Consider the following 54,981-nt stretch of genomic DNA (forward strand, 5'->3'; position numbering starts at 1 on the left):
CTGGCGGTCGAAAAAATCGACGCTGTGCGGGGTGGTCATGGGCCCGAGTCTGCCTCGGCGGGGCGCGGCCCGTGCCCCGCCCCCCTCAATCCTGGGTGATCTTCTCGTCCACCACCACCTGGCGCCAGCGCTTCGACTCGCTGGCCACGAAGGCGCCGAAGGCGGCACCTCCGGCGCCACCGGGCTCCGCGCCCGAGGTCTCGATGCGCGAGGCCACGTTCGGGTCGGCCAGCGCCACCACCCGGCCGGCGTGAGCGCGGTGCCCACGCGGCCGCGCACCACCAGCTTCACGCCCAGCCCCCGCTCCAGGTCGCCCAGGCGCTGGCTCAGCGCGGGCTGCACGATGTGCAGGCGCCGCGAGGCTTCGGTCAGGCTGCCGGCCTCGGCGATGCCGACGAAGTACTTGAGCTGGCGGATGTCCATCGGCGGTCCTTGGTCCGGCGCGGCGCGCCGCGCCTGAGCCTAGCGCAGCGCGAAGCAGGCGATGTCCACGCGGTCCGGGTGGCGCACGCCGCTGCCGACGAAGAGGCGCTCGTTGATCCAGCCCAGCGCGGCCGACGAGGTCTCGAACGCGGGCACGCAGCGGAAATACACCAGCGAGGGATCGACCGGCTCGCCACGCACCAGGCTCGCGGTCACCGCCGGTGGCGCCACGCGAATCGCCTGGTTGCTGACGTAGATGAGGTCGCCGCCGTCGGTCTCGAGCACGTAGCGCGCGTCCAGTCGCGCCAGCGAGGGCGTCACGATGGCCTGGAAATCGGCCCCGCCCGGCAGCACGCGCCCCGTCCAGCCGTCGCCGCGCACCGTTCCGCCCGTGATGGGAATGACGCGCCGGTTGCCGGCCGGCGTGGGACCGATCTCGTGCACCGGCCCCACCTGCACGCTGAGCTGCGCAAAAAAGTCGAGCCCCGGGGCGGCCGGCGCGGCGGTGTCCACGCGCTCAGTCATTCGCCTTGAACCCCGTGGCCTTGACCACCTGCGCCCAGCGCGCGGTTTCCGTGGCGATGGTCTTCTCGAACGCCGCGCCGCTCTCGGTCGGCACGTCGAAGCCCTGGGCTTCGAGCTTGCCCTTGTAGCCGGCGTCGGCCTGCGCCTTCACCGCCGCCGCCATGATCGCGTCGGTCACCGCCGGCGGCGTGCCGGCGGGCGCCATCAGGCCGAACCACACCGTGGTATTCAGGTCGCCATGGCCCAGCTCCGCGAGCGTGGGCACCTGCGGCAGGAAACGCGAGCGCTGGGCGGAGGTGACCGCCAGGGCCTTGAGCTTGCCGCTCTGCACGTGCGGCAGGGCGCTCTGCAGCTGCGTGAAGCCCAGCGGCACCTGGCCACCCAGCAGATCGGTGATCTGCGGCGCCGAGCCCTTGTAGGGGATGTGGACCATGGGCACCTTGAGGCGCTCGCTGAACTGGAAGCCCAGGAAGTGCGAGGGCGTGCCCGGGCTGAACGAGGCGTAGGCCGCCTTGTCCGCGTGGGCCTTGAGCCAGGGGCCCAGATCGGCCAGCCGGTCCACCGGCACCGAGGGGTGCACGACCAGCACCAGCGGGCTCTCCACGCCCTTGGCGATGGGCTTGAAGTCCGATTGCTTCCACGGCAGCGCCGGGTAGGCCGAGGGGTTGATGGTGAACATGGCCTGCGTGCTGATCCACAGCGTGTGCCCGTCGGGCGCGGCCTTGCGCACCTGCTCGGCGCTGAGGTTGCCGTTGGCGCCGGCGCGGTTCTCGACCACGAAGGTGCCGCCGGTCTGGCGCGCCAGCTGCTCGCCGAGCGTGCGGGCATAGACGTCCACCGCGCCGCCCGCCGGCGTGCCCACCACCAGCGTCACCGGGCGGGTGGGCCAGGTCTGCGCGGCCAGGGGCATGGCGCCGCCGAGGGCCAGCAGCGGCATCAGCCACTGGCCGAGTCGGCGCAGCGCGGTGGTTGGGCGGGGGGTCATGGCGGGTCTCCGGTGAATTGAGGGGAACCGCGCAATCTAGGCTTGTCAGAATGATTGACAAAGCGAATCGTTCCTGGGGAATCCCCTAGCTGCCATGACCACCACACCAGCCTTTCTGCACGGACTGCCGCCGTTCGACCAGCCCCTCAACGCCGCCGGCACCTTCACGCCCGTGGGCGTGTCGCGGGCCTCGCCCGCGGTGGCCGAGGCCACGGCCTGGGCCTTGCAGCGCTTTCTGGTCATCGACGAATGGCAGGACCTGGCCTCGCGCGAACTCGCCGCGTTCAGCGGCGCGGCGGCGGGCACGGTGGTGCACTGCGCGGCGGCGGGCATCACGCTGTGCGTGGCGGCGGCCATGGCGGGCACGGACCCGCGGCGCATCGCGCAGCTGCCCGACAGCGAAGGCCTGCGCCGCGCGGTGGTGGTGCCCGCGCCGCACCTGATCGACTACGGCCACCCGCTGGCCACCGACATCCGCCTGGCCGGCGGCACGGTGCGCGCCTGCGGCCAGCCCGAACGCTGCACCGCCGACGACTGGCTGCCCGCGCTGGCGGCGCCCGAGGTGGGCTGCCTGCTGCTGGTGTCCTCGCGCCTCACGCGCGACCCGGCGTTCGACTTCGCCGCCGCGACCGAGGCCGCGCGCGCGGCCGGCGTGCCCGTGGTCATCGACGGTGCCGCGCAGGACCTGCGCGTGCGCGAGCTGGTGGCGCTGCAGCCGGCCGCCGTGGTGCTGAGCGCGCAGAAGTACCTGGCCGCGCCAACGGCGGGCCTGGTGGTGGGCGAGGCCGGTTTCATCGAGGCGGTGCGCGCGCAGCAGAAGGGCATCGGCCGCGCCATGAAGCCGAGCAAGGAGGCCTTGGTGGGCGTGCTCGCGGCCTTGCACGAGCGGCGCGCGCTGGACCTGGGCGCCTGGTCGCGCCAGCAGGAAGCCAAGGTGCGCCAGGCCGTGGACGCCCTGGGCGGCCTGCCCGGCGTGCAGGCCATGCGAATGCCCGACCCGCTGGGCGCGCCCGTCCCGCGCGTGCGGCTGCGCTTCGCGGGCGGCGCCGAAGCGGCGCGCGCCGCCGCGCAGGCGCTGCGGCGGCAGGACCCGCCGGTCTGGGTGATGGAACACGGCGTGGCCGAGGGCGTGCTCACCCTGGAACTGATCGCCCTGCGCGCGGACGAGGTGGACGCCCTGACCGGGGCGCTGCGCCGCTGCCTGGCCTGAGGCCCCGGGCGCTCAGTCCTTCACCGGCTCCAGCGCCTGCAGCAGCGTCGGCAGCAACTCCGACACCGTCGGGTGGATCGGCATCGAGCGGATGAGGCCGTCCACCGGCTGCTTCAGGCTCATCAGGTCCAGCAGGCCGTGCACGGCCTCGTCGCAGCGGTAGCCCAGCAGGCTCGCGCCCAGCAGCTGGCGGGTCTGCGCGTCCACCACCGCCTTCATCAGGCCCTGCGTTTCGCCGGCCTCGCGCGCGCGGCCCACGCGGTGCATGGGCAGGGTGGCCCGCAGCAGCGGCCGCCCGCTCTCGCGCGCCTTCGCCTCGGCCAGGCCCACGCGGCCCAGCGGAGGGTCGGTGTAGAGCGCGTAGGCCTCGATGCGGTCCGACAGCCGGCGCGGGTCCTGATCGAACAGGTTGGCCACCACCACCTCGTGGTCGTTCCAGGCGGTGTGCGTGAAGGCGCCGCGGCCGTTGCATTCGCCCACCGCCCACACGCCCTCGGCGCTGGTGCGGCATTGTTCGTCCACGCGGATGTAACCGCGCGGGTCCACCTCGATGCCGGCCGCGCCGAGGTTCAGTCCCTCGGTGTTGGGCTGGCGCCCCACGGCCAGCAGCACATGGCTGCCCACCAGGCGCGGCGGCCGGCGCTCGCAGCGCGCGCCCACCGCGATGCCGCTCTGGCGCGGCGCCAGCGCGATGCACTCCGCGCCCAGCTCGAAGCGCACGCCCTCGCGCTCCAGGATCTCCCGGATCGCCTGGGCCACGTCCTCGTCCTCGCGCGGCAGCAGGCGCGCGGACTTCTCCACCACCGTCACCCGGGCACCGAAGCGGCGCATCACCTGCGCGAACTCCAGGCCGATGTAGCTGCCGCCGATGATCACCAGGTGCCGGGGCAGCGTGTCCAGCCGCAGCATCGATTGGTTGTCCAGCGTGGGCACGCGGTCGATGCCGTCCAGCGGCGGGCGCGCGGCGCGCGCGCCGACGTTGAGGAAGATGCGCGGCGCCCGCAGCTCGCGCTCGCCCACGCGCAGGCGGCCGGGCGCGACGAAGCGGGCCTCGCCCAGGATCACCTCCACCTTGTCCAGGCCCCGCATCCACTGCTCCACGCCCTCGCGCGACTGGGCCACCACCGCTTCCTTGCGCGCCATCACGCGCGCGAAGTCCACCCGCAACCGGCCGGTGGCGAAGCCGAACTCCTCGCCGCGCCGCGCCAGGTGGATGGCGCGCGCACTGGCCACCAGCGTCTTGGTGGGGATGCAGCCGTGGTTCACGCAAGTGCCGCCGAATTCGGCGCGCTCGACGACGGCGGTGCGCAGGCCTTCGCGGTGGCAGCGCGCGGCGATGGCCGGACCGGCCTGGCCGGCGCCGACGACGATGGCATCGAAGGTGTCGATGGGCATGGGCGTCTCCTGTGGCGGTGTTGAGGGCCTCCCCGGGTGGCGTGACGGCCGGCAAGGCGCGTGCCGGCCGCGCGCCAGCCACTAAGTAGCCGAGAAAGCCCCTGTCCGCAAGGCCGTCATTGCCGCCCCCCGGCCGGAAAACCCCTGTTCGCAGTGATTTAATGCCTGGTCAATAACTGCCTAGGCAGTTAAATTCCTGCCCAGCCATGAAACACCCACCCCCCTCCCCGGCCGGCGCCACGGCCTTCTACCACCCCGACACCCTGCGCCCGGACGACTCCGTGGGCCGGCTGATGCGCCAGATCCTCGTCGCCAGCGCGAACGAGGTGGAGCGCGAACTCGCCCCCCTGGGCCTGACCGAGGCCCAGTGGATGCCGCTGTTCAAGCTGCACATGGCCATGGCCAGCACCTCGTCCGAGCTGGCGCGCGAATGCCGCATCGACACCGGCGCCACCACGCGCATGATCGACCGGCTCGAAGAGAAGGGCTTCATCCAGCGCGAGCGCTCGGCCGCCGACCGCCGCGTGGTGAAGCTGGAGCTCACGCCCGAAGGACGCGCCACCGCCGGACACATTCCCAGCGCGCTGTGCAAGGTGCAGAACGAGCTGCTGGCCGGCTTCACGCGCGAGGAGTTCGACACGCTGAAGTCGCTGCTGCGGCGCATGCTGGCCAACGCGCAAACGCTGGCCACGAAGGAGCGCGCATGAACCGTTCCTTCAAGAGCCGCTGGCTGCTCGCGCCCCTGGCCGCCGCCGCGCTCGTGGGCTGCGCCAGCATGCAAGGCACCACGCCGTCCAGCGCGCAGCTGCGCGACGCCGCCTCGCTGGGCCTGAGCGAATCGCGCGCCGCCGCCGAGGTGGCGCCGGTGGAGCCCCAGTGGTGGCGCGCGCTCGGCGATCCGCAGCTCGACCGCCTGGTGGAGCAGGCCCTGCAGGGCAACCCGAACCTGCGCGTGGCGCAGGCGCGCGTGGCCCGGGCCATGGCCGCCGTCGACGGCGTCGACGCCACCAGCGGCCCGCAGCTCAACGGCCAGTTCGACGCCACGCACCAGCGCTTCACCGCCAAGGGCATGGTGCCCCCACCCCTGGCCGGCAGCGTCGAGGACACGGCCACGCTGCAGCTCAACGGCTCCTGGGAAATCGATTTCTTCGGCAAGCACCGCGCCGCGCTCGACGCCGCCCTGGGCACGGCCCAGGCCGCGCAGGCCGAAGCCGCCGCCGCGCGCACGCTGCTGGCCACCAACGTGGTGCGCGGCTACGTGCAGCTGGCGCGCCTGCAGGACCAGTACGAACTGGCGCAGCGCGCGCTCGCGCAGCGAGAGAGCATGCTGGCCCTGGTCAATCAGCGCGTCTCGGCCGGGCTGGACGGCGTGCTCGAACAGCGCCAGAGCGAGGGCGCCGTGCCCGAGGCGCGCCAGCAGATCGAGGCCATCGGCGAGCAGATGCAGCTCACGCGCCACGCGCTGGCGGCGCTGAGCGGCCAGCCCACGCAGGACCCGGCGCCCCAGGCGCCGCGTCTGGCCGGCCTGCGCCCGTTGCCCGAGCCCCAGGCCATCCCCACCGACCTGCTCGGCCGGCGCCCCGACGTGGCCGCCGCGCGCTGGCGCGTGCAGGCCTCGCGCGGCGAGGTGGACAACGCGCGCGCCCAGTTCTATCCCAACATCAACCTGGTGGCCTATATCGGCCTGTCCAGCATCGGGCTCGACCAGCTCTTCAGCGGTGGCGCCCGGCAGTGGGGCATCGGACCGGCCGTGCGCCTGCCGATCTTCGATGGCGGGCGCCTGCGCGCCAACCTGAGCGGCAAGAACGCCGAGCTCGACACCGCCATCGAGAGCTACAACGCCGCCGTCATCGAGGCCGTGCACGAGGTGGCCGACCAGCTCGCCTCCGCGCGCTCGGTGGCCCAGCAGCGCGCCCAGCAGCAGCAGGCCCTGCAATCGGCCGAATCGGCCTATTCCATCGCCGAGCAGCGCTACCGCGCGGGCCTGTCCAACCACCTGCAGCTGCTGTCCGCCGAAACCGCCGTGCTGGCCCAGCGCCGCCTCGACGTCGACCTGCGCACGCGCGCCCTGCAGGCCCAGGTGAACCTGGCCCAGGCCCTGGGCGGCGGCTGGCGCGCGTCCACCGAACAACCCTGAAGCCCAACACCCCCTCCTTCACCATGAGCACGAACACCGCAACGGCCCCGAACGCCCCCGCCGGCAACCCGCGCCGCAAGAAAGCCCTGCTCGCCATCGCCACCGTGGTGGTGCTGGGCGGCCTGGCCGCCGGCGCCTACGAATGGCTGATCGCCAGCCACTACGAAACCACCGACAACGCCTACGTGCAGGGCGACGTGGTGCAGATCACGCCGCAGATCGGCGGCACTGTGCAGGCCATCCTGGCCGACGAGACCGACTTCGTGAAAGCCGGCCAGCCCCTGGTGAAACTCGACCCGGCCGACGCCACGCTGGCGCTCGAACAGGCCGAGGCGCAGCTCGCGCAGACCGTGCGCCAGGTGCGCAAGCTCTACGCCGACAACGGCGCCTTCGACGCCCAGGTGGCGGCACGCCAGGCCGACGTGGCCAAGGCCCGCAACGAGGTGGCGCGCGCGGGCGATGACCTCAACCGCCGCCAGTCGCTGGCCGGCAACGGCGCCGTCTCCAAGGAAGAGCTGCAGCACGCCGAGGCCCAGCTCGCGGCCGCGCGCAGCGTGCAGTCGGCCGCCGAGGCCGCGCTGGCCGCCGCGCGCGAACAGCTCGCCAGCAACCGCGCCATGACCGAGGGCACCTCGGTCGAGCGGCACCCGCAGGTGCAGACCGCCGCCGCCAAGGTGCGCGAGGCCTGGCTCGCCACGCAGCGCCTGACGCTGCCCGCGCCGGTGGACGGCTACGTCGCCAAGCGCACCGTGCAGCTCGGCCAGCGCGTGGCCGCCGGCACGCCGCTGATGGCCGTGGTGCCCCTGCAGCAGGTGTGGGTGGACGCGAACTTCAAGGAGGTGCAGCTGCGCCACATCCGCCTGGGCCAGCCCGTCGAGCTCACCGCCGACGTCTACGGCAAGGACGTGCGCTACACCGGCCAGGTGGTCGGTCTGGGCGTGGGCACCGGCTCCACCTTCGCCCTGCTGCCGGCGCAGAACGCCACCGGCAACTGGATCAAGGTGGTGCAGCGCGTGCCGGTGCGCATCGCGCTCGACCCCGGCCAGCTCGACCAGCACCCGCTGCGCGTGGGCCTGTCGATGGAAGCGACGGTGAACGTGCGCCAGCAGGACGGCAAGACCCTGGCCAGCGCGCCCACCGCCGCGCACGCCGCCACCCAGGCCTTCGAGCACACCGGCGCCGACGCCGACGCGCTGGTGCGGCGCATCATCCAGGCCAACCTCGGCGCCTCCACCCTCGCCCAGCGCGCGCTCTGACCATGGCCGACACCGCCGCCGCGCCCGGCGCGGCCCCCGCGAAGCCGGGCATGCCGCCCGCGGGCGCGCACCCGCCGCTCGAAGGCAGCGCGCGCCTGTGGGGCACGCTCGCCATCTCGGCGGCCACGTTCATGAACGTGCTCGACACGTCCATCGCCAACGTCTCGCTGCCCGCCATCGCTGGCGACCTGGGCGTCAGCCCCAACCAGGGCACCTGGGTCATCACCAGCTTCGCGGTGGCCAACGCCATCGCCGTGCCGCTCACCGGCTGGCTCACGCAGCGCCTGGGGCAGGTGCGGCTGTTCGTGACCAGCGTGCTGCTGTTCGTGCTGGCCTCGCTGCTGTGCGGCCTGGCGCCCAACATGCCCACGCTGATCGCCTTTCGCGTGCTGCAGGGCTTCGTGGCCGGCCCCATGATCCCGCTGTCGCAGGCGCTGCTGCTGCAGAGCTACCCGCGCGAACAGGCCGGCCGCGCCATGGCCGCCTGGGCCATGACCACGCTGGTGGCGCCGGTGATGGGCCCGCTGCTGGGCGGCTGGATCACCGACAACATCGCCTGGCCCTGGATCTTCTACATCAACGTGCCGGTGGGCCTGCTGGCGGCCTTCTTCATCTGGCGCGTCTACCACCGCCGCGAAAGCGCGGTGCGCAAGCTGCCCATCGACCGCATCGGCCTGGCGCTGCTGGTGGTGTGGATCGCCGCCCTGCAGATGGTGCTGGACCTGGGCAAGGAGCACGACTGGTTCGCCTCGCCGCTGATCGTGGGCCTGGCGCTCACGGCGGTCGTCGGCTTCGCCTTCTTCATCGCCTGGGAGCTGACCGACGAGCACCCGGTGGTGGACCTGAAGCTGTTCAAGGGCCGCAACTTCTGGGCCGGCACCATGGCCGTCTCGGTGGCCTACGGGCTGTTCTTCGGCAACGTGGTGTTGCTGCCGCTGTGGCTGCAGCAGTTCATGGGCTACACCGCCACCGACGCCGGCATGGTGACCGCGCCGGTGGGACTGCTGGCCATCGTGCTCTCGCCCTTCGTGGGCCGCACCATCGCGAAGGTGGACGCGCGCCGCTACGTCACCTTCTCCTTCGGCGTGTTCGCCCTGGTGATGCTGATGCGCTCGCACTTCTCCACGCAGGCGGACTTCAACACCATCCTCATCCCCACCATCGTGCAGGGCGTGGCGGTGGCCTTCTTCTTCATTCCGCTGAACACGCTCACGCTCTCGGGCCTCACACCCGACCGCATCCCGGCGGCGGCGGGCCTGTCCAACTTCGTGCGCATCACCTTCGGCGCGGTGGGCACTTCGGTGGCCACCACGGTGTGGGAGAGCCGCGCCGCCCTGCACCACGCGCACCTGGCCGAGGCCATCAACCACGGCAGCCCGGCCGCGCAGGCGGCGCTGGCCGGCCTGGCCAACGGCGGCATGACGCAGCCGCAGGCCCTGGCCGCCATCGACCGGATGCTGCAGCAACAGGCCTTCACCATGGCCGCCAACGACATCTTCTGGCTGTCGTCCATGCTGTTCCTGGCGCTGATCCCGCTGGTGTGGCTGACGCGCGTGCCCCGGCGCGACGGCGCGCCCTCGGCGGCCGCGGCGGAAGCGGCGGCGGGCGCGCACTGAGCGCAGGCCAGGCCAGGCGCCGGCGAGCGGGCTTGGCTCGCCCGCCGCTGGCTGCCATCATCCGCACCGGCTCTCCCCGCACGTTCCCCAACCGGCCCCGCGCCGCCAGGAGTGGACCCATGAGCGCAGCACACATCCGCCAATCCGTGGAACAGCTCGCGAAGCACTTCGCGGAGCGGCCGCAGGACGCGTTGTCCCAGGACAAACCGGCCGTGGCCACCCTCGAATCGGGCCTGCGCTGCAAGGCCGTGGGCCCCAAGGGGGAAACGCTGATCACCGACATGCCGGCGCCCATCGGCGGCGGCGGCAGCGCGCCCACGCCGGGCTGGTACCTGCGCGCCGCGCTGGCCAATTGCGACGCCACCATGATCGCCCTGCGCGCGGCCCAGCTCGGCATCGAGCTGAGCCAGCTGGAAGTGACCGTGGGCAGCCGCTCGGACAACCGCGGCCTGCTCGGCGCCGAGGGCGTGGCGGCCGGGCCGCTGGACGTGGTGCTCAGCGTGCGCATCGCCGCCCCGGGCGTGCCCGAGCCCACGCTGCGCGAGCTGGTGCACTGGGCCGAGGCCCACTCGCCGGTGGGCGATGCGCTGCGGCGGGCCCTGAACGTGAAGGCCGATATCCAGGTGGGCTGAGCGGCGCGCCTCAGCCGCGCTCGGCCCGGCGCCGGACCGCGTCCTCGTGCAGCGCTTCGTTCAACTGGTCCACCACCAGGGCCCAGGGGGCGTCGGCCTTGATCTGTTCGCTCAGGAACTGGCGCTGGGCCTCGTTCCAGTACGGGGCGTCGCACAGGGCCACGTCCGCCGCCAGCTGGTGGGCCTGGATGAAGCCCGCGATCTCCCGCTCGCCGGCATCGAGCCCCAGCTGCAGGAACAGGTTGGTCATCCGGGGGGTGGTCTCGTCCATCGGCAATCTCCTGAGCGCTTGAATGGGGGGATTGTCCGACACCGCCGGGCCCCGGCCGTGTAGGCCAAGGCCGCGCCTTGTCGCCTCGCGTCAAGAGGCTGGCGCCCGAGGTCATCGCCGGCCGGGCCGCCGCGCCGCACACTGGGGCCCTCCAGACACACACCGAGATCGACATGCTTTCCCGCATCACCCTGGCCACGGCGATGGACGCCCCGGCGGCGAGCGCCGCCACCCCGCTGCCCACCCGCTTTCTCGACACCGAAGGCGGGCGCCTGGCCTACGACGACACAGGTGGCGCCGGCCCCGTGGTGGTCTGCGTGCCCGGCATGGGCGACCTGCGCGGCGAATACCGCGCGCTGCGCCCCGCCCTGGTGGCGGCCGGCTGGCGCGTGCTCACCCTGGACGTGCGCGGCTTCGGCGATTCCTCCGCCTCGTGGTCCGAGCTGTCGGCCCGCGCCGTCGGCCGCGACGTGGTGCGGCTCATCGAGCACCTGCGCAGCGGGCCCGCCATCGTGCTGGGCAACTCCTTCGCGGCCGGCGCCGCACTGTGGGCCGCGCGCCAGGCACCGCAAGGGGTGGACGGCGTGGTGCTGCTCGGCCCCATCGTGCGCGATGCGCCGCCGAATCCGCTGATGCGGGCCGTGCTGCGCCTCGGCTTCGCCGGCCCCTGGCGCCTGGCCTTCTGGATGGCCTACTGGAACAGCCTGTTTCCGCTGCGCCGCCCGCCGGACCATGCCGAGGCCAGGGAGGCCCTGCGCCGCAACCTGCGCGAACCCGGCCGCATGGACGCCCTGCGCGCCATGGTGGGCCTGTCCAAGGCCGACACCGAGGCCATGCTGCCCGACAGCCGCGTGCCGGCCCTGGTGGTGATGGGCACGCGAGACCCCGACTTCGCGGACGCCACGGCCGAGGCGCGCTGGCTGGCGCAGGGCATCGGCGCCGAGCTGATGCTCGTCGAGGGCGCGGGACACTACCCGCACCTGGAATGCCCCGGCCAGGTCGCCCCGCGCGTGCTGGACTTCTTGCGGGAACGCCTGGCCGCGCGCGCCCGTTGAGCCATGCGAACGCCCTCAGTGCCGCCGCGGGCCCTCCCGCCGGGCCGCCGCCGGCGTCCTACCGGTCCAGCGCTTGAACGCCCGGTGGAACGGGCTGGGCTCGGCATAGCCCAGCAGGTAGGCCACCTCGCCCAGCGCCAGGCGGCGGTCGGCCAGGTAGCGCAAGGCAAGTTCATGCCGGACCCGGTCCACCAGTTCGGAAAACCGCGTGCCCTGCGCCTCGAGTTGCCGCTGCAGGCCGCGCTCGCTGGTGTGCAGGGCGCGGGCGATCTCGCCCAGGCTGGGCGGCCCGTTGGCGATGCGTTCGCCGATCAGCTGGCCCACCTGCGCCACCACGCCGCCGTCGATACCGCCGGGCGCGCGCTCGGCCAGCAGGCGATCGGCGTGCGCCGTGACGATGCGCGAGAGGCCCGGGTCTGCGTTGGGCAGCGGCCGGCGCAGCAGGGCGGCGTCGAAGACCAGCTTCGACACCGGTGCGTCGAACCGGGGCGTCACGCCGAACGCCTGCACGTAGGGCCGCGCATCGATCGGCGCCGCGTGCGCCACCTCCACCGCCAGCGCGGTCACGCGCTGGCCGAGCATCTGCGAGGCCACGACCGGCAGCGAGGCCAGGGTGAAGTCACTGGCCTGCCAGCCCGGTGCCTGGCCCGGCGCGGCAAAGCCGTGCTCCACCGCCACGCGCGTGCCCTCGTCGATCACGCGAAAGCTCGCCAGGTCATGCACCAGGCGGTTGTAGCGCGCCAGGCGCTGCAGGGCGCTCAGCAGGTCCGGGGCGGTGCGCACGGCGTAGTCGAGCGCATCGAAGGCGCCAGGGCGGATGCGCGTGGCCGCCCACAGACCGAAGCCGGCATCGCCCGCCAGTTCGGCCGCCGTGTCCCAGAGCGCGTTTTCCTGTGCGAGCGCCATGCGCGCGTCCGCCTCGTCCAGCACCGCCGGATCAAAGCCCGTGCGCGCCAGCAGCACAGGCAGCTCCACCCCGCGCGCCTGCGCGGCGTCCAGAATGAACCCGCCGATGCGGGCCAGAACGGTGGGCGGGTGCGGTGGCGTGGGCATGGACCCCGCAGTGTCGGCCAATTTCCCCCATCCCCCCGGCGGGGCCGTCGGGCAAGTCGCCCCCTGTCTGTTCCCGGCCGACAAGCTCCGCCAGAATCCGCCCTGGCGCCTGAAGGAGTCAAGCCACCATGAAGATCGTCCGCGCAAAGGAGTACCGCGCCGAACGCGCCTGGGGCGCGCTCGACATTGCCTGCATGAACGGCATCACCACCCGCCTGCACTGGACGGACCAGCCCTACCGCTGGCACGTCAACGACGGGCAGGAGGTCTTCGCCGTGCTCGATGGCGTGGTGGAAATGCACTACCGCGCCGGCGGTGTCGAATCCATGGTGGTGCTGGAGACGGGCGACGTGTTCTTCGCCGACGTGGGCTGCGAGCACGTGGCGCATCCGCGCGGCGCCGCGCGCATCCTGGTGGTGGAGCACGCCGGCTCGGTGTGAGCCCCCACAGCCGGCACACCGATTGCCCCCTATCCCCATGAACCCCACCTCCCCGGACACCGGTTCCCGCCTGCCCAGCCTGGCCTTCTGGCTGCTGCTCACCCTGGCGGCGGGCGGCGTCGGCGCCATCGCCTCGGCCAGCGCGCCGGCCTTCTACCTCAGCCTGGACCGCCCCGCCTGGGCGCCACCGCCCTGGCTGTTCGGTCCGGTCTGGACACTGCTCTACGTCTTGATGGGCCTGTCGGCCTGGCTGGTGTGGCGCGCACGCCGCCTCGACGCGGGCGCCACGCCCTATGTGCTGTTTTTCGCCCAGCTCGCCGCCAACGCGGCGTGGACCTGGCTCTTCTTCGCCTGGCGGCAAGGCCAGTGGGCCTTCATCGAGATCCTGCTCCTCGTCGCGCTCATCGTCGCCACCATGGCGGTTTTCGCGCGCATCCGGCCGCTGGCGGCCGTGCTGCTGGCGCCCTACCTGGCCTGGGTCTGTTTCGCCACCGCGCTCAGCTTCTCGGTCTGGCAGCGCAACCCGGGCCTGCTGTAGCGCGCGCGGCGCCGCGCTCAGCGCAGCGGAATCGCCGTGCCGCGGTCCACCATGCGCACGATGCGCAGGCGCTTGAAGAAACGCGGCGGCCAATCGCTGTCGGCCTTGATCTGTTCGCACGGGAACTGGCCCTGGGCCTCGTTCCAGTAAGGGCGTCGGCAAGGGCAACGTCCGCGCCCCGCCGGCGCGACGAGATGAAGAGCGCGACGGCCAACTCGCTGGCGTCGAGGCCCAGCGGCAGGAATAGCTTGGTCATGTGTGGGGGTGTTGCCCATGGCGCTGTTCCTGTGACGTGGAATGCCCACGTTGCCCAGGACCGGCGGCCGGCCCCACCACCCAACCGGTGCACTGTGCCCGAGATCGGTCCACTCGCCAAGCGGTGTCAGCCCCAATGCCGTTGCGCCGCCGCTTCCCCACAATGGCACGGAGCTGCGTGCCGGGGCGAGCATCGGCATTCAGAACAACAACCGAAGACGACAGACATGAAGATCGCGCGCACGCCAGAACAAGAAGCCGAACGCGTTGCACGCCTGCACCAACTGGGCATCCTCGACACCCTGCCCGACGCGGCGTTCGACGCCATCACCGAACTTGCGGCCCATGTTTGCGAGGCCCCGGTGGCGCTGATCTCGCTCATCGACACCGACCGCCAGTGGTTCAAGTCGCGCCTGGGCCTACAGGCCACGGAAACCGCGCGGGACTTCGCGTTCTGCGCCCATGCCATCCTGGCGCCGGACACGGTCATGGAGGTCCCGGACGCGCATGAGGACGAGCGCTTCCGCGACAACCCCCTGGTCCTGGGCGAGCCCCGCATCCGCTACTACGCAGGCGCCCCCATCGTCACCGCAGACGGCTTCGCCCTGGGCACGGTCTGCGTCATCGATCACGAGGCGCGCCGGCTCAGCCCGCGTCAGCTCGACGCCTTGCAGCAGCTGGCCCTGGTGGTCAACCGCATGTTCGATCACACCCGCGCCGTGCACACCCACTTCTCGTGCCAGGCCCGGCGCTGGCAGCACCAGCAGGCCGTGCTGCAGGCCATGGGCGCCGCGGGCCTGGATCTCAAGGCCTTCATCGACTGCGACTACCGCTACCGCTACGTCAACGGCAGCTACCTCGCCTACTGGAACCTCACCGAAGAAGCCCTGCTCGCCCAGACCGTGCCCGAACTGCTCACCCCCGAGGTGTTCGCCTCCTCCCTCAAGCCCTCGCTGGACGCCGCGCTGGACGGCGAGGAACAACGCTTCCAGACCGTCATCAACTTCCCCACCCAAGGCCCCCGCCACGTGGAAGTGACCTACATCCCCGCGCTGCGCGATGAACAGGGCCGCCCGACCGGCGTGGTGGCGCGCATCCACGACATCCACGAACTCAAGACCCGCCAGCTGCAGCTCGAATCCACGGTGAAGCTGCTGGAGTTCAGAACCCTGCAGCAGCAGCAGTACATCCACGTGCTGTCGCACGACCTGAAGGAGCCGCTCAACACCATCGGCAACTTCATCGCGCTCATCGACGAAGACGAGCGGGCCGCCATGACGGCCCTGGGGCAGAAGTACCTGGACAACGTCATCAAGGGTTCGAACCGCATGAAGCGGGTCATCGAGGACCTGCGCCGCTTCTTCGAGGTGGAGAACCACACGCTGGACATGGAATCCGTGGAGCTGGACCTGGTGGCGCGCCAGACCGTGCAGGCGCTGCACGGTCTCATCGCCCGCCACCGCGCGGTGGTCCACGTCGAAGCACTGCCCCGCGTGCACGGCAACGCCTCGCTGCTGCGCATCTGCCTCGAAAACCTGGTGTCGAACGCCATCCAGTTCGCCCGGCCTGGCGAGCCGGCGCAGGTGCGCGTGCACGCGGACGAGGCCGGCCACACGCTGGCCGTGCACGTGGACGACCAGGGCACCGGCATCGACCCGGTCCACCACGAAGCGATCTTCAGCCCCTACGCGCGCTTGAACACGCGCCGGGTCAGCGAGGGCGCCGGGCTGGGCCTGCCGATCTGCCGCCGCATCGCGCACATGCACGGCGGCGACATCCGCGTGCGGTCGGCGCCCGGCGCGGGCAGCCGCTTCAGCCTGCTGCTGCCCCGACCCGCCGCCACGCAGGGGCTCGCACAATGAGCGTCACCGTGCCGGTCCCAAAGCGCTCAGCCCCGCAGTGCACAGCACGGAGGGTGGTCCAGTGAGCGCGATCGAACGGGTCATCCTGGTAGACGACAACGAACTCGACAACGACTTCCACAGCATCGTGCTGAGAAAGGCGGGCTACGGCGGCGAGCTGCTGCGCTTCGAGACCGGGCCGGACCTGCTGCGCTTCCTGCAAACCTCGCCGCCGGACCGCCGCACCTGCGTGTTCCTCGACATCAACATGCCCATCCTGTCGGGCTTCGACACCGCCGACCAGCTGCTGACCCTGGCGCACGCAGGCAGCGGTCTGCTGGAAGTGCACCTGCTCTCGTCCTCCGACTCGCTGGCCGACCGGCAGCGCGCCGCGGCGCGGCCGCTGATTCGCAGCTACCTCGTCAAGCCGCTGAGCGTGGCCGCGGCCCGGGCCGTGCTGGGCCTCGGCGCCTGAGCCGGCGCGCGCTCAGCGCAGCGGAATCGCCGTGCCGCGGTCCACCGCGACCACCGCCACCGAGTTCTGAGGCGAGCCCTCGATCAGGCGGTCCGAGTACGTGAGGTAGACCAGCGAGTGCCGCTTCGGGTCCACCATGCGCACGATGCGCAGGCGCTTGAAGACCAGGCTGGTGCGCTCGCTGAAGATCTCTTCCTGCGCCTTGATCGGCTTGGGAATGGCGATCGGCCCCACCTGCCGGCAGGCGATGGAGGCCTCGGATTTGTCCTCGGCCAGGCCCAGGGCGCCGCTGATGCCGCCCGTGCGGGCGCGCGAGATGTAGCAGGTCACACCCTGCACGCCCGGGTCGTCGTGGGCCTCGACCACGATCTTGTGGTCGGGACCGATGAACTTGAACACGGTGTCGACGGAGCCGATCTCGTCGGCCGCGGCGGCGGTGGCGAGAGGCGCGAGAAGGAGCAGCAGGACGAGGCGTCGCACGCGGGGCTTTCGGAGGGTGGCGGTGCGCCGCATTGTGCGCCGCGCCCATGGCCCGCGTCGATGTGCAACAGCTGAGCCATCGATACGGCCGCGCGCGGCGGCTCCGTACCATCGCGCCGCCGGCCGACGGGGCCCGGGATTCGAGGAGAACACGCATGAGCTGGTTGCGCATGGACGATGTCCGTGAGCGCGCGCGGCGCTACCTGCCGCGCTTCGTTGCCGACTACGTGGACGGCGGCGCCGAGGACGAGCGCTGCCTGGACCACAACGCCCGCGACCTGGCCGCGCTGCGCCTGGTTCCGAACTGCCTGCGCGACACCAGCGCCATCGACACCTCGGTGGAGGTCTTCGGGCGCACCTGGAAGCGCCCGCTGGGCGTGGCACCGGTGGGCTTCAACGGCCTGGTGCGGCCGAACGGCGACGTGCTGCTGGCGCGCGCCGCGGCCTCGCAGGGCCTGCCCTTCGTGCTGTCCACCGCCTCCAACGCGCGCCTGGAAGCGGTGCGCGCCGCCGCGCCCGAGGCCGCGCAGTGGATGCAGCTCTACGTGATGTCCGACCGCGCCATCGCCGAACAGATCGTGCGCCGCGCCGCCGCGGTGGGCTTCGAGGCCCTGGTGCTCACCGTCGACGTGCCCGTGAGCGGCCTGCGCGAGCGCGACGTGCGCAACGGCTTCAAGCTGCCCTTTCGCCCCGGGCCGCGCACGCTGTGGGACCTGGCCAGCCACCCGCGCTGGTCCCTGGGCATGGCGCGCCACGGCGCGCCGGGTTTCGTCAACCTGTCGGAACGCACCGGCGGCGCCGCGTCGGCCCAGGTGCAGGCGGCCCTGCTCGCGCGCGCCATGGACCGCACCCTGGTGTGGGACAGCCTGGCCTGGCTGCGCCGCCTCTGGCAGGGGCCGCTGCTCATCAAGGGCGTGCTGCACAAGGACGACGCGGCGCGCGCCGCGCGCGAGGGCGTCGACGGCCTCATCGTCTCCAACCACGGCGGGCGCCAGCTGGACGCGGCGCCCTCCACCATCTCGGTGCTGCCGGGCATCGTGCAGGCCGTCGACGGCCGCCTGCCGGTGTTCGTGGACAGCGGGTTCCGCCGCGGCAGCGACGTGGTGAAGGCCCTGTCGCTGGGCGCGCGCGGCGTGTTCGTGGGCCGCCCCGCCGTGTGGGGCCTGGCCGCCGACGGCGAGGCCGGCGCGGCGCGCTCGCTGGAGCTGATCGGCACCGAGTTCGAACGCACGCTCACCCTGATGGGCGCCGCCTCGCCGCGCGAGCTCGGCCAGGCCAACCTCAGCCTCCCCTGGGCCCCGCCCCCCTGGCAGGCCGGGGCCTGAACTCAGCCCAGCGGCACCCCGCGCGGCTCCCAGGCCGCGTGCGCGAGCGGGTCGCCGTCCAGCAGGCACTGCACGCGCGCGGCCAGGCCGGCGCGGTTGTCGGCCTGCAGCTTGCGAAAGGCGTTGCCCAGGTGGTAACGCACGGTGGGGAACTGCACCTTGAGCTGGCGCGCGATCTCCTTGTCGGGGCAGCCGCTGCTCACCAGCCAGGCCACCTCGGCCTCGCGCCGGCTCAGCTGCGCGGGCTGGCGCATCAGGCGCTCCACCTGATCGGCCACGCGCGGCGCGGGCGCCTCGGAGGCCTCGCCGCGCGTGCGCGCCAGCGCGGCCGTCACCGCCGGCTCCACCAGCCGCAGCGCCTCGATCTCGTGGCTGGTGAAATTGCCGCGGTCCTTGTGGCGCCAGATGCGGAAATCGCCCACGCAGGTGTCGCCCGCGTGGAAGTAGACGTTCACGCCCCAGTGCATGCGGTCGCGCTGCAGGAAGTCGTTGAAGAACTCGGTGCGCGAGAGCTCGGACTGCGGCATCACCTGCGTGGCCACCGTGGGGCGGCGCCGCTGCATCATGGGCTGGGTCAGCGGGTCGATGAAGCGGTAGTAGTCGTCCCAGGAACGCAGGTGCTCCAGCGACATGTTCAAGGCCTTGGCGCGCTCGAAGCGGCGCATGCCGGTGTTCCAGGCCATCGACACGTAGGTGTCGGCGTTCAGCAGCGACAGCATGGGCAGCGCCAGTTGCTCGCGCAGCAGATCGGCGTCCGTGGCTTCGGCCGTGAGGCACATCACCTGGGACAGGGCTTTGGTCTGGGACGAGGACAGGAACATGGCGCGCACTCATGCAAGAAGCATGCGCAAGCCTAGCGGCGCCCCGGGCCGGCGTCATCGTGGTTGACCCGAGGGTCGGCCCGCCCACCGACCCGGCGGCCTAGCAATCCTGTTAGGTGCGGCCCGCGGCGGTGCCACTTAGCCTCGGGCCATCGTTGGAGAGCTGGCATGGAACTCATCGGTCAATCCCTGGACGCGCTGCGGCGCGCGCTCGACGCCCGCGAGCTGTCGAGCCGCGAGCTGGCGCAGGCCTGCATCGCGCGCACCCAGGCCACGCGCGCCCTGAACATCTACGTGGACTTCGACGAGGCCGGGCTGCTGGCGCAGGCCGACGCGGCGGACCAGCGGCTGCGCGCGGGCGAGCGCCTGCCGCTGCTCGGCATCCCCGTGGCGCTGAAGGACAACATCGACGCCCTGGGCTTCGCCTGCGGCGCCGGCACGCGCGCGCTGCACGGCCTGCACCCGCGCCAGGACGCCGCGCTGGTGGCGCGCCTGCGCGGCGCCGGCGCGCTCATCGCCGGCAAGGTGGGTATGCACGAGCTGGCCTTCGGCATCACCAACAACAACGCCGTCACGCAGGCGGTGCACAACCCGCGCGACCCGTCCCGCATCCCGGGCGGCAGCAGCGGCGGCAGCGGCGCGGCGGTGGCGGCGGGCGTGGTGCCGGCGGCCATCGGCACCGACACCGGCGGCTCGGTGCGGGTGCCGGCCGCGCTGTGCGGCGTGGCCGGCCTGCGGCCCACGGTGGGCCGCGTGCCCGGCGAGGGCCTGGCGCCGATCTCCAGCACGCGCGACACCGCCGGGCCGCTGGCGCTGAACATCCGCGACTGCGCCACGCTGGACGCGGTGCTCACCGGCGCCGCCCCCGGGCTGGTGCCCACGCCGCTGCGCGGCCTGCGCCTGGGCGTGCCGCGCGAGCGCTTCTGGGACGACCTGCAGCCCGCCGTGCGGGCCTGCGCCGACCAGGCCCTGCTGGCCCTGGCCGAGGCCGGCGTGGAACTGGTCGACGTGGCCCTGCCCGGCCTCAGCGAAGCCAACGACGCGGCCGGCTTCCCCATCGCCCTGTACGAATTCGTGCGCGACATGCGCGCCTACCTGGAGACCACGCAGCGCGGCGTGGGCCTGGAGGCGCTGGTGGCCGCCATCGCCAGCCCCGACGTGGCGGCGGCCTGCCAGCCGCTGCTGGCCGGCGGCGCCATTCCGCCCGCGCTGTACGAGCAGGCGCTGGCCTCGCGCCGGCGCCTGCAGTCCCTCTACACCGAGGCCTTCCGCGCCGCGCGCGTGCAGGCCCTGGTGTTCCCCACCACGCCGCGCACCGCCGCCGCCATCGGCGAGGACGAGACCGTCGAACTCAACGGCCAGCGCCTGCCGACCTTCCCCACCTTCATCCGCAACACCGACCCGGGCAGCAACGCCAGCCTGCCCGGCGTGACGCTGCCGATCGGCTTCGACGGCCGCCTGCCCATCGGCCTGGCGCTGGACGCGCCCATCGGCGCGGACCGCGCGCTGCTGGCGATCGCGGCGTCCGTCGAGGACCTGTTCCCACCGGCGCGCCCCATCGCGTCCCCAGCGCCCTGAACGCCCGGGCGTTTCCCCTCCCCACCGTCCCTTCACTTTCTTCCGAGGAGTTCTCCATGGACCGTCGCGCCCTCCTGCAAGCCACCGCCGGCCTGGCCGCCACCCTGGGCCTGGGCCGCGCGGCCCAGGCCGCCAGCCCCCTGACGGTGGCCGTCATGATCCCGCAGAGCGGCCCCGCCGGCCTCTTCGGCCCCACCGCCAAGGCCTGCGCCGAGCTCGCCGCCGAGGTCATCAACGCCCAGGGCGGCGTGCTGGGCCGCCCGCTCAAGCTGGCCTTCGGCGACGCCGGCGCCGCGCCAGCCGAGGCCGCGCAGTCGGCGCTCAAGCTGTGGCGCGGCGCGGGCGCGGGCGCCGTCATCGGCATGCACGACAGCGCGGTGCGCGGCGCGCTGGTCAACCTCTTCAAGGGCCAGGTGCCCTACTTCTACACGCCGGTCTACGAAGGCGGCGAGTGCGCCAAGGGCACCTACATGAACGGCGAGACGCCCTCGCAGCAGCTGGAGCCGGTCATCCCCTGGATCGCCGCCGAGCGCAAGCCCAAGAAGTGGTACCTGATCGGCAACGACTACGTCTGGGGCCGCAACACCAACGCCGCCGCCAAGGGCTACATCCAGAAGACCGGCGCCGAGGTGGTGGGTGACGAGTACCTGCCGTTCACGGTCGACAACTTCGACTCCAGCCTGGCGCGCATCCGCGACAGCGGCGCCGACGCGGTGCTGGTCTCGCTGGTGGGCGGCGCCTCGGTCAGCTTCAACAAGGCCTTCGCCGGCCTGGGCATGAGCGATCGTGCCCTGCGCCTGGGCACGCTGATCGAAGAGAACACGCTGGCCGGCATCGGCGCCGCCAACGCGCGCAACCTCTACGCCAGCACCGGCTACTTCGCCGGCTCCACCTCGCCCGCGGCCAAGGCCTTCCTGGACCGCTTCAACCAGCGCTTCAGCGCCCAGGCCCCGGGGCTGAGCACGCTCACCGAATCGGTCTACGAAGGCTTCCTGATGCTGCAGGCCATCGCCACCAAGGCCAAGTCGCTGGACGTGGCCAAGATGGACGCCGCCAGCGAGGGCGCGAGCTACCAGGGCCCGCGCGGCACCGTCACCATGCGTGCGCGCCACGTGGAGCAGGACGTGTTCGTCGCCGACGTCACCGACAAGGGCTTCCGCGTCGTCAAGACCTTCCCGCGCATCGGCGCGGGACAAACCTGCAAGGTCTGACCGCGCATGGACCCGGGCCTGCTGCTGCACCTGCTCAACATCGCCTACGAACTGGCCACGCTGGCGCTGACCACGCTGGGCCTGGCCGTGGTGTTCGGCCTGCTCGGGGTGATGAACATGGCGCACGGCGAGTTCGTGATGCTCGGCGCCTACGCCGTGGTCGCCGTGCAGTCCTGGGGCTGGCCGCTGCTGGCGGCGGTGCCGCTGGCCATGGCGGTCTGCGGCGCGCTGGGCTATGGCGTGGAGCGCTGGCTGATCCGCCCGCTGTACCAGCGCCCCTTTGACACCCTGCTGGCCACCTGGGCGCTGGCCATGCTGATGCGCAAGAGCGTGGAAGCGGTGTTCGGCAAGGGCTACCGCAACGTCGAGAGCGAGCTGGCCATGCCCATGAACCTGGCCGGCCTGCAGTACCCCGCCTACCGGCTGGGGCTGATCGCCTTCAGCGTGGGGGTGATCCTGTTCCTGTTCGTCTGGTACCGGCGCAGCGCCGTGGGGCTGCGCGTGCGGGCCATGGTCGGCAACCCGCTGCTGGCCCAGGCCCTGGGCATCGACACGCGCCGCCTGGCCTCGCAGGCCTTCGTGGTCGGCGTGGTCATGGCCGGGCTCTCGGGTGTGCTGCTGGCGCCGCTGATCCGCATCGAGCCCGGCATCGGCGTGGACTACCTGCTCGACGCCTTCTTCGTGCTCGTGGTGGGTGGCCTGGGTTCGCTGGGCGGCCTGGTCGGCGGCGTGGGCGTCATCGGCGGCACGCAGTCGGTGGTGAGCAGCGTCTCGGGCCAGACCAGCGGCTACGCGGTGGTGCTGGTGCTGTCCATGCTCTTCCTGTGGCTGCGACCGAATGGACTCTTCTCGCGCCGCTGAGGCCGCCCCCAACGCCATGCCGTCGACGACACGCCCGGGCCCGCGCCCCCTGCTGCCCCTGGTCCTGCTCGCCCTGGGCCTGATCGCCGTGCCGGTGCTGGGCGACGGCTTCCTGGCCTACCAGGTCGCGCTGTTCCTGATCTACGGCATCGCCACCCAGGGCGTGGCCCTGTGCTGGGGGCGACTGGGCTTCCTGCCGCTGGGGCAGTCGCTGTTCTTCGGCCTGGGCGCCTACCTGGCGGGCGGCGCGCTCAAGGCCGCCGAGGCGCAGACCGGCTGGATCCTGGCGCTGCCGCTGGCGGTGCTGCTGCCCGCGCTGCTGGCCTACGCGCTGGCGCGGCTGGTGTTCGCGCGCAGCCAGCGCAGCGGGCCGTACTTCTCGCTCATCACCCTGGCCGCGGCCATGCTGGGCTTCCTGGTCGCGCAGCAATGGTCCTCGGTCACCGGCGGTTTCAACGGCCTGTCCGGCGTGCCCGACCTGCCCGGCACCGAGCGCTTCAGCACGCTCTACTGGGTGGTGGCCGCCGCGGCCCTGGCCAGCACGGCGCTGCTGGGCGCGCTGCTGCGCCGGCCCATTGGCGTGCTGTGGCACGCGATCGCGCAAGACGAGGAGCGCCTGCAGCTGTTCGGCTACGCCACCGACCGCATGAAGGCCGCCGCCTTCGCGCTCGCGGCCGCTCTGGCGGCGCTGGCCGGCGGGCTGTTCGCCGCGCACCAGGGCATCGTCACGCCGGTGGCCATGGGCTTCGTGCTGGCCACCGAGTTCGTCATCTGGGCCGCGGTGGGCGGCAAGCTCAGTCCCCTGGGCGCCCTGCTGGGCGCGGTGGTGGTGGGCTACGCCTCGTCCGAGCTGCGCGACCGCATCGCCTTCTGGGAGGTGCTGGTGGCGCTGGTCTTCATCCTGGTGGTGCGCTACCTGCCCGACGGCCTGGCCGGCCTGGTGGCCACGCTGCGCGCGCGCCGCGCCGCCGCCGCCCCGGCCGAAGGCCCGCGCACGCCGGCGCCCGCGCGGCGCGCGCCGGTGTCCAACCTGTCGCTGGCGATCGACGAACTCTCGGTGGCGCAGAACGGCGTGCGCATCCTCGACGGCCTGTCCCTGGACCTGCAAGGCCCCGGCATCCGCGCGGTGATCGGCCCCAACGGCGCGGGCAAGACCTCCAGCTTCAACGCGCTCACCGGGCGCCTGCCGGTGCGCGGCGGGCGCCTGCGGCTGGGCGGCGAAGACGTCACCGGCTGGCCCACCTGGCGCGTGGCCGCGCGGGGCGTGGGCCGCAAGATGCAGGTGCCGACGGTGTTCCGCGAGCTGAGCGTGCGCGACAACCTGCTGATCGCGGTCTGGGCCGGGCGGCTGTCGGCGCGCGACGCGCTCGGCCTGGCGGCCCACCGCTGGACCACCCCGCTGCAAGACGAGCTGCTGGCGCGCTTCCCCGCCCTGCGCGAGCAGTGGGGGGTGCCGGCCGGCGCGCTGTCGCAGGGCCACCGGCAGGCGCTGGAGTTCCTCATGACCGTGCTGCCCGAACCCGGCCTGGTGCTGCTGGACGAGCCCTGCGCGGGCCTGTCCAGCGCCGAGACCCGGCACATGGCCGAGGCCATCCAGGCGGCGGTGCGGCGCCTGGGCGCGGCCGCGCTGCTGATCGAACACGACATCGACGCCGTCGCGGCCCTGGCCGACGAGGTCTTCGTGCTGCACCAGGGCCGGCTGCTGGCGCGCGGCAGCCTGCGCGAGGTGCAAGCCGATCCGCGGGTGCGCGCGGTCTACGCGGGGGGGCACAAATGAGCGCGGCGGTGGCCGAGGGGCTGCGCTTCGAGGGGGTGGTCTGCGGTTATGGCGACACCATGGTGGTTCGCGGCCTGAGCGGCCGCGTGCGGCCGGGCCAGGTGCTGGGCGTGCTGGGCCGCAACGGCGTGGGCAAGACCACCCTGGTGCGCGCGCTGGCGGGCCAGCTGCCGCTGCGCGAAGGCCGGATCCACTGGCAGGGCCGCGACCTGGCGCGGGTGCCGGCGCACGCCCGCTGGGGCCTGGGCATCGCGCTGGCGCCGCAGGAGAACGTGGTGTTCGGCGACCTGAGCGTGGAGGAGAACCTCTGGCTGCACCGGCGCACGCGCGGCCTGGAGGCCTACGAGGCCTACCTCGACGCCTTTCCCCGCCTGCGGGAGCGGCGGGCCCAGCGCGCCGGCTCGCTCAGCGGCGGCGAGCGCAAGCTGCTGTCCTTCGTGCGCACCCTGGGCGCGGCGGCGGCGCTGAGCGTGCTGGACGAGCCCACCGAGGGCGTGCAGCCCGAGAACATCCACCGCATGGCGGCCTGCGTGGCCGAACGCCGCCGCCAGGGCGCGGGCTTCCTCATCGTGGAGCAGAACCTGTCCTTCCTGGAGGCGGTGGCCGACGAGGTGCTGGTGCTGGACCGCGGGGAATGCGTGCTCGAAGGGGCGATGGCGGAGCTGGGGCGCGAGCGGCTGGAGGCGCACTTGACTGTCTGAGGCTCTCTCGGGTTTTTTTGCTTCACATGCAGCGGATGGGCGAGCCGAGGGCCCGGGGTGCGCTGCGGCGGGCTTCAATGCACAGCCCCTCGCTGCGCGAGGGGTTCGCTGCGGTGCTCGGGTGAGCGGCCCCGCGGCGGAACTCGCTGCGTGGGCTTTGCCCACTCCGCTCAAACAGCCGCCGCCAGTCGGTTCACGAAGCGCGCTGCGCGCGCGGGCCACTCACCCTGCGCTCCTCGCCTGCGCATAGGCGCCCGCCGCAGCGCACCCCGGGCCCTCGGCCAGCGACGTGACTGGCAAACGAAAGGGGAAGAAGGAGGAAGGAAGAGGAAAGCGGACATGCGCTTCCCTTGCAGGCGAACCCAGGTACCACCCGTCAGGGGTGGGCCCAGGGCCTTGGCGGCGCCTATGCGGTGCCGAGAAGCGCAGGGACTGCGGCGGCGCGCGCAGCGCGCTTGGTGAACTGACTCGCGGCGGCTGTCCGAGCGAAGCGCCTGGAGGGCGCGCAGCGAGTTCCGCCGCGCGCCGCTGGCGCGAGCATCGCAGGGGACCCCTCGCGCAGCGAGGGGCGCCGCATCGAAGCCGCCGAGGCCCTGGGCCCACCCCTGACACGCCCACCCAGGCGACGAACCAGCGCAATCCAAGCCCTCTCAGAGCCCGCTCAGGTCCCGCATCACCTCCTCGCGCAGCCAGCGGTGCGCGGGCGCGGCGTCCTGGCGGGCGTGCCAGTGCAGCCGCACCTCGAAACCCGCGATGGGCACCGGCAGCTCCACGGTGCGCAGCCGGCGCTCGCGCGCGTAGAGCTGGGCCACGCGCGAGGGCAGCACCACCACCAGGTCGCTGTCTTCTAGCAGGCTGGGCAGCACCGAGAACTGCGGCACCAGCGCCACCACGTTGCGCTGCACGCCGCGCTCGGCCAGCGCGCCGTCGACCAGCGCATGGCCCGAGGCCGGCGAACTCACCATCACATGGCGCGCGCGGCTGAAGGTCTCCAGGTCGATGGACTCGCCCACGCCGGGGTAGTTGTCCGCCATCAGGCAGACGTAGCGCTCATGGAACAGCAGCTGATTGCGCGTGTGCGTGTGCAGGCTGGGCAGGTTGCCGATGGCCAGGTCCAGGGTGCCGCGCGCCAGGTCGTCCTGCAGACCGCCGGACAGCTGCACGAACTCCACCTGGATGCGCGGCGCGATGGTCTGGAAACGCCGCAGCAGCGGCGGCGTGAAGAACAGCGAACCGATGTCCGACAGCGCGATGCGAAAACGCCGCGTGGAGCTGAACGGATCGAAGGCCGCGGTCGCGTCCAGCGTGCCCTCGATGGCGTGCAGGGCCACGCTGAGCTGCTCGTACAGCCGCTCGGCCACCGCCGTGGGCACCAGGCCGGCGCTGCCGCGAGAGAACAGCCGGTCGCCATAGACCTCGCGCAGGCGCGCCAGCGAATGGCTGATGGTGGGCTGCGTGAGGCCCAGGCGTTCGGCGGCCTGGGTCACGCTGCGGGTCTCGTAGATGGCAACGAGGGCCCGGATCAGGTTCAGGTCGAAGCGCGTGGGGTGGTGGTCCATCTTGTCCGTCGATATGTAACAAGGATGCCATGGATAGGTCTTCCGCTGGCCGCTCCCTAGCATCCCGGGATTGTCCGGCGCCCGCGCGCCACCCCTGGAGGCATTAAAAAATGGAGCGATCGTTCGCTGCCGAAGTCCGGTCCCTGCGGCTGGGCGCCGGCGAGACCTTTCACGGCGAAGGCATTCTCGCCGTCACCAAGGCCCTGCTGCAGTCCGGCGTCAGCTACATCGGCGGCTACCAGGGCGCGCCCGTGTCGCACCTGATCGACGTGCTGGGCGACGCGCGCGGCCTGCTCGACGAGCTGGGCGTGTACTTCGAGGCCAGCGCCTCCGAGGCCGGCGCCGCCGCCATGCTGGGCGCGTCCATCCACTACCCGGTGCGCGGCGCCGTCACCTGGAAAAGCACGGTGGGCACCAACGTGGCCTCGGACGCGCTGTCCAACCTGGCCTCGGCCGGCGTGACCGGCGGCGCCCTGGTCATCCTGGGCGAGGACTACGGCGAGGGCTCCAGCATCATCCAGGAGCGCACCCACGCCTTCGCCATGAAGTCGCAGATGTGGCTGCTGGACCCGCGCCCCAACCTGGGCTCCATCGTGGACGCGGTGGAGCGCGGCTTCGAGCTGTCCGAGGCCAGCAGCACGCCGGTGCTGCTGCAGCTGCGCATCCGCGCCTGCCACGTGCATGGCAGCTTCGCCTGCAAGGACAACCGCTCGCCGGCGGTGTCCATGCGCCAGCCCATCGAACAGCCCGCCTACGACTACGGTCGCATCAACCTGCCGCCCTCCATCTACCAGCACGAGCGCCAGAAGGTGGAGCAGCGCTGGCCCGCGGCCCAGCGCTACATCCGCGAGGCCGGCCTGAACGAGCGCTTCGACGGCGACCTGTCCGACGTCGGCCTGATCGTGCCCGGCGGCCTGTACAACGGCGTGATCCGCGGCCTGCAGAGCCTGGGCCTGGCCGACGCCTTCGGCGCCTCGCGCCTGCCGATCTACGTGCTCAACGTGGTCTACCCGCTGGTGTCGGACGAGGTGCTGGACTTCTGCCGCGACAAGCGGTCCGTGCTGCTGGTCGAAGAAGGCCAGCCCAACTACATCGAGGACGCGCTGCACGCCGTGCTGCGCAAGGCCGGCATCGACACCCGCCTGCACGGCAAGGACATCTTCCCCATGGCCGGCGAGTACACCGGCGACGTGATGGTGGAGGCCCTGGCGCGCTTCGTGGAAGCCGCAGCGCCCGCCGGCCTGGCCGCCGCGCCCATCGCCGCCCAGGCCAAGGCGCTGCGCGAGCACAAGGCCCAGGCCAGCCAGGCCATCGGCGCGCCCGTGCCCACGCGCCCGCCGGGCTTTTGCATCGGCTGTCCCGAGCGGCCGGTGTTCTCGGCCATCAAGCAGATGCAGGAGAAGCTGGGCCAGGTGCACGTGAACGCGGACATCGGCTGCCACACCTTCGGCACCCTGCCGCCCTTCAACGTGGGCAGCACGGTGCTGGGCTACGGCCTGGGCCTGGCCAGCTCCTCGGGCGTGGGCCCGCTGCTGCCCAACCGCACCCTCAGCATCATGGGCGACGGCGGCTTCTGGCACAACGGCTTCACCAGCGGCGTGGTGAACGCGGTCTACAACGGCCAGGACTCGGTGCTGGTCATCCTGCAGAACGGCTACACCTCGGCCACGGGCACGCAGGCCATTCCCTCCTCGCCCTCGCAGCCGGCGGCGCGCCCGCTCACGCTGGACATCGAGAAGGCCCTGCACGGCGTGGGCGTGAAATGGATCCGCAAGGTCGGCAGCTACCAGGTGGAGGAAATGCGCGACACGCTGGAGGAGGCCATGTCCACGCCCGAGGGCGGGCTCAAGGTCATCATCGCCGACGGCGAATGCCAGCTGGAGCGCCAGCGCCGCAACAAGCCGCGCGTGGCCGAACAGCTCAAGCGCGGCGAGCGCGTGGTGCGCACGCGCTTCGGCATCGACGAAGACACCTGCACCGGCGACCACTCCTGCATACGCCTGTCGGGCTGCCCCTCGCTCACCATCAAGCCCAACCCCAGCCCGCTGCGCACCGACCCGGTGGCCAGCGTGAACAGCGCCTGCGTGGGCTGCGGCCTGTGCGGCGAGAACGCGCACGCCGCCGTGCTGTGCCCGTCCTTCTACAAAGCCGAGGTGGTGCAGAACCCCACGGCGTTCGAACGTTTCATGGCCCGCGTGCGCGGCGCCCTCATCGACAGGCTGGCGGCATGAGCGCCGCACGGCCGCCCGAAGGCGCTGGCAACGCAGCGCGCAACACGGAGAGCAGTCCAATGACACAGGCCCTGTGCATCCTCATCGGCGCCATGGGTGGCGAAGGCGGCGGCGTGCTGTCCGACTGGCTGGTCGACGCCGCCATGCAGGCCGGCTTCCCGGTGCAAAGCACCTCGGTGCCCGGCGTGGCCCAGCGCACCGGCGCCACCACCTACTACGTGGAGATCTTTCCCCAGCGCCGCGCCGAACTCGGCGGGCGCGAGCCCGTGCTCTCGCTCACGCCCACGGCGGGCCAGGTGGACCTGATGGTGGCGTCCGAACTGGTGGAGGCCGGCCGAGCCATCCAGAACGGCTACGTGCACCCGGCCAACACCCTGCTGATCGCCTCCACCCACCGCGAGTACGCGGTGTCCGAGAAGGCCGCCATGGGCGACGGCCGCTTCGACAGCGAGCGCGTGCTGCAGGCCGCGCAGGCCCAGGCCCGCGCCGCCGTGCTGCTGGACATGCGCGCGCTGGCGCAGCAGCACGGCACCGTCATCAACACCGTGCTGTTCGGCGCCATGGCCGGATCGGGCGTGCTGCCCTTCTCGCGCGAGGAGTGCGAGCAGGCCATCGAGCGCTCCGGCAAGTCGGTGCAGGCCAGCCTGCGCGGCTTCGCCGCCGGCTTCGAGGCGGCCTCGGGCCGCGTGATGGCCAGCACGCAACTCGCCGAGCGCCTGCAGGGCATCGATCGCCTGCCCGCGCGCGCGCGGGCCTGGCCGGCGGCGCTGCACGAGGTGCTGGCCTCGGGCATCGAACTCACCACCGAGTATCAGGATCCGCGCTACGCCGAGCAGTACCTCGACACCGTCGAACGCCTGCTGGACGCGCAGCGTCGCCTGGGCCAGAGCGACTGGTCCGTGACCCGCGAGGCCGCGCGCTACCTGGCCCTGTGGATGTGCTACGAGGACGTGGTGCGCGTGGCCCAGCTCAAGACCCGGCGCGAGCGCCTGGAGCGCGTGCGCCGCGAGGTGGGCGTCAAAACCGGCGACGCCCTGCGCACCACCGAGTACCTGAAACCCGGCATCGACGAGATCGCCTCGCTGCTGCCGCCCGCGCTGGCCCGTGCGCTGCTGAAAGCCACCGAAGGCCGCTCGTGGCACCGCGGCCTGCTGGTGCGCACCGACACGCTGCGCGGCTTCCTGGTGCTGTGCACGCTGCGCTCGTTCAAGGTCTTCCGGCGCCGGGGCTTTCGCTACGCGCAAGAGCAGGCCGCCATGCGCGGCTGGCTCGACGCCATCGAAAGCCACCTGCCCGACCCGGCGGCGGCGCTGGAGATCGCCCTGGCGGGCAACCTGGTGAAGGGCTATGGCGAGACCAACCGGCGCGGCCACCGCAACCTGGCCGCCCTGCTCGGCGAAGCGCAGCAAGGCGCCACGGCGCAGCGGCTGCGCGAGCTGAGGCTCGCCGCGCTGGCGGACCCCGAGGGGCGCCAGCTGTCGGGCGCGCTGGGGCGGCCGGTGGTGGCGCAGCCCATCCGCATCGTGCGGCGGCCGCAGGGCTGAGCGCCGCCGCCTCAGCCCTCGCGCCGCGCCAGCGCCAGCCAGGCGCCCAGGCCCAGCATGGTGAAGCCCGAGGCGCGGGTCATCAGCCGCGCGCGCACGGCGCGCGCGGGGCCCGAGCGAAGCAGGCGGGCGGCCGTGAACACCGCGATCACGTCGACCAAGGTATTGAGCGCGACGCAGACGCTGCCCAGCAGCACGAGTTGCGGCACCAGCGGATCGGCCGGTGCAACGAACTGCGGCAGGAAGGCGAGGAAGAACAGCGCCGTCTTGACGTTCAGCGCCTCCACCACGATGCCTTCGAGCAGCGCGCGGCGCGCCCCTTGCGAGCGCACGGCCTTCACCGCGAACGCCGCCTCCTTTCGCATCAGCAAACGGATGCCCAGGTAAACCAGGTAGGCCGCGCCCAGGTACTTGAGCACAGCGAAGGTCAGCGCCGACTGCGCGATCAGCAGCGACAGGCCCAGCGCGGCGGCCAGCACGTGCAGCAGGCCGCCGATGGCCGTGCCCAAGCAAGAGGCCAGCCCTTCGGAGCGCCCGCCCGCGACCGTGCGCGCGACGACGTAGGCGATGCCCGGACCGGGGGTGATGGCGAGCACGAGGGCCGCGACGGCGAAGGCGAGCAGTGACATGGCGTTCCTTGGAGGTCAAGGTGGACGTGACCAGGCGCGCATTGTGCGGCTGGCCGGCGGCTAAGCTCGGGCCGTCCTTGGCCCGCCCACCCACGCCCGATGATGAACTCGCCCATTGCACTGACCGCCGCCTGCCTGCTGTTCGTGATCGCCCTGCTGGTGGTGGACCGGCTGCAGTGGCCGCTGGCCCGCGCCTTCACCAAGCTCGGCGCCAGCACCTGCTTCGTGTGGCTCGCCATTGTTTTGGGCGCGATGCAATCGCGCTACGGGCAATGGGTGCTGGGCGCACTGGTGCTCGGATGGCTGGGGGACGCGCTGCTGTTGGGGAAACGCTCGGCCGCGTTCATGGCCGGGCTGGTGGCTTTCCTGCTGTCGCACGGGCTGTACGCCACGGCCTTTGTGAGCGGCCCGCTGAATGGGCCAGCCATGGCGGTGGCGCTGGTCGCGGCCTGCGCCGCCGGCGTCGTGGTGCTGCGCTGGCTGCGGCCGCACACACCGGCACCGTTCAAGGCGCCGGTGCTGGTCTACGTGGTGGTGATCCTGGCCATGTGCGCCGCGGCAGCGGGGCATGCCGTCGCCAGCGGGCGCTGGATCGTTCTGTGGGGCGCCGTGCTGTTCGCGGTCTCCGACATCGCGGTGGCGCGGCAGCGCTTCGTGCGTCCGTCGCCGGTGAACCACCTGTGGGGTTGGCCGACGTACTTTGTGGCGCAGCTGCTGTTGGCGTGGTCTGTCGCGACGCGCTAACGCGCACTGTCCAGATACCCCACTCCCGGGTCAACGGGCAAGCACGTCAACGTGCTGCGGGTGCTTTTGGTCGGTGGTGCCGATCCACCCAGACCAAGGCCACTGCCTTGATCCCAAGCTACGAGGAATGAACGCCACGCGAAAGGCCATCACCACCGGCCCCGCCAGCAAACGCAAGACCAGAACCAAGACCACGCCATTCGACGTGGCGGCGTACCTCAGAACCACCGAAGACATCGCGGCCTATCTGGACGCCTGGCTGACCGAGGCGCCCGACGACGCGGCCAGGCGCTGCGTCCGGTCTGAGGGACCGACACCCGGGCTCTCCCAATGCCCGAGGTGCCCTCCAGGCCCCGTCCGGCCGAAGGACTAGACTCTCGCCAGCCCGCCAACGCAGCCAGCATTCGGCCCGGCAGCCATGCCCGATGTGGCACGGCCATTGCCTATCCAACGCCCATGCCACAAGCGCCTGTGCCGCTGGTCCGTGCGCGCACGGACCGCCTTACCCACACCTTGCCCCAGGAGAACCTCTGGTGACCCACCCCGCCAAAGACACCACCAAAATGAGCTCGACCGAACTGCGCGAATTCGCGGAGCGGTTGATGAAACAGGCCGAAGAACAGGCGACGAAGGAATTCGAATCCACGCTCAATTTCCTGTCGGACAAGCTCAGCCTGATGGGCAAGACGAAGAAGGACGCCGTCATCCACCTCATCAAGATGATGAAGTCCCACGAAGCGGAGGAGACGCTGGCCGAACTGGCGGAAGGCGCGGGCTTCACCAGCCCCCGCCGGGCCAAGGAGCGCGGCGACCTGGACAGCGAGGGCCATGCGCCGGAGATCGGGGTGACCTACCAGTTGCCCACGGGTGAGACCTGGAGCCGCAAGAGCAAGGTGGGGGCGACGAAGCGGGAGTTTGCGGCGTTTGCGAAGACGACGACTTGGGCGGCGATGAGGGTTTGAGGGTGGTAAGTGGCTGCTGTGCAGCGGTTGCTGTCGGTCGAGCCTTCTCGCTCAATGTGCGCTCTACGCCACTTTGCGGTCGTTCATTCCTCCTCGACTAGATCGACTGCTCGCCGCTGGATCGGTGAGGGCTAGGCTGCCGCAATCGGCCAGAAGCGGACATTAAATTGGGAAGACCGAATGGCGTCGTTTAGCGTAGATGACACCTCCGAGCTCTATGCGCTGCACAGAGTGTTCCGAGAAGCCAAGTTCTCAGCGCTGCCGGACGACAATGAGATTTCAGATAGTCCGCGAGTCAATGCACTGTTTCTGCGTGTGATGGATGCACTCATTGAGCGGAACGTGAAGGAAGACGGAGAGTCCGCCCGGCAGCGATGGGCGGGTTGGCTCGCAATTGACAAGTCGCGTGACGAATGGCGTGCCTCAGTACTTCGAGCACGACGGGTCGAAGGTTGGCCAGAGATGAGCATTCAGGAAAAGAGTCGGAAGGCGCAGGAAATCCTCTGTCCGTTCACTTGCGCCCCTCCAGTTCTGGCTGAATTCATCGCTCAAGTCGATGCTGAGCCCCCGTGCAAGTGATGCCCAGCGACTGAGTCTGTTCAGCTAGCATGACAGTCTTCGGCCAGAAGCAGTCATCAAGTCGCCGGGCAGAATTTCCTCATGACCAGTCATTCAAGGACTACATGAAACCCTTCGCCATCGTCCTGCACGGCCCGACCAGCGCTGGAAAATCGACCACAGCGACCGCGCTTCAGGATTGCGCTCAGGCTCCCGCATTTCATGTGACCTTGGACGCGTTTGTGACGATGTCTAGGCGGCGCGATATGCGAAGTGCAGAAGAGCAACGCCTGGCCTATCGCATCCACTGCGAGAACCTTCGCTCCACACTTCGCCGGCTTGTCGACACGGAGTTTGAAATCATCCTCGACACGGTGCTTCGTGATGTAGAGGAACTACAGGCCTGCATTGACGTTCTGTCAGACCGTCCGCTTTGCTTGGTCGGTATCACGGCTCCGCTCGAAACCCTTGAGCGTCGGGAAAGTCTCCGTGAGGACCGAGCGACTGGCATGGCGCAGGAGCAAGTCGGACATTCAGCGTTCGCTCGACCATACGACGTGGTGATTGACACGTCTACATGCACCGCCAAGGAAGCCGCCAACGTAATTCGACGCTACCTTGACGCCACTCACCGAGCGCCACACCATTGAACGGCAACCTCCGGCCAGAAGCGGAAATCACGAAATGCTCAAGCTCATTGCGGTTCTAGTGCTTTCAGGGCAACTACAGGTTGCTGTTGAACAGCCCGGAGGCTACGCAGAATCAACTTTCGCCAACTCTGAAGCTGGTGCGCAGCAATTGATTGAGTTTGCGGAGAAGTCTGTTGGCGACGCTCCCGATGGGGTACGCATAGTAGTAGGCTGGATCGATGATTCGCACAACGATGAGCACATCATCGCGGCCCTCTCAGACCTTGGAATCAAGCACGGCCTTGTTGTGCCCAACGACGTTAAGCAGGCAGCCTCGGAACTGAATCTGGCAGAGCCAAACGCTCGCGCCGTGGCCCTAGCGGACGAAAAGAGGTTTGGCTTCCTCTATCGCAAGAAGAGGTAGAAGCCTACGACCGCAACGGGCCCATAGCGGACCAAACTATTCAGGACGACGTGCAGCGCTGATAAAGCGGTCTGGCATGAGCCACCTCAGCGCATAGCAACCGACAACGAAGCCTAGACCCATAGCGAACACCTGCACCGCAATGGTCGGGCTAGGAAGGTCGAACATCAATGCCAGAACGATGCCCCATGCGCCAACGAACGCAAAGGTAAAGCCCAAGAAGACGGCGAATCCAATGGGACCTCCCCACGGCGTGAGCCGCAGCGATGGCGCGGGAAACCGTCGTCCTTTGGCTCTCGTCGACTCCCACCAAATGGACGCCATCACCATTGCAATCGCCACGGGAAACGTGATGACAGCATGGGTCAATGGCGGTGCCGACTCAGCAGGAAATGTCGCGGCGCTATAGCCCCCTCCAGAACAAAAGAGAAACCAGATTGCGTAGAAGATTCTCATGTTTCGAAGTCCGCTCCTGGCCGATTGCGGCAGTCTGCCATGGCTTGATGGCGCACAAGCGATCAACGTCTAAGGCAAGCGTCTGAAAGACTGCAACGTGGCGCAGATAGGACGCTCACAGCGCTAGCCCAACCGACCGCACCCAGTCTCAAGCGGCCGGACAGCCCTATCGCCCGCTCAATCCAGCGTCAAGCCTCCGCCGCCGACCGATCCAACATACTGCTCAACCCAGCCTCCGCATCAAGAAGATCGTCCCTCCGCTCCAACAAGCTCAGGAGGACCCCAACGATCAACTCCCCATCTGAGGCGGGCCGATTCTCGCGCTGCTCGCGCATCACCGTCAGCGCGGCATTGGCCAGGGCGGAGGCCTTCTCTCGGTAGTCGTGCAACGACTGAAAGCTCGCTTTGATGACATGTCTGGATAAGCTCAAACCCAACTCCCAGGTGATGTGAAGGCAGTGAGTATTGGGTCGAGTCGCAGAGGGGTGGCGGTGTTTGGGGCACACCATTGGCATCCTTTGCGTGACGAAGGAAGCACCAGCCAAAACAAAGGCCCTGGAAGCATCCACTTCCAGGGCCTTCGTCCTCCCCCTCCCCGCTACCCCAACTCAGAACGGATAGTGCCGCGGCGTGGTCTGCACCGTGATCCAGCGCAGCTCGGTGAACTCGGCGATGCCGGCCTTGCCGCCGAAGCGGCCGATGCCCGAGCCCTTCACGCCGCCAAAGGGCATCTGCGCTTCGTCGTGCACGGTGGGGCCGTTCACGTGGCAGATGCCGCTGTCGATCTTGCGGGCCACGTTGTAGGCGCGCGCAATGTCCTTGCCGAAGACGGATGCACTCAGGCCGTATTCGTTGTCGTTGGCGCAGGCAATGGCCTCTTCCACGCCCTTCACGCGCACGATGCACTTCACCGGTCCAAAGGTTTCTTCGCGGTAGATGCGCATCTCAGGCGTCACGTGGTCGAGCACGGTGGCGGGCATCAGGGTGTCGGTGCTCTTGCCGCCGCACACCAGCTTGGCGCCCTTGGCCAGGGCGTCGTCGATGAGCTCGTTGCAGAAGTTCACCGTGTTCATGCCGATGACCGAGCCCAGCACCACGGGCTCGGGCTTGCGCGGGTCGCCCACGGGCAGCTGGCTGGCCTTGTCGCCGAAGCGCTTCACGAACTCGTCGGCGATCTTGCTGTCGACGATGAGGCGTTCGGTGCTCATGCAGATCTGGCCGCTGTTGGCGAAGGCACCAAAGGCCGCGCCGTTCACGGCGTCGTCGATGTCGGCGTCGTCCAGGATGACCATGGGCGCCTTGCCACCCAGCTCCAGCACCACGGGCTTGAGGTACTTGGCGCAGGTCATGGCGATGATCTTGCCGACCTTGGTGGAGCCGGTGAAGTTGACGCGCCGCACCGCCGGGTGGGCCACGATGGCTTCCACCACCGCGCCCGCGTCGGCCGGGGCGTTGGTGATGTAGTTCACCACGCCGGCGGGAAAGCCCGCGTCCTGGAAGGACTCGACGATGAGCTGGTGGGTGCGCGGGCAGTTCTCGCTGCCCTTGAAGACGACGGTGTTGCCGCAGGCCAGGGGCACGCAGATGGCGCGCACGCCCAGGATGATGGGCGCGTTCCAGGGCGCGATGCCGAGCACCACGCCGGCCGGCTGGCGCACGCCCATGGCGAGCGAGCCGGGCACGTCGGAGGGAATCAGCTCGCCCGAGATCTGCGTGGTGAGGCCGGCGGCCTCGCGGATCATGCCGGCCGCGAGCATGCAGTTGAAGCCGGCCCACATGGCGGTGCCGCCGGTTTCGGCGGCCACGGCTTCGATGAACCGGGGCGTCTTGGCTTCCAGCGCGTCGGCGGCTTTCAGCAGCAGGGCGCGGCGTTCGCCGGGGCCGGTTTCGCTCCAGGTCTTGAAGGCCTCGGCGGCGGCTTCGACGGCCATCACCGCGTCGGCCGGGCTGGCGGCGGGCGCGCGCGTGGCCACGCTGCCGTCGAGCGGGTTGCGGCGTTCGAAGGTGGCGCCTTTTTCGGCGGTGACCTTCAGGCCGTTGATGAGCATGGACAGGTCGGACATGGGTTCTCCTTGGGCGTGTGCGGTCGTTTGTGAGTGTGTGCGGGTGCGGTCAGGCAGCGACGGCCTTGCGGCGCTGCACCGCGTCGGTGGCGCTGGTGGTGCCGGTGGCCGGGTCCTTGTCGGCGCCCAGGTAGGCCTCGCGGATGACGGTGGAGCGCGCGAGCAGTTGGGCAGGCCCGCTGGCGACGATGGCGCCGCGCTCCAGCACGTAGCCGCGGTCGGCCACGGCCAGTGCCTTCTTCACGTTCTGCTCCACCATCAGCACGGTGGTGCCGGCGTCGGCGATGCGGCGCGCGATGCCCAGCAGCTCGTCCACCATCTTGGGCGCCAGGCCCAGCGAGGGCTCGTCGAGCATGAGCAGGCGCGGCGCGCACATCATGGCGCGGGCCACGGCCACCATCTGCTGTTCACCACCGCTCATGGTGCCGGCCAACTGATGGGCGCGTTCGCGCAGTTTCGGGAAGTCCTTGAAGGCCTGGTCCATGCGGCGCGCGCGCTCGGCCTTGGGCACCAGCCAGCCGCCGAGCTCCAGGTTCTCGTTCACGCTCATCTGCGGGAAAAGCTGCCGGCCTTCAGGGACCAACGCAACGCCGGCCTGGACGATCTCGTGCGTCTTCTCGGCCAGTTCCTCGCCGTTCAGCAGCACCGCGCCCTGGCGCGGAATGAGGCCGTTGATGGCCTTGAGCAGCGTGGTCTTGCCGGCGCCGTTGGGGCCCAGCACCACGGTGAGGCCGGGCCTGGCTTCAAGCTTCAGATCGCGCAGCACCAGGAAGGCGCCGTAGCCCGCGCTCAGGCCGTCGATCTTGAGGTGGGCCTGGCTCGCGCCGCCCAGGCGGAAGGGGTCTTGGCGGTACCACATCATGCGACGGCCCCTTCGGCTTCGGCCTCGCCCATCTCGTCGCCCAGGTAGGCCTCGATGACCTCGGGGTTGCGGATGACGGCGCGCGGCACGTCGTCGGCGATCTTGCGGCCCTGGTGCAGCACGATGACGCGCTCCACGTGGCGCAGCAGGGTGCTCACGGCGTGCTCGATCCAGACCACGGTGAGGTCCAGCTCGTCGCGCAGGCGGCGGATCAGGCGGGCCATGTCCTCCACTTCGTTTTCGGTGAGGCCGGCGGCCACTTCGTCCAGCAGCAGCAGCTGGGGCCGCGTGGCCAGGGCCATGCCGATTTCGAGCAGGCGCTGCTGCGAGGGCGTGATGGCGGCGGCGGGCAGCTCGGCCTGCGCGCCCAGGCCGATGAGCCCGAGGATGCTGTCGGCCGTGCGCAGCACCCAGGGCACGCCGACCTCGTCGCCCCAGAACAGGTACTCGCGCCGCCGCCGGCCGGCGAACTTGAGGCCGAAGGCGATGTTGTCGCGCACGAGCATGTCGCCGAAGGTGCGCGGGGTCTGGAAGGTGCGCGCCAGGCCCTGGGCCGCGAAGCGGTGCGGCGCCTGGCCCGCGAGCGAGCGGCCGCGCAGCGCCAGCCGGCCGCTGGTGGGCGGGGTGACGCCGGAGATGGCGTTGAAGAAGGTCGTCTTGCCGGCGCCGTTGGGGCCGATGATGCCGACCAGTTCGCCGGGCATGAAGCTGGCGCTGACCTGGTCGACCGCGGTGAGGCCGCCGAAGCGCACGGTGATGTCCTGGGCCACCAGCAGGGGCTGGGTCGAGCGCCGGGCCGCCCCACGCTCGGCCGCGCCCCCTTGGGGGGCAGCGACCCGCGCAGCGGCGGAGCGTGGGGGCGCCATGTTGGCATCAGTAGACATGGCGCGCCTCCCGCTGTTTTTTCTCGCGCTGCTTGCGGCGCTCGGTCTCGCCGCTCAGGTCGTCCTTGGTTTGCTTCCACCAGGCCTTGCCGTCGCGCCACCAGCCCTTGAAGGTGTCGGCGCGCACCGAGGCCAGGCCACCCGGCAGGTACAGCACCGAGAGGATGAGCAAGAGGCCCAGCGACATCATGTAGACCTGCGGCACCTGCAGCCGCAGGGTCTCGGCCAGCACGCTGAAGACGATGGCCGCGATCAGCGGGCCCCACAGCGTCATGGCGCCGCCGATGAGCGCGATGAGCACGGTCTGGAAGCCGATGAAGGGGTTGAAGACGGTGTGCGGGTCGATGTAGGTCCAGCGAACGCTCATGGCCGCCCCCACGGCGCCGGCGATGGCCGCGGTGAGCGCGAAGCCGGCGGTTTTGACCAGGCGCGTGTTGACGCCCAGCGTCTGGGCGCGCTGCTCGTCGGCGCCGATGCCCATCATGGCCAGGCCGAAGCGCGTGCGGCGGATGGCGATGGACAGCGCCACCGCCAGCACCGCCAGCAGCAGCACGGTGAAGTAGATGGTGTCGCGCTCGGGCACCACCATGAGCACGCGGCCCACGGTGCCGGTGACGCTCTTCTCGAAGTAGCTGATGGCGTGGCGGATCAACTCCGTCATGCCGAAGGTGAGCACGGCGAAGTAGGTGCCGCGCAGGTGCAGCACGGCCGCGCCCATCACCACCGCCACCACGGCCGCGATGCCCGCGCCGGTCGCGATGGCCACCGGCCAGCTCAAGGTCTCCAGGCCGATGGCGCTGGTGTAGGCGCCGATGCCGAAGAAGGCCGAGGTGGCGAGCGAGAGGTAGCGCGTGCTGCCGCAGAACAGCGCCCAGCTCGAGGAGAGCGCGATGTACATCAGGCAGGTGAGCGCCATGGAGACCACGAAGTCGCTGGCGAAGCCGGGCAGGGCCACGGCCCAGCCGGTGAGGCCGAAGAGCACGAGCGCATCGCGGATGAGGAACTGTCTCGGGGTCATGCCTTGGCTCCGCCGGGCCGCCCCAAGGAGCCGAGAGCCCCCTCGGGGGGCAGCGAAGTACACGAAGTGACGAGCGTGGGGGTCATGCTTTTCTTGTCTTGCGCGAGAACAGGCCTTCAGGGCGCAGCAGCAGCACGCCGATGAACACGATGTAGCTCAGCAAGGCCTTGAGCGAGGGGTTGGTGAAGTGCATGCCGATGGCCTCGATGACGCCCAGCAGCAGGCCGCCCGCGAGCGCGCCGCCCATGCTGCCGAAGCCGCCGAGGGTGATGACGATGAGCGCCGTGACGGTGTAGGGCTCGCCCATCGAAGGGCTGATGGTGTAGGCCATGGACAGCAGGCAGCCGGCCACGCCCGACAGGCCCAGGCCGATGCCGAACATGAGCGGGTGCAGGCGCTTGGTGTCGATGCCCACGAGCATCGCGCCGGTGGGCGACTGCATGAGCGCGCGCACGCCCTTGCCCAGCAGGGTGGTGCGCAGCAGCACGATGAGCGCGCCCGCGAACAGCAGGGCCAGGCCGAAGACCAGCAGCTTGTTCACCGCGAACTGGGCCTGCCCGCCGGGCAGCGGAATGGCGAAGGGTTGGGTGAGGTAGTCGTAGCCGCGCAGGTCGCCGCCCCAGATCCAGGAGATGGCGTTCTGCACGAAGAACATGAGGCCGAAGGCGACCATGAGGCCGCGCGCCTCGAACACGTCGAGGTTGGGCGAGGTGGCGGTGAGGCGGCGAAAGCACAGCCAGTGCACGGCCACGCCGATGGCCATGAGCAGCGCGAAGGAGACCGGGATCATCCACAGCGGCGAGAGGCCGAAGGTGGCGGCCGCCATCCAGGTGATGAAGGCGCCCACCATCAGGAACTCGCCGTGCGCGATGTTGAGGATGCGCATGAGCCCGTACTGCAGGTTCAGGCCCAGCGCGACGAGCGCGTAGATGCCCCCGGTGATGAGACCGGAGGCGATCAGTTCAAGCCAGGAAGAGAAGGACATTCGATGAATGAGGGGGAGTGATCCAGAACGCCGCGGAACCGGCTTTGCCGGGCCGCAGGCGTTGCCTCCTTGAGGGGGTGACGCGCCGCGGGCGCGGCGCGGGGGTGGTCTTATCTCCAGGCGGGCTTGTTCGGGTTCAGCTTGGCCGTGGCCACCTGCTGCGGCCACACCACCTCGAACTCACCGTTCTGCCACTGGCCCACGGTGCCGGGCGTGCCCACGTTCTCGCTGCCCTGGAACCTGATGTCGCCCAGGATGGTTTTGTGCGTGGTGTTGGCCACGTAGTCGCGGATGGCCTTGCGGTCCAGGCCGTGCTGCTTGACGGCGTTGGTGAGGATCTCCATGCCGGCCCAGCAGGCGCCGCTGGCCCAACGGTCGGGTTCCTTCTTCTGGCTGGCCACGTGGGCGTCGAAGTAGGCCTTGGCACCGGGGCTGGTCTTGCTGTTCCACGAGCCCATGCCGAGCACGCCTTCGGCGCCGGCCGCGGTGATGACGTTCTTGTAGAGCGGGAAGGCCGTGCCCACCGAGGCGTAGAAGAATTTCGGATTGAAGCCGATCTCCTTGGCCTGGCGGCTGGCAAGGATGGTGTCGGGCGGGTAGGTGAAGCCCACGAACGCGTCGGGGTTCTTGTCCTTGATGGCGCGCAGCGTGGGGCTGAGGTCCTTCACGCCGCCGGGGTAGCTGGTGTCCTGCACCAGGCTGATGCCACTGCCCTGCAGCGCCACCTTGAGGGCAGCGTAGTTCTCCAGACCGAACAGGTCGTCCACGTAAATGCAGGCCACGGTCTTGGCGCCGCTGGCCTTGAGCATGTCGACCAGGGCGTCGCACATGGGCTTGGGCTGCTGCAGCAACAGGAAGAAGTAGGGCAGCTTCAGGTCCACCAGCCGCTTGGACAGCGCGGTGGGCGCCAGGAAGGGGTAGCCGAAGCGGTTGGCCAGCGGCGCGACGGCGAAGTTGGCGTTGGAGCCCCAGGGCGGCAGGATGAGGTCGACCTTGTCGCTGCCCATGAGTTTTTCGTAGGTGCGCACCACGGTCTCGACGTCGCTGCGGTCGTCGCTGCTGATGAGCTCGATCTTGCGGCGCACGCCTTTCACGTCCAGGCCGCCGGCGGCGTTCTGCTGCTCGGCCCAGAGCAGGAAGTTGGGTTCCTGGCTGGTCTGGGCGCCGCCCGTCCACGGGCCGGTGCGCGACATGCTGTAGCCCACGCGCACCGGCGCGCTTTGCGCCATCAGCTGCGGGGCGACCGCCATGGCGCCCACGGCGGCGGCGGTCTGCTGGATCATCACTCGGCGGTTGCTCATGGCCATGCTCGTCTCCTGGTGTTGGGGGTTGTCCTCGGACGCCGCCATGGTAGGAAATGCGCCCGCGCGCCGCTGTACCGTGGACGCACTGTCCGCTTGACCAATCGCGCATGGGGGTGCGGGTTTACCCGCAATCCAACGCCCTCGCGGGACCTGAGACATCACGCAACAATGGCAGCCCCAGCCCGCCAACCCCGACCACCGTGAGCGATCCCACCCCGATGAGCACCGACGCCGTGGCGCCCGCCGAGCGCGCGGCGATCTGGCGCGAGTGGGTGTGGACGCACTTCGGCGGCCTGGACTCCGACCTCTACGGCGACACCGACTTCGAAGGCCACATGAGCGCCTCGCAGGCGGGCGACGTGGTACTGACGCGGCTGGAGGCCAACCGACACCGCGTGATCAAAAGCGACCGCCAGGCGCGCGCGGGCGAGCGGCCCTACCTCAAGATCGTGGCGCCCTGGCGCGGCAGCGCGGGCGTGCAGCAATCGGGCCGCGAGGCCTGGGTGCGGCCCGGCGGCTGGGCCATCTACGACACCACCGACGCCTACGCCGTGGCCAACCCCGAGCAGGTGGAGCACCTGATCGTGATGCTGCCCAAGGCCCAGCTGGCCGAGCGCGGCCTGGCGCTGGAGCCGCTGATGGCGCGGCAGTTCGGTGGCGTCTCGGGCATCGCACGCGTGGCGCTGGAGACCATGCGCACCACCTACCAGGAGCTGCCAGGCATGAGCGAGTCGGCCGCGCGCGGCGCGGGCGAGGCCATCGTGGAGCTGGTGCGGCTGTCGCTGCTGGAGCTGGCCGGGCGCGGCGACGGGCGCACGCAGCTGGAGGCGTTCCGCGACCGCATCCGCGTGCACATCGGCCGCCACCTGCGCGACCCCGGCCTGTCGCTGGACCACATCGCCAGCGCCATGAACTGCAGCAAGCGCCACCTGCACAAGGCCTTCAGCGCCGAGGACGACACCCTGGCCCAGTACATCCTGCGCCAGCGCCTGCAGGGCTGCATGCGCGAGCTGGGCGATGCGGCCAGCGCCACGCGCACCATCACCGAGATCGCGTTTTCCTGGGGCTTCAACAACACCGCGCACTTCAGCCGCGTGTTCCGCGAGCACACGGGGCGCACGCCGTCGGACTACCGCGCCACGGCCCAGCGCGCGGGCTGAGCGAAGCGCTTCAGCGCGGCGCGCAGGCGCGCGCCACCTTCATCGCCAGCTGGTGCAGGGCCTGCCAGGGCTCGGCGGGCCAGTCGGGGAATTTCAGGCCCTTGACGATGCCGTCCACGGTGTGGGCGTCGTCCAGCCAGCGCGCCAGCTGCGCCGAGCCCAGCGTGGGCAGCACGCGCTCGACCAGCTTTTCCTTCACGCCCCAGACGCGGCTTTCGCGCAGGGCGATGGGCAGCGGGCGGCCGTCGTCCACCGCGCCGCGCACGCGGTTGAGCGTGCGGATGTCCTCGGCCAGCGCCCAGTGCACCAGCACGGGCGCCTCGCCCTCGGCCTGCAGGCCGTCGAGCATGCGCTGCACACGCGCCACTTGGCCGGCCAGCACGGCCTCGGCGAGCTTGAAGGCATCGAAGCGCGCCACGTTGAGCACGGCCGACTCGACCTGCTCGAAGCCCAGCTCGCCCTGTGGGTGCAGCAGCGCGAGCTTCTGGATCTCCTGGTGCGCGGCCAGCAGGTTGCCTTCGACGCGGTCGGCGAAGAAGGCCAGGGTGCGCTGGCCCTCCTCGCCCGCGGCCACGCGCTGGCCCTGGGCCTGCAGGCGCGTGGCGATCCACTGCGGCAGCGCCTTTCGGTCCACCGGGTCGACGCGCACGGTCACGCCGTGGGCGTCGAGCGCGGCGAACCAGGCGCTTTTCTGGGTGGCCATGTCCAGGCGCGGCAGCACCACCAGGGTGAGCGTGCTGTCATTGCCGTCGGCGGACTCGGCGAGCTGCTGCAGGGCGGCCGAGCCGTCCTTGCCGGGCTTGCCCGAGGGCACGCGCACCTCGACGATCTGCTTGTCGGCGAACAGGCTCAGCGACGCGCCGCTGGCCAGCACCGCCGACCAGTCGGCGTGCGCGCCGGCCATGGTGTGCACGGTGCGCTCGGTGTAGCCCTGGGCGCGCGCGGCGGCGCGGATGGCGTCGCCCGCTTCCTGGATCAGCAGCGGCTCGTCGCCGTGCAGGGTGTAGAGGCTGCGCAGGCCCTTCTGGAGCTGGGCCTGGAGCTGGTTCGCGGCGAGCTGCATGCCGTCAGAGCTGGCGCACCGACGCGAGGCGGCGGATCACCTGCTGCGCGATGTCGGTGGTCATGTCGCGGTAGAGCATCTGCTCTTCGGCGTCCTTGGCGAGCACCACGGTTTCGTTGAAGCTCAGGTCGCGCTCGAGCAGCAGCTCGCTGTCGTCGATGAGCATGCGCTCCTCGCGCGTGCGCAGGTTGAAGCGAAAGCGCACGCGCAGCTGCAGTTCGCGCACCTGGCCGGCGGCCGTCTGGCCCACCACCACGCGCTCGCGCTGGTCCACCTGGGCGGTGAGAATCACCGGCGGCAACGGGTTGCCGTCCACGCGCAGGCCGTTGACCTGCATCTCGCGGCGCAGTTGCGCGGTCACGTAGCCGGCCACGCCGGTGAGCTGCACGGCGTCGAACGCGAAGTGCGGCGCCTCGCGCAGCTTGAAGCCGCAGGCCGGCAAGGCCAGGGCCGCCGCACCACCGAGCAGGAGACGCCTGTTCATGGTCACACCACCACGTTGACGAGGCGGCCCGGCACCACCACGACCTTCTTGGGCGCGGCGCCGGCCGCCTGCTTGACGAAGGCCTCGCTGGCGAGCGCGGCGGCCTCGATGGCGGCCTTGTCGGCGCTGGCCGGCACGGTGACGCTGCCGCGGTGCTTGCCATTGATCTGCAGCACGAGTTCGATCTGATCGCGCTGCAACGCGGACGCGTCGGCCTGCGGCCAGGGCGCGTCCAGCAGCTCGCCGCCGTGCGCGGCGTAGCCGAGCTCGGTCCAGAGCGTGTGCGCGATGTGCGGCGTGGCCGGGTACAGGCAGCGCAGCAGGATGCCGAAGCCCTCGGCGGCGGCGGCCTCGTCGCCCGCGCCCTCGGGCGTGAAGCCCTCCAGCGCGTTGAGCATCTTCATGGCGCCCGAGACCACGGTGTTGTATTGCATGCGCTGGTAGTCGTAGTCCACCTGCTTGAGCACGGTGTGGATCTCCAGTCGCAGCGCCTTGGCGGCCTTGGACAGCGAGGCCTGGCCCACGCCCGCGGCCAGCGCGCCCTGCGTGGTGCCGGATGGGCCCTGCGCCTGGCGCTTGTGGCCGTAGCCCCAGACCCGGCGCAGGAAGCGGTAACTGCCCTCCACCGCGGCATCGTTCCACTCCAGCGTGGCCTCGGGCGGCGCGGTGAACATGGTGTACAGGCGCGCGGTGTCGGCGCCGTACTTCTCGATCAGGTCCTGCGGGTCGACGCCGTTGTTCTTGGACTTGGACATGGTGCCCACGCCCTCGTAGTCGATGGGCGTGCCCACGGGCAGGTCACCCACGGCGTTCTTCAGCTTCGCGCCGACGATCTTGCCGCCCTCGTCAAGCACGTTGTCCACGTCGTGCGGCCAGAAGTATTCCTTGGCGCCCTTGTCGGTTCGGCGGCTGTAGATGTGGTTGAGCACCATGCCCTGCGTGAGCAGGTGGGTGAAGGGCTCGTCCACCGTGACCAGGCCGAGGTCGCGCATGACCTTGGTCCAGAAGCGCGCGTACAGCAGGTGCAGGATGGCGTGCTCGATGCCGCCGATGTACTGGTCCATGCCGCTGCCGCCGGTGGCCAGCTTCTGGTCGCGCATCCAGTAGGCCGTGCCCTCGGCCACCATGCGCTCGCTGTTCTTCGGGTCGCAGTAGCGCATGAAGTACCAGGACGAGTCCACGAAGGTGTCCATGGTGTCGGTCTCGCGCCGCGCCGCGGCGCCGCACACCGGGCAGACCACGCCGGCGTGAAAGCCCTCGTGGTGGTTGAGCGGGTTGCCGCTGCCGTCGGGCACGCAGTCCTCGGGCAGGACCACGGGCAGGTCCTTCTCGGGCACGGGCACGGCGCCGTGTTCGGGGCAGTGGATGATGGGGATGGGCGTGCCCCAGTAGCGCTGGCGGCTGATGCCCCAGTCGCGCAGACGCCAGGTGGTTTTCTTCTCGCCCAGGCCCTGGGCGGCCAGCGCCTCGGCGACCTTGTCGACGGCGGCCTGGTAGCCCAGGCCATCGAGGAAGCCGCTGTTGACGCAGACGCCGCGCTGTTTGTCGCCGTACCACTCCTGCCAGGCGTCGGCGCTGAAGCTTTCGCCCTCGACGGCCACCACCTGCGGGATCGCCAGGCCGTACTTCCTGGCGAAGGCGAAGTCGCGCTCATCGTGTGCGGGCACGCCCATGACGGCGCCGTCGCCGTAGCCCATGAGCACGTAGTTGCCGACCCACACCGGCACGGCCGCGCCGGTGATGGGGTGGGTGACGCTCAGGCCGGTGGGCAGGCCTTCCTTCTCTTTCAGCGCCAGCTCGGCCTCGGTGGTGCCGCCCTTCTTGCATTCCTCGATGAAGGCGGCGAGCGCCGGATCGCTGGCGGCCGCGTGCGTGGCCAGCGGGTGCTCGGGCGCCACGGCGCAGAAGGTGACACCCATGATGGTGTCGGCGCGCGTGGTGAACACGTAGAGGCGGCCGTCGCCGATGAGGGCGCCGCTGGCGTCCCGGATCTGGTGCGGGAAGGCGAAGCGCAGGCCCTCGCTCCTGCCGATCCAGTTCTCCTGCATCAGGCGCACCTTGTCGGGCCAGCCGCTGAGCGTGGCCTTGGGGTTGCCGATCTGCACGTGGTCGAGCAGTTCGCCCGCGTAAGCGGTGATGTTGAGGTAGTAGCCCGGGATCTCGCGCTTCTCGACCAGCGCGCCGGTGCGCCAGCCGCGGCCGTCGATGACCTGTTCGTTGGCGAGCACGGTGTGGTCCACCGGGTCCCAGTTCACCACCTGGGTCTTGCGGTAGGCGATGCCCTTTTCCAGCATCTTGAGGAACAGCCACTGGTTCCAGTGGTAGTAATCGGGCGAGCAGGTGGCAACCTCGCGACTCCAGTCGATGGCCAGGCCCATGGCCTGCATCTGCCGCTTCATGTAGGCGATGTTGTCGTAGGTCCACTTCGCGGGCGGCACCTTGTTCTTGATCGCCGCGTTCTCGGCCGGCAGGCCGAAAGCGTCCCAGCCCATGGGCATGAGGACGTTGTAGCCCTTCATGCGCAGCTGGCGCGTGAGCATGTCGTTGATGGTGTAGTTGCGCACGTGGCCCATGTGCAGCTTGCCGCTGGGGTAAGGCAGCATGGAGCAGGCATAGAACTTGGGCTTGCCGGCGTCTTCGGTGACGCGGTAGGCGTCGCGGGCGGTCCAGTGGGCCTGCGCGGCGCGCTCGACGTCTTGGTGGGCGTATTTGTCTTGCATGGGAACGGGGAAGACCAGAGAAGCCGGACGGGCGCGGCTCGCCCGTGGGAGCGGGGATTTTAGGCCGCGCGCCCGGCGGGCGCCGCCGGCGCGCGCCCTCGTCGGTGAACCGCCACCGGCCGGCTAGGCCTGGCGCAGCCCCAGCACGTCGAACATGTCGAACAGCCCGGCGCGGCGGCCGGCGAGGAAGCGCACCGCGCGCAGGCTGCCCTGGGCGTAGGTGCTGCGGCTGGCGGACTTGTGCGTGATCTCGATGCGCTCGCCGGTGCCCGCGAACAGCACGGTGTGGTCGCCCACGATGTCGCCGCCGCGGATGGTGGCGAACCCGATGCTGGACGGGTCGCGCTCGCCGGTGACGCCTTCGCGCGCGTAGACCGCGCAGTCCTTGAGGTCGCGGCCCAGGGCGCCGGCGATGACCTCGCCCATCTTGAGCGCGGTGCCGCTGGGCGCGTCCACCTTGTGGCGGTGGTGGGCCTCGATGATCTCGATGTCGTAGCCCGTGGACAGGGCCTTGGCCGCCATCTCCAGCAGCTTGAGCGTGACGTTCACGCCCACGCTCATGTTGGGCGCCATCACGATGGCGATGCGCTGGGAGGCCTCGGCGATGCGGGCCTTCTGCGCCTCGCTGAAGCCGGTGGTGCCGATGACCAGGTTGACGCCCTGCGCCACGCAGGCGTCCAGGTGGGCCATGGTGCCCTCGGGGCGGGTGAAATCGATCAGGCAGTCGCTGCCTTGAAGGCCCTGGGCCAGATCGGCGGTGATTGGCACACCGGTCGGCTGGCCGGCGTAGGCGCCGGCGTCCTGTCCGATGGCGGGGCTGGCGGCCACGTCGAGCGCGCCGCTGAGCCGGCAGTCGCCGCTGTCGCGCACGGCCTCGATCAGCATGCGGCCCATGCGGCCGCTGGCCCCCGCGACACAGACGCGGTGGGGGGTGGTGGCAACGCTCATCGGCCCGACTCCAGCGGCGGGAAGTTGGTGGTGGCGGGCGTGGGCGCGGCGCTGGCGGGCAGCGGCGGGGCCTGCGGCTTGTTGCGCTCGGCGAAGTCCTTGAGCTGCTGCTCGGTGGCCTCGAGCGCGGGCGGCTTGGCCTTCTTGTCGCGGCGCGCGTCCAGCGAGGCCACGAACTCGGCCTCGGTGGGCAGCTCGTCGGCCTCGTGGCGCTCGAGCACGCCGTCCTTGAAGAACACGGTCACGCGGCGACGCAAGGGCTCCTGGCCCCGGCGCTGCAGGGTGAAGACATAGTCCCAGCGGTCGGCGTGGAACACGCTGGCCAGCAGGGGCGAACCCAGGATGTCGCGCACCTGCTCGCGCGGCATGCCGGGCTTGAGCGCCTCAACCTGCTCGCGGGTGATCACATTGCCTTGAAGGATGTCGATCTTGTACGGCGTGACCCAGTTGGCCACGCTGCCACAACCGCCCAGCGCCAGCAGGGCAGCCAGCGCGAGCGAGATTCGAAACTTGGAGAAGGACATGGCGAAAACCCGGGTGGGGGCCTACTGGCCCTGCACTGGCGCGGCCGGCGCAAGGCGGACGATAATCGGTCGGCCATTGTAGTGAGCCCGAAGCGAGCGCCATGTCCAACATCGAAGACCTCAAGAGCACCGGCCTGAAGGCCACGCTGCCGCGCCTGAAGATCCTGGAGGTCTTTCAGAACGCCACGCAGCGCCACATGACGGCCGAGGACGTGTTCCGCGTGCTGCTCGACGAGCGCAGCGACATCGGCCTGGCCACCGTCTACCGCGTGCTGATGCAGTTCGAACAGGCCGGCCTGCTCACGCGCAGCAATTTCGAATCGGGCAAGGCCGTCTACGAACTCAACGAGGGCCAGCACCACGACCACCTGGTCTGCCTGGACTGCGGGCGCGTCGAGGAGTTCTTCGATGCGGAGATCGAGAAGCGCCAGCAGATGGTGGCCAAGTCGCGCGGCTTCGCGCTGCAGGAGCACGCGCTGTCGCTCTACGCGAACTGCACCAAGGGCGACTGCCCGCACCGCAGCGCCGGCAAGGTCCCCGGCGGCCACCGCTAGGCGCGGCGTTCGTCACTCGTCGCGCGACATGGCGGCGCGGTGGCGCTGCACGAACTCCTGGTAGGTGTCGATGCCGCGCAGCTGCAGGATGGTGTTGCGCACGGCGGCCTCCACCAGCACGGCGATGTTGCGCCCCGCCACCACCTGGATCACGGCCTTGCGCACGGGCACGCCCAACACGTCCTGGTACAGCGGCTCGTAGGGCATGCGCTCGTAGTCGCGCTCCATGGTCTCGCGGCGCACCAGGTGCACGATAAGCTGCAGCCGCATCTTGCGGCGCACCGCCGTCTCGCCAAAGATGGCCTTGATGTCGAGCAGGCCGATGCCGCGCACCTCCAGCAGGTTCTGCAGCAGCTCGGGGCAGCGGCCTTCCACGCTGGTCTGGTTGATGCGGTACAGGTCCACCGCGTCGTCGGCCACCAGGCCGTGGCCGCGCGAGATGAGTTCCAGCCCCAGCTCGCTCTTGCCCAGGCCCGATTCGCCCGTGATCAGGACCCCCATGCCCAGGATGTCCATGAACACGCCGTGCATGGTGGCGCGGTCGGCGAAATGGCGCGACAGGTAGGCGCGCAGCACGTCGATCACGAAGGCCGCGGACTCGTGGGTCGCGAACATCGGGATCTGGGCGCGCTCGCACATGGCGAGCAGTTCGTCGGGCGCGGGCTTGTCGTCGGCCACCACCAGCACCGGCGGCTCCAGCGTCACGATGCGTGCCACGCGGCGCTTGTTGTCCTCGGTGCTGGGGCTGGTGAGGTAAGCCACCTCACGCTCGCCGATGACCTGCAGGCGGTAGGGGTGGATGTAGTTGAGGTAGCCGACCAGGTCGGCGCCCGAGCGCGCCGCGCGGATCGCCACCTCGTCGAAGCGGCGCTCGGAGGCGCCCAGGCCCGCGATCCACTGCCACTTCAGCGTGTCCCGGTGGTCCTCGAAGAGGACGTCGGCGCTGACGACGGTGGGTTTCAATGGAGAACGGTGTTCAGGCCGCGGCGTGCGCGGACTGCCAGTTGGCAATCAGCCCGTGCAGCGCACCGGCGTCGGACGAGGACTTCATGCGCTCGCGCAAGGCGCTGTCGCTGAGCAGCTCGGCGATCTCCGACAGGATTTCCAGGTGTTTCTGCGTGGCCGCTTCAGGCACCAGCAGGAAAATCATGAGCTGCACCGGCAGCTCGTCCGGGGCGTCGAAACCGATGGGGCTGTCGAGTTGGAACACCGCCGCCAGCGGCTGCTTGAGGCCTTTGATGCGGCCATGCGGAATGGCCACCCCATGACCCAGGCCAGTGGAACCCAGGCGCTCGCGCGCGAACAGGCTGTCGGTGATGAGCGCGCGGTTGAGGCCGTGCAGGGTTTCGAACAGCAGGCCCGCTTCCTCGAAGGCGCGCTTTTTGCTGGTGGCGTCGACGGCGACGAGCACCTGCGCGGCGGGCAATATGGCAGACAGTCGGTTCATGGGGGCCCTTTCGGGCGCGGATTATGCGCTTCTGCTTTCCCACGCCTAGATGAAAAGGACAAAAAAGCCGCTTGACAATTCAAGCGGCTTGTTGCAGTGCAGCACGGCCGGGAACCCGCCAACGGTGCGGGTTGTGACCGTTTTCACATCAGGCGTTTGACGGCTTCGTGGTTGTGTTCCTGGGTCTTGGTCTTGTAGCGCAGCACCTGGCGATCGAGCTTGTCGGCCAACTCATCGACGGCGGCGTACAGATCGGCATGGGCGCTCTCGGCGAACAGGTCACGGCCTTTCACGTGGATGTTGCATTCCGCACGTTGCCGCAGGGCCTTTTCCTTGAGGTTGTCCACTTTCAACAGCACCCGGATGTCGACGACCTGGTCGAAGTGTCGGGAAATGCGTTCGAGCTTGCTGGTGACGTAGCCGCGCAGGGCGGGAGTGACCTCGAGGTCGTGACCGTTGATCGTCAGGTTCATGGATGAGCCTCCAATTGCTCCGGGTTGACACAGGCCGCCGGCGGCAGGGCCATCCGGCGACCACGGGATGGCTTGAGACCCACTATGCCGACGATGCCCTGAGCACGCAAGCCGAAACCGTCAGAAATCGTGACTTCCGGATCGCCTTCAGGACCGGCGGTCGGGCCCCTGCTGCGCGCCATGCAGGCGAAGCCGCCGCGCCACGGCCACGCTGGCGCAGCTGGCGGCCACGCCGATGAGACCCGCCACCCAGTAGTGCTCCACCCGACCGGCGGCATCGCGCACGATGATCAGCCCGCCGACCAGCGAGGCCAGTCCCATGGCGGCCGACTGCACCGCGGCGTTGAGCGCCATGAAGGTGCCGCGCAGGCGCGGTTCGGCGGCCGAGGTGATGATGGCCATGCCCGGGATCATGCGGCCCGACATGAGCACGAAGAAGCCGGTGGACACGACCAGCGCGACCCACAGCGGCGCCGGCGGCAGCAGCGTGGTGGCCATGAGCGGCAGCGCCACGAGCAGGGCCAGGCGGCTGAAGGTGGGCACCTTGCCGTGCCGGTCGGTCAAACGGCCGAACCAACGCGCCGTCAGCAGGGTGACCGCGCCGCCCACCAGGTACAGCATGGGGATGTCGGCGTCGCCCAGGCCCACGTTGGCCTGCATGTAGATGGTGATGAAGGGGATCACCGTGAAGCCGGTGAACATCATGAGCGCCGACAGCGCAAAAGCGCGCCAGTGGTTGCGCTCGGCCAGCGCCGAGACCAAGCCCCGCCAGACCGTGGACGGGCCGGCCCGCAGGTGGCCGCGCAGCGGCGGCAGGGTCAGGCTGGCGCCGGCCAGGCACACGGCGCACAGCATCGCGATGGCGATGAAGGTGGCGTGCCAGCCCGCCCAGCCGGCCAGCCACAGGCCCAGCGGCACCCCGGCCACCGTGGAAAACGAGAACGCGGACATGACGATGCCCATGGCGCGGCCCCGCCGCTCGAAGGGCACCACGTCGGCCACGATGGTCTGCGCCAGCGCCGACAGCACGCCGCCGAACACGCCGGCGGCGATGCGCGCGCCCATGAGGAAGCCATAGCCCGGGGCCAGGCCGCAGGCCAGCGTGGCCAGGGCGAACAGGCCATAGAGCCACAGCAGCAGCGTGCGGCGGTCGAAGCGGTCGACATAGGTGGCGGCGAGCAGGCCCGAAGCGCCGGCCGACAGCGTGTAGGCCGACACCAGCAGGCCGAACTGCGCGTCGCTGATGCCGAAGAGCCGCGTGAACTGCGGCCCCAGGGGCATCACGATCATGAAGTCCAGGATGTGGGTGAACTGGATGCCGGCCACGGTGAGCAGCAGCCAGCGTTCGCGCGTGGAACTGAGGGGCGAGGGATCGGTCACGGGCAGCGATCGAAGCGGGGTGGCCGAGTGTCGCCGATGCTGTGTCGCGGCGCCCGCGCGCGCCTGTGCTCCCGCCGGTGGACAACGCCCTGGCGGCGCATCGCGCGCGATCGAGGATCGCTTGGCCCACCCAGCCGCCGGCCGAATCGCCGTGATAGCGTAGCGGGCCGAACGACTTCGCCAGGAGCCCCGCATGCCCCCCACCCATGGCCCCCTCGCCGCGCCGGTCACGCGCCGCACCAGCCTGGCCCTGCTGGCCGCCTCCGCCCGGCCACGCTGAGCACGACCCGCGGCCCCGGCATGTCGCTCGACACCGTCCTCAGCCACAGCATTCCCTTGCGCCACCCCGGCGGGCCCAGGGCCGACGGCTGCGCCCTCGTGCTCATGGGCGGCGGCGCGCGCACCGCCTACCAGGCCGGCGTGCTCAAGGCCGTGGCCGCCATGCGGCCCGAGGGCGGCGCGGCCTTTCCCTTCCGCTGGCTGTTCGGCACCTCGGCCGGCGCCCTCAACGCCAGCTTCCTGGCCTGCCGCGCGGACGATGGCGCCGCCGCGCTGCCCGCGCTCGGCGAGTTCTGGCTGAAACTGCGCTCCGACCAGGTCTACCGCCTGGAAGCGCCCACCTGGGTGCGCGCCAGTCGCGTGCTCGCGGGTTGGACGCTGGCGCGCCAGGTCAAGCGCCACCGCGCCCTGCTCGACACCCTGCCGCTGGTGAACACCCTGCACCGCCACATCGATCTGCAAGGGCTGGAGACGGCGCTGGAGCGCGGCGCGATCGACGTGCTCGGCGTGACCGCGTCGAGCTACTCCACCGGCGAACACTGGACCTTCTGCCAGACCCGCGCCGACAGCACGGTGCCCGCCTGGCACCGGCCCGGGCGGCGCGCCGAGTTCCAGCCCATCACCATCGAACACCTGATGGCCTCCAGCGCCATTCCCTTCCTGTTCCCGGCCGTGCCCCTGTGGGTGAGCGGCCACCGCGAGCACTTCGGCGACGGCTCCATGCGCCAGCTCTCGCCGCTGTCGCCCGCCATCCAGTTCGGCGCGCGCCGCATCCTGGTCGTCGGCGTGGGCCAGCCGCAGCGCGCGGGCCTGGCCGGGCGGCACGACACCGCCGAACTCACGGCGGGCACCATCGCCGGCCACGCCATGGCCAGCGTCTTCCACGACACCCTGCAGGCCGACGTGGAGCAGACCATGCGTGTGAGCCAGACCCTGGCGCGACTGCCACCCGAGGTCTCGACCCTGTTGCCCTACCACCCGGTGGAGGTGATGGCCATCCAGCCCAGCGTGTCGCTCGACGAACTCGCGCTCAAGCACGTGAACGAACTGCCCGTGACCACGCGCCACACGCTCATCGGCCTGGGCGCGCTGGACACGCGGCGCGGCGCCAATGCCAGCGCCGCCGCCCTGGCCAGCTACCTGCTGTTCGAGCCCGGCTTCGTGCACGCGCTCATGGCCCTGGGCGAGCACGACGCCTGGCGCCGCCAGGACGAGCTGAAGGCCTTCCTGGCACCCGCTGGCCGCCCCGCGGCGTCAGACCCGGTGCGATAATCGCGGCCGTTTTGCACACGGAGCCCTTGATGGACAGCACACCCCCCAGTCGTGTGCTTTCAGCCCTCCCCGCGACCGTCTGAGCAGCGCCCCGACGCTGCGGCCTGGACGGGCGGCTGGCTGAAAGCGCCACCGAACCCGCCGGCCGGATTCCCGGCCACCGCCAGACCGCCACCGACACGCAGGAGCGCGCCATGCTCAATGTCTTTACCCTGGCCAACGGCCGCCTCTTCCAGGAAGAGATCGAGTCCCTGGAAGAGCTCGCCAAGTTCAAGCCCATCTGGGTCGACCTGGAAGACCCCACCCCCGAAGAACGCCGCTGGGTCAAGCAGCATTTCGGCCTGTCCATCCCGGAAGACGCAATGGACGAGGACATCGAGGAGTCGGCGCGCTTCTTCGAGGAGGACAACGGCGAGCTGCACGTGCGCAGCGACTTCCTCATCGACGACGACGAAGACCCGCGCGCGGTGCGCGTGGCCTTCATCCTCAACGAGCACAACGACTCGCTCAAGAGCCGCGGCGTGCTGTTCTCCATCCACGACGAAGACGTGCCCGTGTTCCGCCTGCTGCGCATGCGCGCGCGGCGCATGCCCGGCCTGATCGACGACGCCAAGGACGTGCTGCTGATGCTGTTCGACGCCGACGCCGAGTACTGCGCCGACACGCTGGAGGACATCTACGACGACCTGGAAACGGTGAGCGCCAAGGTGCTGTCCAGCGAGGCCAGCGACTCGGCCCTGGGCGAGGCGCTGTCGGCCATCGCGCGCCACGAGGACATGTCGGGCCGCATCCGCCGCAACGTCATGGACACGCGCCGCGCGGTGAGCTTCATGATGCGCAGCCGCCTGCTGAGCGCCGAGCAGTTCGAGGACGCGCGCCAGATCCTGCGCGACCTCGACTCGCTCGACGGTCACACGGCCTTCCTGTTCGACAAGATCAACTTCCTGATGGACGCCACGGTCGG

55 protein-coding genes (2 of these 55 only partly in view) are annotated in these 54,981 nt (G+C 70.6%); 27 read left to right on the forward strand and 28 right to left on the reverse strand.

Annotated elements, in window-relative coordinates; translation table 11 throughout:
• The 4 genes from JNX00_RS22440 to JNX00_RS21300 all read right to left on the reverse strand — a co-directional run.
• A protein-coding gene (locus JNX00_RS22440; protein WP_239478201.1) for a methyltransferase domain-containing protein crosses the window boundary here: on the reverse strand, positions 1-39 show its 5' portion. Its footprint begins 567 nt before the window's first position; only the first 39 of its 606 coding nucleotides appear in the window; its start codon is at positions 37-39; its stop codon lies off the left edge, out of view.
• Positions 40-85: 46 nt separating this feature from the next.
• Positions 86-238, reverse strand: a complete 153-nt coding sequence (locus JNX00_RS22445) for a hypothetical protein (protein ID WP_239478202.1) — start codon at positions 236-238, stop codon at positions 86-88.
• Positions 239-462: 224 nt separating this feature from the next.
• On the reverse strand, positions 463-948 hold the full coding sequence (locus tag JNX00_RS21295; protein ID WP_070400883.1) for a DUF3237 domain-containing protein: 486 nt from the start codon (positions 946-948) through the stop codon (positions 463-465).
• On the reverse strand, positions 941-1,933 hold the full coding sequence (locus JNX00_RS21300) for a tripartite tricarboxylate transporter substrate binding protein (protein WP_204743621.1): 993 nt from the start codon (positions 1,931-1,933) through the stop codon (positions 941-943). The genes JNX00_RS21295 and JNX00_RS21300 overlap by 8 nt, the downstream gene beginning before the upstream one ends.
• Positions 1,934-2,027: 94 nt before the next feature.
• Here JNX00_RS21300 and JNX00_RS21305 point away from each other — a divergent pair, with 94 nt between their 5' ends.
• The gene (locus tag JNX00_RS21305; protein ID WP_204743622.1) at positions 2,028-3,143 is read left to right on the forward strand and encodes a hypothetical protein; all 1,116 of its coding nucleotides are present in this window, start codon (positions 2,028-2,030) and stop codon (positions 3,141-3,143) included.
• A gap of 12 nt (positions 3,144-3,155) precedes the next feature.
• On the opposite strand, the gene JNX00_RS21310 is transcribed toward JNX00_RS21305, so the two are convergent.
• Positions 3,156-4,538, reverse strand: a complete 1,383-nt coding sequence (locus tag JNX00_RS21310; RefSeq protein WP_204743623.1) for an FAD-containing oxidoreductase — start codon at positions 4,536-4,538, stop codon at positions 3,156-3,158.
• Between the two features lie 206 nt (positions 4,539-4,744).
• On the opposite strand from JNX00_RS21310, the gene JNX00_RS21315 reads away from it, so the two are divergent.
• The 5 genes from JNX00_RS21315 to JNX00_RS21335 all read left to right on the forward strand — a co-directional run bounded on the left by JNX00_RS21315 (position 4,745) and on the right by JNX00_RS21335 (position 10,179).
• Positions 4,745-5,245: a MarR family transcriptional regulator gene (locus tag JNX00_RS21315; protein ID WP_204743624.1), complete on the forward strand. Its 501-nt coding sequence runs from the start codon at positions 4,745-4,747 to the stop codon at positions 5,243-5,245.
• Positions 5,242-6,675: an efflux transporter outer membrane subunit gene (locus tag JNX00_RS21320; protein WP_204743625.1), complete on the forward strand. Its 1,434-nt coding sequence runs from the start codon at positions 5,242-5,244 to the stop codon at positions 6,673-6,675. Before JNX00_RS21315 ends, JNX00_RS21320 begins: the two co-directional genes overlap by 4 nt.
• A 23-nt stretch (positions 6,676-6,698) precedes the next feature.
• Positions 6,699-7,931 (forward strand): efflux RND transporter periplasmic adaptor subunit, encoded by a 1,233-nt coding sequence (locus tag JNX00_RS21325; RefSeq protein WP_204743626.1) that lies wholly within the window; start codon positions 6,699-6,701, stop codon positions 7,929-7,931.
• 50 nt (positions 7,932-7,981) lie between these two features.
• Complete coding sequence (locus JNX00_RS21330; RefSeq protein ID WP_204745111.1) at positions 7,982-9,547, forward strand: DHA2 family efflux MFS transporter permease subunit; 1,566 nt, start codon at positions 7,982-7,984, stop codon at positions 9,545-9,547.
• A gap of 119 nt (positions 9,548-9,666) precedes the next feature.
• Positions 9,667-10,179, forward strand: a complete 513-nt coding sequence (locus tag JNX00_RS21335) for an OsmC family protein (protein WP_070400890.1) — start codon at positions 9,667-9,669, stop codon at positions 10,177-10,179.
• 10 nt (positions 10,180-10,189) lie between these two features.
• Here JNX00_RS21335 and JNX00_RS21340 read toward each other — a convergent pair whose 3' ends face one another.
• Positions 10,190-10,450, reverse strand: a complete 261-nt coding sequence (locus JNX00_RS21340) for a DUF2789 domain-containing protein (protein ID WP_070400891.1) — start codon at positions 10,448-10,450, stop codon at positions 10,190-10,192.
• Between the two features lie 173 nt (positions 10,451-10,623).
• On the opposite strand from JNX00_RS21340, the gene JNX00_RS21345 reads away from it, so the two are divergent.
• On the forward strand, positions 10,624-11,505 hold the full coding sequence (locus JNX00_RS21345) for an alpha/beta hydrolase (protein ID WP_083293323.1): 882 nt from the start codon (positions 10,624-10,626) through the stop codon (positions 11,503-11,505).
• Positions 11,506-11,520: 15 nt separating this feature from the next.
• Here JNX00_RS21345 and JNX00_RS21350 read toward each other — a convergent pair whose 3' ends face one another.
• Positions 11,521-12,558 (reverse strand): AraC family transcriptional regulator, encoded by a 1,038-nt coding sequence (locus JNX00_RS21350; protein WP_204743627.1) that lies wholly within the window; start codon positions 12,556-12,558, stop codon positions 11,521-11,523.
• Between the two features lie 128 nt (positions 12,559-12,686).
• On the opposite strand from JNX00_RS21350, the gene JNX00_RS21355 reads away from it, so the two are divergent.
• The gene (locus JNX00_RS21355; protein ID WP_204743628.1) at positions 12,687-12,998 is read left to right on the forward strand and encodes a cupin; all 312 of its coding nucleotides are present in this window, start codon (positions 12,687-12,689) and stop codon (positions 12,996-12,998) included.
• A 37-nt stretch (positions 12,999-13,035) separates the two neighbouring features.
• Positions 13,036-13,536 carry a TspO/MBR family protein gene (locus tag JNX00_RS21360; protein WP_204743629.1) on the forward strand — a complete coding sequence of 167 codons (501 nt, stop codon included), beginning with the start codon at positions 13,036-13,038 and terminating at the stop codon, positions 13,534-13,536.
• 17 nt (positions 13,537-13,553) lie between these two features.
• On the opposite strand, the gene JNX00_RS21365 is transcribed toward JNX00_RS21360, so the two are convergent.
• A complete protein-coding gene (locus tag JNX00_RS21365; RefSeq protein ID WP_239478203.1) occupies positions 13,554-13,811 on the reverse strand; it encodes a DUF2789 domain-containing protein in 258 nt (85 codons plus the stop codon).
• 207 nt (positions 13,812-14,018) lie between these two features.
• Here JNX00_RS21365 and JNX00_RS21370 point away from each other — a divergent pair, with 207 nt between their 5' ends.
• Complete coding sequence (locus JNX00_RS21370) at positions 14,019-15,653, forward strand: ATP-binding protein (RefSeq protein WP_204743631.1); 1,635 nt, start codon at positions 14,019-14,021, stop codon at positions 15,651-15,653.
• A 61-nt stretch (positions 15,654-15,714) separates the two neighbouring features.
• Complete coding sequence (locus tag JNX00_RS21375; RefSeq protein WP_204743632.1) at positions 15,715-16,107, forward strand: response regulator; 393 nt, start codon at positions 15,715-15,717, stop codon at positions 16,105-16,107.
• 12 nt (positions 16,108-16,119) lie between these two features.
• Here JNX00_RS21375 and JNX00_RS21380 read toward each other — a convergent pair whose 3' ends face one another.
• Entirely contained in the window at positions 16,120-16,587 is a 468-nt protein-coding gene (locus tag JNX00_RS21380) for a CreA family protein (RefSeq protein WP_139147122.1), read from the reverse strand.
• A 155-nt stretch (positions 16,588-16,742) separates the two neighbouring features.
• On the opposite strand from JNX00_RS21380, the gene JNX00_RS21385 reads away from it, so the two are divergent.
• Complete coding sequence (locus tag JNX00_RS21385; RefSeq protein WP_204743633.1) at positions 16,743-17,912, forward strand: alpha-hydroxy acid oxidase; 1,170 nt, start codon at positions 16,743-16,745, stop codon at positions 17,910-17,912.
• 2 nt (positions 17,913-17,914) lie between these two features.
• Here the strand turns inward: JNX00_RS21385 and JNX00_RS21390 are convergent, their stop codons facing one another.
• Positions 17,915-18,733 (reverse strand): helix-turn-helix transcriptional regulator, encoded by an 819-nt coding sequence (locus JNX00_RS21390; protein WP_070400897.1) that lies wholly within the window; start codon positions 18,731-18,733, stop codon positions 17,915-17,917.
• A gap of 168 nt (positions 18,734-18,901) precedes the next feature.
• Here JNX00_RS21390 and iaaH point away from each other — a divergent pair, with 168 nt between their 5' ends.
• Genes iaaH through JNX00_RS21415 form a run of 5 tightly spaced genes read left to right on the forward strand, consistent with a single transcriptional unit; the run spans position 18,902 to position 24,861 of the window.
• Positions 18,902-20,311, forward strand: coding sequence for an indoleacetamide hydrolase (gene iaaH, locus JNX00_RS21395; RefSeq protein WP_204743634.1), 1,410 nt, complete (start codon positions 18,902-18,904; stop codon positions 20,309-20,311).
• A gap of 56 nt (positions 20,312-20,367) precedes the next feature.
• A complete protein-coding gene (locus JNX00_RS21400) occupies positions 20,368-21,522 on the forward strand; it encodes a substrate-binding domain-containing protein (protein ID WP_204743635.1) in 1,155 nt (384 codons plus the stop codon).
• A gap of 6 nt (positions 21,523-21,528) precedes the next feature.
• Positions 21,529-22,383, forward strand: coding sequence for a branched-chain amino acid ABC transporter permease (locus JNX00_RS21405; protein WP_070400900.1), 855 nt, complete (start codon positions 21,529-21,531; stop codon positions 22,381-22,383).
• Between the two features lie 16 nt (positions 22,384-22,399).
• A complete protein-coding gene (locus JNX00_RS21410) occupies positions 22,400-24,160 on the forward strand; it encodes an ATP-binding cassette domain-containing protein (protein WP_204743636.1) in 1,761 nt (586 codons plus the stop codon).
• A complete protein-coding gene (locus JNX00_RS21415) occupies positions 24,157-24,861 on the forward strand; it encodes an ATP-binding cassette domain-containing protein (RefSeq protein ID WP_204743637.1) in 705 nt (234 codons plus the stop codon). Before JNX00_RS21410 ends, JNX00_RS21415 begins: the two co-directional genes overlap by 4 nt.
• 650 nt (positions 24,862-25,511) lie before the next feature.
• Here the strand turns inward: JNX00_RS21415 and JNX00_RS21420 are convergent.
• A complete protein-coding gene (locus JNX00_RS21420; protein WP_204743638.1) occupies positions 25,512-26,420 on the reverse strand; it encodes a LysR family transcriptional regulator in 909 nt (302 codons plus the stop codon).
• Between the two features lie 110 nt (positions 26,421-26,530).
• Here JNX00_RS21420 and JNX00_RS21425 point away from each other — a divergent pair, with 110 nt between their 5' ends.
• On the forward strand, positions 26,531-28,651 hold the full coding sequence (locus JNX00_RS21425; protein WP_204743639.1) for an indolepyruvate ferredoxin oxidoreductase subunit alpha: 2,121 nt from the start codon (positions 26,531-26,533) through the stop codon (positions 28,649-28,651).
• 59 nt (positions 28,652-28,710) lie between these two features.
• Positions 28,711-30,195, forward strand: coding sequence for an indolepyruvate oxidoreductase subunit beta family protein (locus JNX00_RS21430; RefSeq protein WP_204743640.1), 1,485 nt, complete (start codon positions 28,711-28,713; stop codon positions 30,193-30,195).
• Positions 30,196-30,206: 11 nt separating this feature from the next.
• Here the strand turns inward: JNX00_RS21430 and JNX00_RS21435 are convergent, their stop codons facing one another.
• The gene (locus JNX00_RS21435; protein WP_204743641.1) at positions 30,207-30,824 is read right to left on the reverse strand and encodes a LysE family translocator; all 618 of its coding nucleotides are present in this window, start codon (positions 30,822-30,824) and stop codon (positions 30,207-30,209) included.
• Positions 30,825-30,923: 99 nt separating this feature from the next.
• Here JNX00_RS21435 and JNX00_RS21440 point away from each other — a divergent pair, with 99 nt between their 5' ends.
• The 4 genes from JNX00_RS21440 (at position 30,924) to JNX00_RS21455 (ending at position 34,141) form a co-directional block, all read left to right on the forward strand.
• Positions 30,924-31,568 carry a lysoplasmalogenase gene (locus JNX00_RS21440; RefSeq protein WP_204743642.1) on the forward strand — a complete coding sequence of 215 codons (645 nt, stop codon included), beginning with the start codon at positions 30,924-30,926 and terminating at the stop codon, positions 31,566-31,568.
• Positions 31,569-32,101: 533 nt separating this feature from the next.
• Positions 32,102-32,530: a hypothetical protein gene (locus tag JNX00_RS21445; RefSeq protein ID WP_204743643.1), complete on the forward strand. Its 429-nt coding sequence runs from the start codon at positions 32,102-32,104 to the stop codon at positions 32,528-32,530.
• A 608-nt stretch (positions 32,531-33,138) separates the two neighbouring features.
• Positions 33,139-33,738: an AAA family ATPase gene (locus tag JNX00_RS21450; RefSeq protein ID WP_345774094.1), complete on the forward strand. Its 600-nt coding sequence runs from the start codon at positions 33,139-33,141 to the stop codon at positions 33,736-33,738.
• A 34-nt stretch (positions 33,739-33,772) separates the two neighbouring features.
• Positions 33,773-34,141: a hypothetical protein gene (locus tag JNX00_RS21455; protein ID WP_204743645.1), complete on the forward strand. Its 369-nt coding sequence runs from the start codon at positions 33,773-33,775 to the stop codon at positions 34,139-34,141.
• A gap of 36 nt (positions 34,142-34,177) precedes the next feature.
• On the opposite strand, the gene JNX00_RS21460 is transcribed toward JNX00_RS21455, so the two are convergent.
• The 7 genes from JNX00_RS21460 to JNX00_RS21490 form a co-directional block, all read right to left on the reverse strand.
• Entirely contained in the window at positions 34,178-34,597 is a 420-nt protein-coding gene (locus tag JNX00_RS21460; protein ID WP_204743646.1) for a hypothetical protein, read from the reverse strand.
• Between the two features lie 608 nt (positions 34,598-35,205).
• Entirely contained in the window at positions 35,206-36,660 is a 1,455-nt protein-coding gene (locus tag JNX00_RS21465; RefSeq protein ID WP_204743647.1) for an aldehyde dehydrogenase, read from the reverse strand.
• 49 nt (positions 36,661-36,709) lie between these two features.
• Positions 36,710-37,522 carry an ABC transporter ATP-binding protein gene (locus JNX00_RS21470; protein WP_204743648.1) on the reverse strand — a complete coding sequence of 271 codons (813 nt, stop codon included), beginning with the start codon at positions 37,520-37,522 and terminating at the stop codon, positions 36,710-36,712.
• Positions 37,519-38,406 carry an ABC transporter ATP-binding protein gene (locus JNX00_RS21475; RefSeq protein WP_239478204.1) on the reverse strand — a complete coding sequence of 296 codons (888 nt, stop codon included), beginning with the start codon at positions 38,404-38,406 and terminating at the stop codon, positions 37,519-37,521. Before JNX00_RS21475 ends, JNX00_RS21470 begins: the two co-directional genes overlap by 4 nt.
• Complete coding sequence (locus tag JNX00_RS21480; protein WP_204743649.1) at positions 38,396-39,424, reverse strand: branched-chain amino acid ABC transporter permease; 1,029 nt, start codon at positions 39,422-39,424, stop codon at positions 38,396-38,398. The genes JNX00_RS21475 and JNX00_RS21480 overlap by 11 nt, the downstream gene beginning before the upstream one ends.
• Positions 39,425-39,506: 82 nt before the next feature.
• Positions 39,507-40,409 carry a branched-chain amino acid ABC transporter permease gene (locus tag JNX00_RS21485; RefSeq protein ID WP_070399834.1) on the reverse strand — a complete coding sequence of 301 codons (903 nt, stop codon included), beginning with the start codon at positions 40,407-40,409 and terminating at the stop codon, positions 39,507-39,509.
• Between the two features lie 110 nt (positions 40,410-40,519).
• Positions 40,520-41,716: an amino acid ABC transporter substrate-binding protein gene (locus JNX00_RS21490; protein ID WP_070399833.1), complete on the reverse strand. Its 1,197-nt coding sequence runs from the start codon at positions 41,714-41,716 to the stop codon at positions 40,520-40,522.
• 197 nt (positions 41,717-41,913) lie between these two features.
• Between JNX00_RS21490 and JNX00_RS21495 the strand changes: the two genes are divergently transcribed.
• Complete coding sequence (locus JNX00_RS21495; protein WP_204743650.1) at positions 41,914-42,873, forward strand: helix-turn-helix domain-containing protein; 960 nt, start codon at positions 41,914-41,916, stop codon at positions 42,871-42,873.
• Between the two features lie 10 nt (positions 42,874-42,883).
• Here JNX00_RS21495 and holA read toward each other — a convergent pair whose 3' ends face one another.
• The 5 genes from holA to JNX00_RS21520 form a co-directional block, all read right to left on the reverse strand.
• Complete coding sequence (gene holA, locus JNX00_RS21500; protein WP_204743651.1) at positions 42,884-43,936, reverse strand: DNA polymerase III subunit delta; 1,053 nt, start codon at positions 43,934-43,936, stop codon at positions 42,884-42,886.
• A gap of 4 nt (positions 43,937-43,940) precedes the next feature.
• Positions 43,941-44,420 (reverse strand): LPS assembly lipoprotein LptE, encoded by a 480-nt coding sequence (gene lptE, locus JNX00_RS21505; protein ID WP_070399830.1) that lies wholly within the window; start codon positions 44,418-44,420, stop codon positions 43,941-43,943.
• A 2-nt stretch (positions 44,421-44,422) separates the two neighbouring features.
• Entirely contained in the window at positions 44,423-47,140 is a 2,718-nt protein-coding gene (gene leuS, locus JNX00_RS21510) for a leucine--tRNA ligase (RefSeq protein WP_204743652.1), read from the reverse strand.
• A gap of 123 nt (positions 47,141-47,263) precedes the next feature.
• On the reverse strand, positions 47,264-48,088 hold the full coding sequence (gene dapB / locus JNX00_RS21515) for a 4-hydroxy-tetrahydrodipicolinate reductase (protein ID WP_070399828.1): 825 nt from the start codon (positions 48,086-48,088) through the stop codon (positions 47,264-47,266).
• On the reverse strand, positions 48,085-48,612 hold the full coding sequence (locus JNX00_RS21520; protein WP_070399827.1) for an outer membrane protein assembly factor BamE: 528 nt from the start codon (positions 48,610-48,612) through the stop codon (positions 48,085-48,087). Before JNX00_RS21520 ends, dapB begins: the two co-directional genes overlap by 4 nt.
• 101 nt (positions 48,613-48,713) lie before the next feature.
• Between JNX00_RS21520 and fur the strand changes: the two genes are divergently transcribed.
• A complete protein-coding gene (fur, locus tag JNX00_RS21525) occupies positions 48,714-49,166 on the forward strand; it encodes a ferric iron uptake transcriptional regulator (protein ID WP_204743653.1) in 453 nt (150 codons plus the stop codon).
• A 12-nt stretch (positions 49,167-49,178) separates the two neighbouring features.
• Here fur and hprK read toward each other — a convergent pair whose 3' ends face one another.
• The 4 genes from hprK to JNX00_RS21545 form a co-directional block, all read right to left on the reverse strand.
• Positions 49,179-50,129: an HPr(Ser) kinase/phosphatase gene (gene hprK, locus JNX00_RS21530; protein WP_070399825.1), complete on the reverse strand. Its 951-nt coding sequence runs from the start codon at positions 50,127-50,129 to the stop codon at positions 49,179-49,181.
• Positions 50,130-50,142: 13 nt separating this feature from the next.
• Positions 50,143-50,613 (reverse strand): PTS sugar transporter subunit IIA, encoded by a 471-nt coding sequence (locus JNX00_RS21535; protein WP_070399824.1) that lies wholly within the window; start codon positions 50,611-50,613, stop codon positions 50,143-50,145.
• 143 nt (positions 50,614-50,756) lie between these two features.
• A complete protein-coding gene (gene raiA / locus JNX00_RS21540) occupies positions 50,757-51,086 on the reverse strand; it encodes a ribosome-associated translation inhibitor RaiA (protein ID WP_070399823.1) in 330 nt (109 codons plus the stop codon).
• Between the two features lie 147 nt (positions 51,087-51,233).
• A complete protein-coding gene (locus JNX00_RS21545) occupies positions 51,234-52,466 on the reverse strand; it encodes an MFS transporter (protein ID WP_239478205.1) in 1,233 nt (410 codons plus the stop codon).
• Positions 52,467-52,766: 300 nt separating this feature from the next.
• Here JNX00_RS21545 and JNX00_RS21550 point away from each other — a divergent pair, with 300 nt between their 5' ends.
• On the forward strand, positions 52,767-54,017 hold the full coding sequence (locus JNX00_RS21550) for a patatin-like phospholipase family protein (protein WP_204743654.1): 1,251 nt from the start codon (positions 52,767-52,769) through the stop codon (positions 54,015-54,017).
• A gap of 194 nt (positions 54,018-54,211) precedes the next feature.
• Positions 54,212-54,981, forward strand: partial view of a magnesium/cobalt transporter CorA gene (corA, locus tag JNX00_RS21555; RefSeq protein WP_070399820.1) — the 5' portion only. The gene runs 217 nt beyond the window's last position; only the first 770 of its 987 coding nucleotides appear in the window; the start codon lies at positions 54,212-54,214; its stop codon lies beyond the right edge, outside the window.

The organism is Hydrogenophaga sp. YM1 (genome assembly GCF_016903055.1).
Lineage (GTDB): Bacteria > Pseudomonadota > Gammaproteobacteria > Burkholderiales > Burkholderiaceae_C > Hydrogenophaga > Hydrogenophaga borbori.

Excerpts from the sequence above, each read along its gene's own strand:
- JNX00_RS21350 (WP_204743627.1), bottom strand. The coding sequence starts at position 12,558 with ATGCCCACGCCACCGCACCCGCCCACCGTTCTGGCCCGCATCGGCGGG.
- JNX00_RS21300 (WP_204743621.1), bottom strand. The coding sequence starts at position 1,933 with ATGACCCCCCGCCCAACCACCGCGCTGCGCCGACTCGGCCAGTGGCTG.
- JNX00_RS21385 (WP_204743633.1), top strand. The coding sequence starts at position 16,743 with ATGAGCTGGTTGCGCATGGACGATGTCCGTGAGCGCGCGCGGCGCTAC.
- JNX00_RS21305 (WP_204743622.1), top strand. The coding sequence starts at position 2,028 with ATGACCACCACACCAGCCTTTCTGCACGGACTGCCGCCGTTCGACCAG.
- JNX00_RS21435 (WP_204743641.1), bottom strand. The coding sequence starts at position 30,824 with ATGTCACTGCTCGCCTTCGCCGTCGCGGCCCTCGTGCTCGCCATCACC.
- JNX00_RS21340 (WP_070400891.1), bottom strand. The coding sequence starts at position 10,450 with ATGGACGAGACCACCCCCCGGATGACCAACCTGTTCCTGCAGCTGGGG.
- JNX00_RS21480 (WP_204743649.1), bottom strand. The coding sequence starts at position 39,424 with ATGACCCCGAGACAGTTCCTCATCCGCGATGCGCTCGTGCTCTTCGGC.
- JNX00_RS21440 (WP_204743642.1), top strand. The coding sequence starts at position 30,924 with ATGATGAACTCGCCCATTGCACTGACCGCCGCCTGCCTGCTGTTCGTG.
- iaaH (WP_204743634.1), top strand. The coding sequence starts at position 18,902 with ATGGAACTCATCGGTCAATCCCTGGACGCGCTGCGGCGCGCGCTCGAC.
- JNX00_RS21465 (WP_204743647.1), bottom strand. The coding sequence starts at position 36,660 with ATGTCCGACCTGTCCATGCTCATCAACGGCCTGAAGGTCACCGCCGAA.
- raiA (WP_070399823.1), bottom strand. The coding sequence starts at position 51,086 with ATGAACCTGACGATCAACGGTCACGACCTCGAGGTCACTCCCGCCCTG.
- JNX00_RS21400 (WP_204743635.1), top strand. The coding sequence starts at position 20,368 with ATGGACCGTCGCGCCCTCCTGCAAGCCACCGCCGGCCTGGCCGCCACC.
- JNX00_RS21370 (WP_204743631.1), top strand. The coding sequence starts at position 14,019 with ATGAAGATCGCGCGCACGCCAGAACAAGAAGCCGAACGCGTTGCACGC.
- JNX00_RS21415 (WP_204743637.1), top strand. The coding sequence starts at position 24,157 with ATGAGCGCGGCGGTGGCCGAGGGGCTGCGCTTCGAGGGGGTGGTCTGC.
- JNX00_RS21425 (WP_204743639.1), top strand. The coding sequence starts at position 26,531 with ATGGAGCGATCGTTCGCTGCCGAAGTCCGGTCCCTGCGGCTGGGCGCC.
- JNX00_RS21535 (WP_070399824.1), bottom strand. The coding sequence starts at position 50,613 with ATGAACCGACTGTCTGCCATATTGCCCGCCGCGCAGGTGCTCGTCGCC.
- JNX00_RS21550 (WP_204743654.1), top strand. The coding sequence starts at position 52,767 with ATGTCGCTCGACACCGTCCTCAGCCACAGCATTCCCTTGCGCCACCCC.
- JNX00_RS21485 (WP_070399834.1), bottom strand. The coding sequence starts at position 40,409 with ATGTCCTTCTCTTCCTGGCTTGAACTGATCGCCTCCGGTCTCATCACC.
- JNX00_RS21410 (WP_204743636.1), top strand. The coding sequence starts at position 22,400 with ATGCCGTCGACGACACGCCCGGGCCCGCGCCCCCTGCTGCCCCTGGTC.
- JNX00_RS21330 (WP_204745111.1), top strand. The coding sequence starts at position 7,982 with ATGCCGCCCGCGGGCGCGCACCCGCCGCTCGAAGGCAGCGCGCGCCTG.
- lptE (WP_070399830.1), bottom strand. The coding sequence starts at position 44,420 with ATGAACAGGCGTCTCCTGCTCGGTGGTGCGGCGGCCCTGGCCTTGCCG.
- JNX00_RS21360 (WP_204743629.1), top strand. The coding sequence starts at position 13,036 with ATGAACCCCACCTCCCCGGACACCGGTTCCCGCCTGCCCAGCCTGGCC.
- JNX00_RS21390 (WP_070400897.1), bottom strand. The coding sequence starts at position 18,733 with ATGTTCCTGTCCTCGTCCCAGACCAAAGCCCTGTCCCAGGTGATGTGC.
- JNX00_RS21490 (WP_070399833.1), bottom strand. The coding sequence starts at position 41,716 with ATGGCCATGAGCAACCGCCGAGTGATGATCCAGCAGACCGCCGCCGCC.
- JNX00_RS21520 (WP_070399827.1), bottom strand. The coding sequence starts at position 48,612 with ATGTCCTTCTCCAAGTTTCGAATCTCGCTCGCGCTGGCTGCCCTGCTG.
- JNX00_RS21320 (WP_204743625.1), top strand. The coding sequence starts at position 5,242 with ATGAACCGTTCCTTCAAGAGCCGCTGGCTGCTCGCGCCCCTGGCCGCC.
- JNX00_RS21295 (WP_070400883.1), bottom strand. The coding sequence starts at position 948 with ATGACTGAGCGCGTGGACACCGCCGCGCCGGCCGCCCCGGGGCTCGAC.
- JNX00_RS21470 (WP_204743648.1), bottom strand. The coding sequence starts at position 37,522 with ATGATGTGGTACCGCCAAGACCCCTTCCGCCTGGGCGGCGCGAGCCAG.
- JNX00_RS21335 (WP_070400890.1), top strand. The coding sequence starts at position 9,667 with ATGAGCGCAGCACACATCCGCCAATCCGTGGAACAGCTCGCGAAGCAC.
- dapB (WP_070399828.1), bottom strand. The coding sequence starts at position 48,088 with ATGAGCGTTGCCACCACCCCCCACCGCGTCTGTGTCGCGGGGGCCAGC.
- JNX00_RS21310 (WP_204743623.1), bottom strand. The coding sequence starts at position 4,538 with ATGCCCATCGACACCTTCGATGCCATCGTCGTCGGCGCCGGCCAGGCC.
- holA (WP_204743651.1), bottom strand. The coding sequence starts at position 43,936 with ATGCAGCTCGCCGCGAACCAGCTCCAGGCCCAGCTCCAGAAGGGCCTG.
- JNX00_RS21355 (WP_204743628.1), top strand. The coding sequence starts at position 12,687 with ATGAAGATCGTCCGCGCAAAGGAGTACCGCGCCGAACGCGCCTGGGGC.
- JNX00_RS21475 (WP_239478204.1), bottom strand. The coding sequence starts at position 38,406 with ATGTCTACTGATGCCAACATGGCGCCCCCACGCTCCGCCGCTGCGCGG.
- JNX00_RS21325 (WP_204743626.1), top strand. The coding sequence starts at position 6,699 with ATGAGCACGAACACCGCAACGGCCCCGAACGCCCCCGCCGGCAACCCG.
- fur (WP_204743653.1), top strand. The coding sequence starts at position 48,714 with ATGTCCAACATCGAAGACCTCAAGAGCACCGGCCTGAAGGCCACGCTG.
- leuS (WP_204743652.1), bottom strand. The coding sequence starts at position 47,140 with ATGCAAGACAAATACGCCCACCAAGACGTCGAGCGCGCCGCGCAGGCC.
- JNX00_RS21420 (WP_204743638.1), bottom strand. The coding sequence starts at position 26,420 with ATGGACCACCACCCCACGCGCTTCGACCTGAACCTGATCCGGGCCCTC.
- JNX00_RS21450 (WP_345774094.1), top strand. The coding sequence starts at position 33,139 with ATGACAGTCTTCGGCCAGAAGCAGTCATCAAGTCGCCGGGCAGAATTT.
- JNX00_RS21365 (WP_239478203.1), bottom strand. The coding sequence starts at position 13,811 with ATGGGCAACACCCCCACACATGACCAAGCTATTCCTGCCGCTGGGCCT.
- JNX00_RS21460 (WP_204743646.1), bottom strand. The coding sequence starts at position 34,597 with ATGAGAATCTTCTACGCAATCTGGTTTCTCTTTTGTTCTGGAGGGGGC.
- JNX00_RS21430 (WP_204743640.1), top strand. The coding sequence starts at position 28,711 with ATGACACAGGCCCTGTGCATCCTCATCGGCGCCATGGGTGGCGAAGGC.
- JNX00_RS21315 (WP_204743624.1), top strand. The coding sequence starts at position 4,745 with ATGAAACACCCACCCCCCTCCCCGGCCGGCGCCACGGCCTTCTACCAC.
- JNX00_RS21455 (WP_204743645.1), top strand. The coding sequence starts at position 33,773 with ATGCTCAAGCTCATTGCGGTTCTAGTGCTTTCAGGGCAACTACAGGTT.
- JNX00_RS21345 (WP_083293323.1), top strand. The coding sequence starts at position 10,624 with ATGCTTTCCCGCATCACCCTGGCCACGGCGATGGACGCCCCGGCGGCG.
- JNX00_RS21405 (WP_070400900.1), top strand. The coding sequence starts at position 21,529 with ATGGACCCGGGCCTGCTGCTGCACCTGCTCAACATCGCCTACGAACTG.